Below are 43,676 nucleotides of genomic sequence, written 5' to 3'. Positions count from 1 at the left end.
ATATCGGTGTCATCTGTGCGGCCGGTGATCGACACTAGCGCCAGCGAGGCCAGCAGAATGAGCTTCAGCAGTCTCAACATATTCACGGTGGCCCCCCGGGGCGATACAAGTTGTTGTCTAGGGACAGGTCGCCGTCGAATTCATCCGCACCCTGGCGCCTTGATGCACCGTGACGGAGATGCCGGTTCGATTGTCGGTTGCAACCGCACTGATATCCCAATAGGTATCCTTCGGCGCAGAGTCGGCGAAATCGACGCTGTAACCGTCCGCCGCGGTCATCTGCAAGCAAGCCGGCTTGGCAGTCTGGACGGTGTAGTCCGCCATGCCGTCGTTATTGATATCGATGCTGAAAGTCTGCGCGGCAGGTGTGTAGAAATTGCTGACCGAGCCGATGATTCTCTCGATTGCCTGCTGCGCGGCGGCCGTAGCCTCGATTTTGGCTTGCTGGTTGCCCACAACCTTCAGGTTGGTCTTGCTCATGCGCACGGCCGAGACCACCATTAGTGTCAGGACAATCAACATGACCAGCCCCACCACCAGGCTCATACCAGCCTGGCGAAGCCTGCCCTGGAATGATCGAAGCCTCATCTTCACTCTCTCCGGCTGCTGGGGTTGATGACGCGCACGACGCCGGTGTAGACGTGCCGCTTGAAACTGTCCGAGAAGGGGCCTACTGAGCCGGCCACTCCCATGCTGTAGGTCTTCGCAGCCAACGTGCTGTCGACGAAGGCGGACACTTGCGTGTTGCGCGCCAGCAAGTTGACCTGCACGGCCATGACATTGGGCCAGTCGGYCAGCGCTGGCGTGGTTATAAAGGGAACGGCTGGCGCGCCCGCGCCAACGGCGTCGACGCCATAGTCCAGTTGCAGGTTCTCGATACCGTCGACCAGTGGCGTCGTGACCCAACTCGACGTGCCGCCCGCTACTGCGATTTCCAGGCGCTTTAGCGTCGGCACAGGCTTGCCGCCATCCGCGCCCGCGGTGCAGGTGGTGGCGCCAGCAGCCAAGATGTTGCACGGGCTGATGAAGTAGATATGCTCGATGTAACGGCGCAGCGCGGCTGGCGTGACGCCGTCGTTTTGCACCAGGGTGTACACGGAAGGGGTTGCCGGTGTGGGGTCCGGACCGACGGCCGTCACCGGCGTACCGGTGGGGGTAGTCTGCACATAGACCTGGCCCGCTACGGCAGTGGCAAGCGTTGGGAGGGTGTCGCTCGTTTCCAGGCGGCGCACCACCAGGATATCCGTCCCTGCCACGTGATTTGCATTCGGCAGGCAGGCCGACAGCGGAGCCGGTACGGTGGCTGGAGCGTCGTAACCCTGCATGGGCAAGGCGAAGGCATTGCCAATGCTGGTCGTGTCGATTGCGCACGGATCCGGCAAGGCAGACAGGGCCGCAAACGTGCCGCCAAACTGGCCATAGTAGCCGGCATGCTGGATATCGTCCTCCAGCAGCGTAAATGCATAGCGACCGTTTTCAATCTGCCGGGCGGACTTGTCGAGCTCGGTGCGGGTGCTGCTCTGCTGGCTGATCAGCGCCGCGACACCTGCCATCAGGAACAGGCCGATCACGATCGCGATCATCAGTTCGACCAGCGAAAAGCCCGCGTGGCGGGAGCGCAATCGTAGTGAGGCGGTTGACTTTGCCATGTGTCGAGCCTCAGTTCAGGTTGGCAATCTGCAGYGTTGCGCTGACCACCCGCCGCCGCGTTTCGTCAGCGTACAGCCCCTTGCCGCAGCCAAGGCCCGCGCCCGGCGCCACCGTCTTCCCCATGCCCAGCCAGGCCACGCTAACCAGATAGACGCCGCTGACGCTGTCATAGCTGACGCAGCCGCGCGCGCCGATCATGGCGCCGACGCTGCCACTGGCACTGGTTTCAGCCGCGCCGGCGAGCAGGTTGCTCCAGGTCGCAAGATCCCCGTTGGCCATGGTGTAGGCCTGGACGGTACCAAGGGAGCACGCCGGCGCGGCGGCCGCGCCAGTCCCAAGATAAGGCTGCCCGTTGACTGGATCGGTGGTGAAGGCATAACAGCCGGCGACCGACCGGTTGGCATTGATGCGGCCGATCATGTCCTGCAGCAGAATCAGGGCCTGGGTACGCTGGTACGACTCGGCCTCGGCGCGCTGGCTGGTCAACATCAGGCCCACGAGGCCCAGCAGTCCGACCAGCAGGATGATCAGCGTAACGAGAGCCTCGATCAGGCTGAATCCCGACTGGCGGTCTTCTGGCAGCGGCCTGCGCATCAGCAACTCCCTGCCTGGCTGCTTGGCAGCCCGCTCAAATCGATGTTGATGCAGCGCTGCGGTGCACTGGAGCTGGCTGCACTGATGCCAAAAGAACTGACCGAGGCAGCGAGGCGGCCATTGCCGTTGTAGACGAGCCCGGCCACAGGGCCCGTCATGGTCAGCCCCTGCAACGCCTCGTGCTGGCTGAGCGTGATGGTGCCACTTGTGACCGTCCAGCCGTTCTGCCAGCCGCCCGTCGCTGCAGCGACGGTAACACCGCTATTGCGTTTTATCGCCTCGCTGCGAGCGTAGATCAGTGCTGAGACGACATCATAGCCAGCCGCCCGGATCCGCTGCCCCAATATGAAATCTCGAAAATACGGGGTGGCGATCGCCGCCAGAATGGCGATGATCGTCACTGCGGTAATCAGTTCGATCAAGGTGAACCCCCGTTGCAGGTGCCTTCGCGCGTGCCGCGCTTTTGCCAAGCTGGGCAACATTTTTCCCTCCATGATCCACACTCACCAGCAACTGGCAACGGTGCCGCTGCCGCTGATCCCCTTGGCGCCAGTCTGGTCAATGGTGAGATTCATGCATCCGGTGTCGTTGGTAGCCTGCGCGCCGGTCGGCGTGGCGGTCACGAGATAGGTCGGCGGGGTAGCAGCATTGCTGGCTGCCACGGTGACGTTGTAGTTCTTCGCGACTTCCGTGGGAACGGTGGCATAGCCGAGCGCCGTCATGGTGGTAGCGTATTGACGTGCGTCGAGGTTGTACTGCTCTTGCTGGTTGGCCACCCCAAGAATGAAACTCTGGGCAGCGGAGCGGTTGCTCCGGATCACGTATCGGGTGTACGAGGGATAAGCGATGGCCGCAAGGATCGCGATGATGACCACCGTGATCATCACTTCAATCAGYGTGAATCCCAACTGTGCGCTGACCATGTGCAAAGCCGTTGCCGTCCTCGGTTCACCGGCGATAAACAAACGCGCACCAACCAACGCGCCTGCCGGCTCTCGGCAAGAAGACTGACCCATGATTKACCCCGAAGTACGTTTATTTTTTTGTATTCCAGTTCTTCCGGCTAATTTTAATGTGTGCTTCCGGACGGACTCTGCTTAATTTAGCAATTTGTGTGTGCCTCCGCCACTCATTCGTACGGGCCGACAGGATATTTGTCCAGCACGTCGCGAATTTCAGACAGCCACCGGCTGCGGTGGCTGGCCGGCGCCATTGGTCCCGCCCACGAACGCATATTTCACGTTGCGTGTCTCCCAATGAATGGCACGTCMATGCCTCCGCGCTGCACGAGCGCAAGAAGTGATCAAAGAGCACCAAGAGCGTTGATAACGAGGCAAATGGACGAGCAGCCTCGGCCTATAGGGCCTTACGATCCAGCCCGACGCACGTTAGGCTCCGTCGTGATCGCCGAGGGCGTCACGGCCACATGACTCGCCGTGACTTCCACGTGGCTGGCGATTGCCGCGACACCCAATTGTGGCGGAGCAGGCACGCCATGCTTCCCCACACCATGCCCTTGAGCGGAGGAGTCAGGTACAGCCCGACGATATCGCGCACCATCTCGGCAAACAACGGGTTGGTGGAATATGAAGGGCCCCGGCTCCAATCTGACAACCATTAACATATTTGACAATAAATTGATTTAAGTAATTTTTTAATATTTGATTGGATTGCACTGGCCTGAATTCTCGCGGTCACCGCTTCCGCCAGACTTTTCTCCACGGCACAGCCGGCGCTTCGTTACGCGTGCGGAGTTATCCTCACAACGATTCAGACGCTTCCCCAAATTACCGCACCCCGTTACGCACTAGATTGACAGCCCCCCCTCAAGACATCGCCGCACGGCACCGCAGTGCAAGGCCTCCTCGCAATGACCCTTGGCATMGTGGCGCTCGCGCTGATCACCCACAAGCGCAGCCATCCCGGCTGAATCGGTCCGCGCTGCCCGGTTCAGCCTGGCTCGACCGGCGCCGTCAGCAAGCGATACGCTTGCTCCTGCGTAATATCCAGCCGGTAGTGCCGGGCCAGCATGCGCGCGAAGTGATGCGCGGCGTCCGGCTCGCAGTGCCTCAACTGCTCGCGGTAGGCCTCCAGCTCGAAACGCAGCCGCCAGCGCGGGCTCGCCAGGTAGAGCACGCCCATCAGGCCGCACCAGCGCCAGAACTGGCGCACATGCACCTTCTCATGCTCGATCAGCGCGTGGCTCACGCCGGGCCGCACCAGGATCAGCGGTCCCGGCGCGAAGCCATCGAACCCGCGCGGAATCAGCCAGCGGGACTTGGTCTCGATCAGCAGGCAGAGGGGCGATTTGCAGAAGCGGATCATGGCAGGCGACAGCGGTGCGATGGCACAGGGCGCGCATGGGCGTGTCCAGGCGTGAGTTCCCAAGCCTATCAGGTCGCGCGGGCCCGCGTCCAAACCTGCCTGCCAAAATAAAAACGCCCCGCTTTTGGCGGGGCAAAGAGCAATGCCTGAATGGATCGCGCGTGGCTAATCGATACTGATCTTGCCCGCCTCGATCACGCCCTTCCAGCGCTGGAGCTCCTGCTTCTCGAACTGCTCGAACTGCTCCGGCGTATTGGCGACCACCTCGAAACCGTTCTCGGCCAGCTTCTGGCGCATCTGCGGCTCGTTGAGCGAACCGACCAGCGCGGCATGCAGCCTGGCCTTGACGTCCTTCGGCAGCCCGCGCGGCGCGGCCACGGCTTGCCACGAATACACGTCCACGTCCTTCACGCCGCCCTCTGCCATGGTGGGCACGTTCGGCAGCACCGCCGAGCGCTTGTCGCCGGTCACGGCCAGCGCCTTGAGCTTGCCGCTGCGGATATGTTGCAGCACCGCGTTGACGTTCTGGAACGAGACGTCCACCTGGCCTGCGAGCAGGTCGGAGATGGCCGGCGCCCCGCCCTTGTAGGGGACGTGAAGCCCGTCAGTGCCGGACTTCTGCCAGAACAGCGCGGCGGTCAAATGGTCCGACGAACCGGCGCCGGAGCTGGCGAAGGCCACCTTGCCCGGATTCTTCTTCATGTACGCGACCAGCTCCTGCAAGTTCTTCGCAGGGAAATCCGGCTTGGTGACCAGCACGTTGGGCGCACGCACGGCCACCGTCAGCAGGTCGAAGTCCTTGGCCGGGTCATAGCCCAGGTTTTTTTGCAGGAACGGGTTCACGGCATAGACGCCGATCGACGCCACCAGCAAGGTGTAGCCATCGGCAGGCGCGCGCTTGACCATGGTCGCGCCGATGGCCCCGGTAGCACCGGGGCGATTGTCGATCACGAACGGCTGGCCCAGCTTTTCATTGAGCGGCACCGCCAGCATGCGCGCGATGGTGTCGGTGGAGCCGCCCGCAGGGAACGGCACCACCACGGATACGGCCTTCTGGGGCCATGCCGGCGAGGCGGCCGCGGCGCTGGTCACGGCGCCTGCGGCGGCCAGTGCCGTCGTGGCGGCGAGCATGGCCGCGGCGAGCCGGCCGAACTTGCGCCGCGCGGGTGCGGCAAGCGTGCCCGCGGCAGCTGGCCGGCCATCAGGTTTGTTCATGGTTGTCTCCTGGTTCTTGGTGGTTTTCTTGTATTCGTGGGGGCCGCAGATGCGGCTCACCGGACCATGCAGGGCGCCTTGTTGTTGAAGGTCCAGCCCGGGATCAGGAACTGCATGGCGACGGCGTCGTCGCGCGCACCCAGCCCCATATTCTTGTAGCGCTCGTGCGCCAGCGCGAGCTGCTCCATATCGAGTTCCACGCCCAGGCCCGGCTCCGTCGGCACGGCCACCTTGCCGTTCTCGATCTTCAGCGGCGCCTTGGTCAGGCGCTCGCCGTCCTGCCAGATCCAGTGGGTGTCGATGGCGGTGACGCGGCCCGGCGCGGCGGCGGCCACGTGGGTGAACATCGCCAGCGAAATATCGAAGTGATTGTTCGAGTGCGAACCCCAGGTCAGGCCCCACTCGGCGCACATCTGCGCCACCCGCACCGAGCCCTGCATGGTCCAGAAATGCGGATCGGCCAGCGGGATGTCCACCGATTGCAGGCGCACCGCGTGGCCCATCTGGCGCCAGTCGGTCGCGACCATGTTGGTGGCGGTAGGCAGGCCGGTGGCAGTACGGAACTCGGCCATGACCTCGCGGCCCGAGTAGCCCTCTTCCGCGCCGCAAGGATCTTCGGCATAGGCCAGCACGCCATGCTTGTCGCGGCACAGGCGCACGGCTTCGGCCAGCGACCACGCGCCGTTGGGATCCAGCGTGATGCGCGCCTTGGGGAAGCGCTCGGCGAGCGCCAGGATGGCTTCCATCTCTTCGTCGCCGCGCAGCACGCCGCCCTTGAGCTTGAAATCGTTGAAGCCATAGCGCTCATAGGCAGCTTGCGCCAGGCGCACCACGCCCTCGGCATTCATGGCGGCTTCATTGCGCAAGCGGAACCAGTCGTTGTCCGCCTCGGGCTCGCTGCGATAGCCGAGCGTGGTGCGGTTACGGTCTCCGATATAGAACAGGTAGCCCAGCATCTCCACGGCATCGCGCTGCTGGCCTTCGCCCAACAGCGCGGCCACCGGCACGCCCAGATGCTTGCCCAGCAGGTCGAGCAGCGCCGCCTCGAGCGCGGTGACCGCATGGATGGCGATGCGCAGGTCGAAGGTCTGCAGGCCACGCCCACCCGCGTCGCGGCTGGCAAAGGCGGTGCGCACGCGATTGAGCAGCGCCTGGTGGTTGCCGATCGACTGGCCGGCCAGGAGTTCGCGCGCATCCTCCAGCGTCTGGCGGATCGCTTCGCCGCCGGGCACCTCGCCTACGCCCGTATTGCCCGCGCTGTCTTTCAGGATGACGATATTGCGCGTGAAGTACGGACCGTGCGCGCCGGACAGGTTCATCAGCATGCTGTCGTGGCCGGCCACCGGCACGACGGTCAGCTCGGTGATCACGGGCGTGCCTGCCATGGGCGCGGCGCAAAGGGATGATTGGGTCATGTTGAACTCCAGCAGGAAGAGCGGCTCGCCGCGTTGGCTGCCGGCCCTTGCGGGTTGTCTCGGGTTGGATGCGCCGGCTGCTGCCGGATCCTTGTGTGCGGTGCTTGCCAGGTCCCGACGTGGCTGCTACAGCCCATGCAGCGGGAGACACCTGTTATCGGTCGTCATATAACTTACGACGCAGTATAATGAGGCTATTGCGATCCGGTCAAGCCCCAGCCCATCACCATGTCAAACCCGATGTTTGCCTCCACTCCCCCGCTGCGGCGGCGCGGCCGTACGCTTGCCGAAGAGGCGGTGAGCAACCTGAGCGAGCGCATCCAGCAAGGCCAGCTCAAGCCGGGCGACAAGCTGCCGACCGAGTCCGAAATCATGGCCGCGCTCGGCGTCAGCCGCACCGTGGTACGCGAAGCGCTGTCGCGGCTACAGGCCAGCGGGCTGGTGGAAACCCGCCACGGCATCGGCACCTTCGTGCTGGCGCGCAGCGCTGAGAACGGCTCGCCCTTTCGCATCGATCCCGCCACCATGGGCACTGCCATGGACGTGCTGGCCATGCTGGAATTCCGCGTCAGCCTGGAGGCCGAGGCGGCCAGCCTGGCGGCATCGCGGCGCAGCGATGAGCAACTGACGGCGATGCGTGGCGCGCTCGACGAGCTCAAGCGCACGGCGGCGGGCGGCGAGGATTCCGTTGGTGCCGATTTCGAGTTCCACCTGCTGATCGCGCGCGCCACCGGCAACCGCTACTTCACGGACATCATGGGCCACCTCGGCACCATGGTGATCCCGCGCAGCCGGCTGCATGTCAGCGCGCAGGAGCGGGAGCAGTACCTCGAACGCGTCAATATCGAGCACGAGAACATCTTTGACGCCATCGAGCGGCGCGACCCCGAAGGCGCCAAGGCCGCCATGCGCATGCACCTGACCAACAGCCGAGAGCGCCTGCGCAAGGCGTCGGCGGCGGTGGAAGCCGGCTAGGGCCGGCCTGCCGGAGCATCCCGGCGGGATCCGGGATTTCCTGCTTGCCCGACAAGCGGCCTATGTTGTAGGATGTCTTACAATAAACAACGGTGTAGCTGTATCCCCATTGATGCGCCCCGCGTGTTAGCCCGGGGCCACATCCACGCCGCCTCAAGCGCAAGCTACGGCGCGCGCCCACTTGATCGCAGTTGAAAAGCAGGAAACGCTCATGACCATTACCGGCGAAATGCTGATCGGCGCCAGCGCAGTGCGCGGCACCACCAAGATCCTCCATGCCACCAATCCGGCCACGGGCGAAGTCCTGGCACCGGAATTCCACGGCGGCGGCGCCGCCGAGGCCGAGCGTGCCTGCGCGCTGGCCGAGGCCGCGTTCGACACTTACCGCAACACCTCGCCGGAAACCCGCGCCCAGTTCCTGGAGTCGATCGCCAGCGGCCTGGAAGCCCTGGGCGATACGCTGATCGAGCGCGCCCACGCCGAGAGCGCGTTGCCTGTTGCGCGTCTGCAGGGCGAGCGTGCCCGCACCGCCGGCCAGTTGCGCCTGTTCGCCAGCGTGCTGCGCGATGGCCGCTGGCAAGCCGCCACGCTCGACTCCGCCCTGCCCGGGCGCACGCCGCCGCGCCCCGACCTGCGCCTGCAGAAGATCGCGGTCGGCCCGGTGGCGGTGTTCGGCGCCAGCAATTTCCCGCTCGCGTTTTCGGTGGCGGGCGGCGATACCGCATCCGCGCTGGCGGCCGGCTGCCCGGTCGTCGTCAAGGCGCACTCTGCCCACCTCGGCACCTCCGAGCTGGTCGGGCGCGTGATCCAGAAGGCCGTGGCCGATGCCGGCCTGCCCGAAGGCGTGTTCTCGCTGCTGGTGGGCGCGGGCGTTGCCGTGGGCACGGCCCTGGTCGCGCATCCGTCGATCCAGGCAGTGGGCTTCACGGGCTCGCGCAGCGGCGGCCTGGCGCTGGTGCAGACGGCCAACAGCCGTCCCCAGCCGATCCCCGTCTATGCGGAAATGAGCAGCATCAACCCGGTGTTCCTGCTGCCGGCGGCCCTGGCCGCCCGCGGCGCGGAGATCGCCCGCAACCTGGTGGATTCGCTGGTGATGGGCGTAGGCCAGTTCTGCACSAACCCCGGCCTGCTGCTGGCSRTSGAARGCCCGGCGCTGGACGTGTTCCGCCGAGGCGCGATTGCGGCATTGGCGGAAAAGGCGGCGGCGACCATGCTGACGCCCGGAATCAGCCAGGCTTACGACAATGGCGTGGCCCAGCTCAGCGATATCGAAGGGCTGCGCCGCATCGGCAGCGGCCAGGCCGCCAGCGGCCCCAACCAGGCCCGCCCCGCGCTGTTCGAAACCACGGCCGCGCGTTTCCTTGCGGACCACCGCATGGAAGCCGAAGTGTTTGGCCCATCCTCGGTACTGGTCGTATGCCGCGACCACGAGGAGATGCTGGCGGTGGCGCGCCGCCTGGAAGGCCAGCTGACCGCCACCGTGCAAGCGGATGCGGGGGATCGTGCCGAGGCCGGCAGCCTGCTGACCGTGCTTGAGCGCAAGGCGGGGCGCGTACTGTTCAACGGCTATCCGACGGGCGTGGAAGTGTCGTATGCGATGGTCCACGGCGGGCCGTTCCCGGCTACGTCCGACACGCGCGCCACCTCGGTGGGTGCATCGGCCATCGAGCGCTTCCTGCGCCCGGTGTGCTACCAGAACGTCCCGGCGGAACTGCTGCCGCCCGCACTGCAGGATGGCAACCCGCTGAACGTGTGGCGCCTCACCGACGGGCAACTGGCCCGCGACTGACCCCGCGCGCGCGCATGAAAAAGGGCCGGAAATTCCGGCCCTTTTTTTATCTCAGGCTAGCTGGGCATTACGCCGCAATGCGCTCGATGGCAGCCGGCGCCTGCGGCGGCTGGATCACCGGTGCATTCCCGCGCGAGCGGCCCGAGCTGAGATAGTCGGCGATCGACTCCTGCGTGACTTCGCCCAGGTAGACGCCATCGGCATCGACCACCGGCAGCCAGCTGGTGTTGTGCTGGTACATGCGCGAGAGCACGATGCGCAGGTGCTCGTCGAACGCGGCGGTCGCCACGAACGGCCGCATCGCATCCGCGCACATGCCCTGCCCCGCGCGCGCATCGCGCCGCGTGACGTAGCCTAGCGCGCGCTGCGCATCGTCCACCACCGGCAGGTGGCGCACGTCGGCCTCGTCCATGATGGCGAACGCCTGCGCCAGCGGCATGCCGGGGCTGCAGGTCTGCGCCATGGTGGCGGCATCGCCGGCGCGCACCAGCAGCAGGCGCTTGAGCGTGTTGTCGTGGCCGATGAACGCTTGCACGAAATCGTCGGCCGGACGCGCCAGCAGTGCGTCGGGATGGTCGAACTGCACCAGCTTGCCGCCGCGGAACACGGCCACCCGGTCGCCCAGCTTGATGGCCTCGTCGATGTCGTGCGAGACCATGATCACGGTCTTGCCCAGCTGGCGCTGCATCAGGAAGAACTCGTTCTGGATGCTCTCGCGGTTGATCGGGTCCACCGCGCCGAACGGCTCGTCCATCAGCAGCACGGGTGCATCCGCCGCCAGCGCGCGGATCACGCCGATACGCTGCTGCTGCCCGCCCGAGAGCTCGCGCGGATAGCGCTTGAGCATCTTGTCGGGATCGAGCTGCACCATCGACATCAGCTCGCGCGCGCGCTCGCGGCTGCGCTTCTTGTCCCAGCCCAGCAGGCGCGGCACCACCATGATGTTCTCCTCGATGGTCATGTTGGGGAACAGGCCGATCTGCTGGATCACGTAGCCGATCTTGCGGCGCAGCGTGACTTCGTCCACGCGGGTGGTGTCCTCGCCGCCGATCAGCACCCGGCCGGAGCTGGGCTGGATCAGGCGGTTGATCATCTTGAGCGTGGTGGTCTTGCCGCAGCCCGAGGGGCCGAGGAAGACGCAGATCTCGCCCTTGGGCACGGTGAGCGAAACCGCATCGACAGCGCGCACTTCGGCGCCGTCTTTTTGCCTGAAGGTCTTGGTGAGTTGGTCGAGTTCAATCATGTTCAGCGAATTCCTTTCGGTGTCAGCGCCCGCTGCAACCACTGCAGGCAGGCATCGGCCACGATGGCGAGCACGCTGACCAGCACCGCGCCGATCGCCAGCTTGCTCATGTTGCTCTGGCTGATCGCTTGCAGGATCAGCACCCCGAGGCCACCCGCGCCGATGATGGCGGCAATGGTGGCCACGCCGATGTTCATCACCACGGCGGTACGCACGCCGCCGAGGATGACGGGCACGGCCAGCGGCAGGTCCACCAGCCGCATGCGCTGCCAGGTGGTCATGCCGATGCCGCGGCCGGCTTCCTGGATGCCGTCGTCGACATTGGCGAGCGCCACGCAGGTATTGCGCATGATCGGCAGCAGCGAATACAGGAACACCGCGGTCACCGCCGGCACGTAGCCCAGCGCGTGGCCGAAGCGCGCGAAGATCGGGATCATCAGCCCGAACAGCGCGATCGACGGCAAGGTCAGCACGATGGTGGCCAGCGTCAGCAGCGGCGTGGCGAGAAAGCGGAAGCGCGCGCACAGGATGCCCAGCGGCACGCCGACGACGATCGCCAGGCCCACCGCGGAACCCACCAGCGCCAGATGCTGGCCGGTGAGCTTGAGCAATGTCGGCCAGCTGTGTTGGAGGTAAGTCAGCAAGTCCATGCGGCCCTCCTCAGATCAGGCCGTGGCCGCGCAGGAATTCCTGCGCCACCTTGTCGACCGGCTGCTGGTCGATATCGACCTTGTAGTTCATCTCGGTCATGGCCGCGTTGTCGAGCTGGGCCGCCAGCGCGTTGAGCAGGCCGGCGAGCTCGGGATGGGCGTCGAGCGTTGCCTTGCGCACCACGGGCACCGCGTTGTAGGCGGGGAAGAAGTGCTGGTCGTCTTCCAGCAGCACCAGGTCGAAGCCCTTGACGCGGCCATCGGTGGTATAGACGAGGCCCAGTTCGACCTGGTCGTTCTTCAGCGCGGTGTAGACCAGGCCCGGATCGAGCTGGATCACGTCGCGGCGCGAGAACGGCAGCTTGTAGAGCCCCTTGAGCGGTTCCAGCCCGTCGGGACGCGCGGCGAACTCCATGTCGACCGCGAACGGATGGGCGGTGCCCTCGCCGGCGGCGCGCATCTTCTCGGCGAAGGCCGACAACGTGGCCACGCCAGCGGCTTCGGCACGCTTTCTCGGCATCGCCAGCGCATAGGTGTTGTTGATGCCGGAGGCATCGAGCCATATCAGGCCGCGCGCGGCGTCGAGCGTCTTGACGCGCTCGTAGCTCTCGGCGGCGCCGAGCTTTTCCTCGACCTTGTTGAACACGATCAGCGCCGTGCCGGTGTAGTCCCACACCACGTCGAGCTGGCCGCTTTCCATGGCCTGGCGCATCAGCGTGCTGCCCAGGCCGGCGGTGAGCTCGGTGGTGAGGCCTTTGGCCTGCAGGTACTGCGTGGTCATCGACGACAGGATCAGCTGTTCAGTGAAATTCTTGCCGCCTACGCGAACGGTGTCGGCGTGCGCCGGCAACGCCATGGCTGCCACTGCGGCAAGCACGGCGACACTCGCCAGCATGCGTGCCTGGCCCCGGGCCGCGCGGCCCGCGCGAGCCAGCGCGCTTGTGATGAAATGCATCGGGTTCTCCTTCATGTTCGGTGCGCCCTTGCGCGCCTTAGCGCGCCAGCCCGCGGCGGCGCAGGTAGCAATAACCGGCGGCGGCAAACAGGCCATCGAGGGCGAGTGCCAGCAGCGCGGTGGCCGCGGCGCCCAGCAACAGCAGGGGCTGGTTGTTCAGGTAGATGCCGGGGAAAATCAGTTCGCCCAGGCTGTTGGCGCCGATCAGGAAGGACAGCGGCACCGTGCCGACATTGATCACCAGGCTGATGCGCACGCCCGCCAGGATCACCGGCAGCGCGTTGGGCAGTTCGACCCGGAACAGGCGCTGCATGGCGGTCATGCCAAGGCCGCGCGCGGCCTCGGTCAGTGCCGGGGAAACGCCGAGCAAGCCCTCGCAGGTATTGCGCACGATCGGCAGCAGCGAAGCCAGCCACAGCGCCAGGATGGCGGGCCGCTMGCCAATGCCGAGCACGGCCAGGGCCAGTGCCAGCACCGCCAGCGATGGCACGGTATTGCCGATATTGAAGACCTGCATCAGGCGGTCGGCCCAGCGGCGCATGCACGGACGGCTCAGGCCGATGCCTGCCGGGATGCCGGTGACCAGCGCCAGCGCCATCGACCACGCCACCAGGCGCAGGTGGTCGGCAACGTCGTACCACAGGCGGTCCTGATATTGCAGGATGACATCGACGCCGATCCAGGTGACCAGAGCGGCCAGCGCAGCGAGCGTGAGACACCCCCAGGCCAGCGCCTGTACAGATTGCTTGGACATATTCCCTTCTGTCCGCATGCCAGATGTGGGCACGAGAAACCACATCCGGATTGACGGACGAACAAAGTGGGCTCAGGCGGGTGCAAATGGGGGCCCGCCGGCCCTGACTAGATTGCCTTGCCCGCCATGACCGGCAGATGAGCCGGTGGACGGGCGCCGGGCTTCACGCTGGAGAGCGGGAAACCCAATTGAAAGGACACCGTGCCGGTAAGGGCGAGAGTCCCGGGAGCGGCGCAACCCGCTGCAAGGTGCAGGAACGGGAGGCCAGTGGCAGCGCAAATTTGGTGGTTCCGACGCGCCGCCGGATCAATCGGCCGGTGCCACGCTTGGGGAAGCAAGGGGATGGGGCGGCACTCAAACACGCCTGCCCGGACCCTGCCAACCCGACTTGATTACGCAGCATCGGATGACAACGAGAGCGCTATTATACCCAATTACAGCGATCTTGTCACTATCACGCTTTCTCCACACTTTTGCGCCGCTTTCTGGCCGTATCTATCAGGCTTCGCCCGGCATTCCGGCGTCACTCTCGTTGTTCCAGAATTGAGGCATCGCGAGGCGTTGGCCGTGCCATGGGCAGAACAATCTTTTGCCCGGATGGCCTCTACCGGTTCTGGCCCAAACCCTTAAATTACGAGGGTAGCCTTTGGGGCCGCGCGCCATTGCCGCCATCCCCAGCCAACAGGAGATCGATCATGGAACAACGCACTGCCATCCCTACCGCCCCCACCATCCCGGCCACCGCCACGGAAACCGTGCAGCGCTCGCGCGCGGTCGACCGCGTGGTGCGCGGCATCGCCACCTCGGACGGCRCCGGCGTCAAGCTCACCCGCGTGCTCACGCAGAACCTGCAGCGTCGCCTGGACCCGTTCCTGATGCTGGACGCGTTTGGCACCGATAGCCGCGACGACTATATCGGCGGCTTCCCCGACCACCCGCACCGCGGCTTCGAGACCATCACCTATATGCTGGCCGGCCGCATGCGCCATCGCGACAGCGCCGGCAACGAAGGCCTGCTGGAGAACGGCGGCGCCCAGTGGATGGTGGCCGGCGCCGGCGTGGTGCACTCGGAGATGCCCGAGCAGGAAGACGGCCGCATGGAAGGCTTCCAGCTGTGGCTGAACCTGCCCGCCGCGGACAAGATGACGGCGCCCTGGTACCGCGACCTGCCGGCCGCCGACGTGCCCACGGTGGCGCTGCCGGGCGGCGCCACGGTGCGCGTGCTGGCAGGCGCTTCGCACGGGGTGGCTGGCGCGGTCACACGCCCGGTCACGGAGCCGCTCTACCTGGACGTCTCGCTGCCGGCGGGGCAGACCTTCTCGCAAGCGTTGCCGCAAGGGCATAACGCCTTCCTGTACACCTATCGCGGCGAGATCGCGGTCGGCGCGGGCAGCAACGCCGCCGTGCTGGAAGCGCAGCGCATGGGCGTGCTGGACAACGCCGCCGGCGCCGACGGGGTCAATGTCACGGCCACGGCCGATGCGCGCTTCCTGCTGATCGCGGGCAAGCCGCTGGGCGAGCCGATCGCGCAATATGGGCCGTTCGTGATGAACACCCAGGAGGAGATCTACCAGACCCTGGCCGATTTCCGCGAAGGCCGCTTCAACCAGATCGCGGTCAGCCACGGCGCCTGACACGCTATGAGCCATCGGGGGCGGCATCGCGCCGCTCCCGCTCCGGCATTGGCCGCGGCGCCCCGCCCCGGCCCCCCGCTCTCTCCCCGCCCTACTCTCCCGCATTTCGCAAACTTCACGCCAGTTTCGCGCCGATCGGCCAAGCTGGCCGCCCCCGGCAGCCCGGCCGCCCGCTCACCCGCCCCAAATGCCCGGCATGCGACTTGCAACCTGCTTGTATCCGTTGTGGGGCCGAGAAAACTGGCCTGATCAGGTCGTCCGAACCCCACACACTTATATAATCCACGGTTAATAAACGGCATCACCGCCCAGTGATGGTTGCTGCAATGCGTAACGGCGATCCTGCCCCACGCGCTGCAGCAGGTGCTGCCCGATACAAACATTAACGAACATTGACCCACGTTGCTGCCATAACAACTCGAGCCGCCTCAGTGACCTTAAGCACAACCCCAAGGCTGGCGCTTGCCCATATCATCAAGCGCTACCCCGGCGTGACCGCCAACGATGACGTGTCCCTCGTCGTCGCCCCCGGCGAAATCCACGCCGTGCTCGGCGAGAACGGCGCCGGCAAATCCACCCTGATGAAAATCATCTTTGGCGCGGTCAAGCCGGACGCCGGCGACATGCACTTCAACGGTGCACGCGCCGCSATCCACAATCCGCACGAYGCCCGSAACCTGGGCATYGCSATGGTGTTCCAGCACTTYTCGCTGTTCGATACGCTGACCGTGACCGAGAACATCGCSCTCGGCCTGCCCCGGGGCAGCAAGGCGGCCGCCGGCAGCCCGCAGGCCGGCACCAATATGAAGCAGCTGGCCGACCAGATCCGCGAAACCGCCCAGCGCTATGGCCTGCCGCTGGAGCCGAACCGCCATGTGCACACCTTGTCGGTAGGCGAGCGCCAGCGCGTGGAAATCGTGCGGGCGCTGCTGGCCAAGCCGCAGCTGCTGATCCTGGACGAGCCGACTTCCGTGCTGACACCGCAAGCGGTGCAAACCCTCTTCATCACGCTGCGCCAGCTCGCGGCGGAAGGCACCAGCATCCTCTACATCAGCCATAAGCTCGACGAGATCCGCGAGCTTTGCCATAGCGCCACCGTGATGCGCATGGGCCGTGTCACCGGCGTGTGCGATCCGCGCCAGGAAAGCGCGGCCTCGCTGTCGCGCCTGATGATCGGCGGCGAGCCGCCGCGCGAGGCGCGCGTGCAGACCGAGCCCGGCGCCTGCCGGCTGGCGGTGCGCGAACTCTCGCTGCCGCGCTCGCATGCGTTCGCGACGGAGCTTGCCGGCATCTCGCTGGACCTGCGCGCCGGCGAGATCGTTGGCATCGCCGGCGTGTCCGGCAACGGCCAGCAGGAATTGCTGGCGGCGCTGTCGGGCGAGGATGTGCGCGCCGCGCGCGATGCCATCGCGCTGGATAACAAGCCGGTGGGCAAGCTGGACGCGCGCCAGCGGCGCCGCGCCGGACTGGCCTTCGTGCCCGAGGAACGCCTCGGCCGTGGCGCCGTGCCGGGCATGAGCCTGGCCGCGAATATCCTGCTTTCGCACCAGTCCGCGCCCTATGTGCAGCGCGGCATGATTTCGCCCAAGGCCGCCGCCGGCCTGGCGCAGTCCGTGATCGGGCGCTTCCGCGTGAAGGCAAGCGGGCCGGACGCGCTGGCCAAGAGCCTGTCGGGCGGCAACCTGCAGAAATTCATCGTCGGCCGCGAGATCGAAAGCGGCCCGAAGGTATTGATCGTGGCCCAGCCGACCTGGGGCGTGGATGTGGGTGCCGCGGCGCAGATCCACAACGAGCTGCTGGCGCTCAAGGCCACTGGCTGCGCGTTGCTGGTGGTGTCGGAAGAACTGGACGAACTGTTCGCCATCTGCGATCGCCTGCACGTGATCGCCAAGGGCCGGTTGTCACCGTCGATTCCGACCCAGGACGCCACGCGAGAGCAGGTGGGCCTGTGGATGAGCGGTCTTTGGGAAGGCGGGCCAGGCGGCCGGCGCGAACAAGAGGAGACGGTGCTCCATGGCTGATTTCCTCCTTCGCTCGCCGCTGTCGCTGGCGCCGCGCGGGCTGCCCTCGCGCCGCATGGCCTATGCCTCGCCCTTCATCGCGCTGGCCTTGACGCTGGCCTTCGGCGCGCTGCTGTTCCTGCTGCTCGGCAAGGATCCGGTGGCCGCGCTCAAAGTGTTCCTGGTCGACCCGCTCAAGGACCGCCGCGCCATCGGCGAGGTGCTGCTCAAGACCGTGCCGCTGGTACTGTGCGCGCTCGGGCTTTCGGTKTGCTATCGCGCCAATATCTGGAACATCGGCGCGGATGGCCAGCTCATCGTCGGCGGCATCTTCGCCGGCGCCACCGTGTTGTACTTCGACGTGCCCGGCAATGGCGTGAACGGCGCCGTGGTGCTGGTGCTGGCCTCGCTGGCCGGCGTGGTCGGCGGCATGTTCTGGGCGTCTCTCACCGCCGTGCTCAAGGACAAGTTCAACGCCAACGAGATCCTGGTGTCGCTGATGCTGACCTATATCGCGCAGCAATTGATGCTGTACGTGGTCAACGGGCCGCTGAAGGATCCCAACGGCATGAACTTCCCGCAGTCCAAGGTGTTCTCAAGCGAGTTCCTGCTGCCCAACCTGATGTCGGGCTCGCGCCTGCACGCGGGCTTCGTGGTGATGCTGGTGCTGGTGGTGCTGATGACCGTCTTCATCTTCCGCAGCTTCGCGGGCTACCGCCTGCAGGTGGGCGGCACCGCCCCGGCCGCGGCGCGCTATGCCGGCTTCTCGGCGCGCCGTTCGCTGTGGAGCGCGCTGATGATCTCCGGCGGCACCGCCGGCCTGGCGGGCGCGTTCGAGGTGACCGGCCCGATCGGCCAGCTGCTGCCCTCGATCTCACCGGGCTACGGTTTCACCGCGATCATCGTGGCCTTCGTGGGCCGCCTGCATCCGGTGGGCACCGTGTTCGGCGGCATCGTCATGTCGCTGTTTTATATCGGCGGCGAAATGGCCCAGTCGCGCCTGGGCCTGCCTTCGGCGCTGGGCTCGGTGTTCCAGGGCATGCTGCTGTTCTTCCTGCTGGCCAGCGATACGCTGATCGACAACCGCCTGCGCTGGCGCGCCAAGGCCGCCTGAGCGGAACCCCAAGACATGGAACAACTCGCCCCTCTTATCGCCACCGCGATCAACGCCGGCACGCCGTTGCTGCTGGCGGCACTTGGCTTGCTCATCAACGAGCGCGCCGGCGTGCTCAACCTGGGCGCCGAAGGCATGATGCTGGTCGCCGCCGCGTTCGGCTTCATGGTCGGCTACCAGACCCAGTCGCCGCTGATCGGTTTTGCCGCCGGCGCGCTGGCCGGCATGCTGATGGCCACGCTGTTCTCGTGGCTGGCGCTGGTGCTGGCCACCAACCAGGTGGCCACCGGCCTGGCGCTGTCGATCTTCGGCACCGGGCTGTCGGCCTTCATGGGCCAGCGCTTCGTCGGCTTCGCCATGCCGTCGCAGGCCAAGTCGATTCCCTTCCTGGCCGATATTCCCTTCTTCGGGCCGGCCTTCTTCCAGCAGCACTGGATGGTGTATTTCAGCCTGTTCCTGTGCGGCGCCACCATGTGGTTCCTGTTCCGCACGCGCGCCGGCCTGACGCTGCGCGCGATCGGCGAATCGCCGGAATCCGCGCATGCGCTGGGATATCCGGTGCGCCTGATCCGTTTTGGCGCGCTGCTGTTCGGCGGCGCTTGCTGCGGGCTGGCCGGCGCCTACCTGTCGCTGGTGTACACGCCGATGTGGGTAGAGAACCTGGTGGCCGGCCGTGGCTGGATCGCGCTGGCGCTGACCACCTTCGCCACCTGGCGCCCGGGCCGCGTCTGGGCCGGAGCCTGGCTGTTCGGCGGCGTCACCATCCTGCAGTTCTACCTGCAGGGCATTGGCGTATCGGTGCCTTCGCAGATCCTGTCGATGCTGCCCTATGCGGCGACCATCGTCGTGCTGGCGCTGATCTCGCGCAACCCGGCGTGGATCCGCCTGAACATGCCGGCCTCGCTGGGCAAGCCGTTCCGCCCGGGCGCCGCCTGACCGATCCCGTTGCCGTGCCCGCCCGGCGCGGCGCGGCGCCGTGTTTTCCGTTCTTGTTTCGCTTTTATAAAGTCCGTCAGAGACTTCAGGCCTAAAGCCCTCGTTGTTCAGAGCCACAGTTGCAACCTTAATCAAAACATCGGTACTCGGTACCCCGGTCATTACAAGGAGAAATCATGATCGTCACGCGCAGGAAAACCCTTGCCGCACTGGCTGCCACCGCCGTGCTGGCTCTCGCGGGCTGCGGCAAGAAAGAAGCCGAAAAGCCTGCGGAAAGCGCGGCTCCGGCCTCCGCTCCCGCCGCCGAGCAAAAGGCCGAGCCGCTCAAGGTCGCCTTCGTCTACATCGGCCCGGTCGGCGATGCAGGCTGGACCTTCGCCCATGATGCCGGCCGCAAGGCCGTGGAAGAAAAATACGGCGACAAGGTGAAGACGTCCTTCGTCGAGAACGTGCCCGAATCCGCCGCCGATGCCGAACGCGTGTTCCGCGATCTCGCCGCGCAAGGCAACAAGGTCATCTTCGGCACCAGCTTCGGTTACATGGAATCGATGCTCAAGGTCGCCAAGGAATTCCCGGACGTGAAGTTCGAGCACGCCACCGGCTTCAAGACCGCCGACAACCTGGCCCAGTACGACGTGCGCACCTATGAAGGCGCTTACCTGGCTGGTGTGGTCGCCGGCAAGATGAGCAAGACCGGCAAGATGGGCGTGGTGGCATCGGTGCCCATCCCCGAGGTGATCCGCAACATCGACTCGTTCACCATCGGCGCGCGCAGCGTCAACCCCAAGGCCACCGTCAAGGTGGTGTGGGTGAACAAGTGGTTCGATCCGGGCAAGGAGCGCGAAGCCGCGACCACGCTGATCGGCCAGGGCGTGGACATGCTGATGCAGAACACCGACTCCGCCGCCGTGGTGCAGACCGCGCAGGAAAAGGGCGTGTACGCATTCGGCTGGGACAGCGACATGAGCAAGTTCGGCGAGAAGGCCCACCTGGCCGCCTCGGTGATCTCGTGGGGCGTGTACTACAACAAGGTGGTCGGCGACGTGCTGGCTAACCAGTGGAAGAACGGCACCACGTGGTGGGGCGTCAAGGAAGGCATGATCGACCTGAAGGGCTTCAATACCGTGGTGCCGGATGACGTGAAGGCGCTGGTGGAAGAGCGTAAGAAGGGCATCGCCGATGGCTCGGCTCCGATCTGGAAGGGTCCGCTCAAKGACAACACCGGCAAGGAACAGCTGGCCAAGGACCAGGCAGCCGACGACGGCTTCCTGCACGGCATCAAGTTCTACGTCGAAGGCGTGGAAGGCAAGATCCCGGGCTGATTGCCAGCATCGGTTTAGCGGTTGCCGGCAGCCTGCGCTCGCAGCGCTGCCGGCACGGTGGCGTGGTGCGTCTCGCGCCTCGCCACCTGCCCTGCACGTCCGTCACTAGATGTCCGTCACTGGATGTCATTCGCGTCACCCCCCCCCGCCTGAACGCCCCGTGGAACTTGAAGCGCCGAAGATTGGCCCAAGCTATCTGCGAGTGGCGCAATCGGCCACGTCGCTTGGCGTTTGTGGAAAGTGAAGGAGGCCTCTCATGTGGAAACGATTTTCGGCACTGTGGACCCTGGTGCGGCGCGACGGCCGCCTGCTGTGGTACGCGCTGCGCCATCCCGACGCCCCGCGCTGGTTGAAGCCGGCCGCGCTAGGCCTGGTGCTGTACGCCATTTCGCCCATTGACCTGATCCCTGACTTCATCCCTGGCCTGGGCCTGATGGACGACGTGGTGCTGATCCCGCTGGCGGTGCACTTCATCCTCAGGCGCCTGCCCGCGCACGTATTGCGGCAGGCCGAGGCGCGCGCCGGCGCCCAGACGGTGCGAGCCCGCTAGCAGGCCAGGCGGCTCGCACCAGCCTGCGGCGTCAAGGCAGCAGGACGGTCGTGCCAGTGGTCTTGCGGCCTTCCAGGTCGCGATGCGCTTGCGCTACATCCGCCAGCGCGTAACGTTGGCGGACTTCAATCTTCACCCGGCCGCTGGTCACCATCTCGAACAGCTCGGCCGCCATCGGCTCCAGCAGTTCGCGATGGACCACATAGGTCATCAGCGTGGGCCGCGTGATGCGCAGCGAGCCCTTGTTGCCCAGCACGGACAGATCGAACGGCGGCACGGGGCCGGATGCGTTGCCGAACACCACCATGGTGCCGCGCGGCTTCAGGCAATCCAGCGAGMCGTTGAAGGTGTCCTTGCCGACCGAGTCGTAGACCGCGGCGACGCCCTTGCCGCCGGTGATTTCCTTGACCTTGTCGACGAAGGACTCACGCGTGTAGACGATGGTGTGGTCGCACCCATGCGCGCGTGCCAGCGCGGCTTTTTCATCGCTGCCGGCGGTGCCGATCACGGTGGCGCCCAGCGCCTTGAGCCACTGGCTGGCGATCAGGCCAACGCCACCCGCGGCGGCGTGCAGCAGCACGGTGTCTCCTGCCTGCACGCGGTAGCTGTCGCGCAGCAGGTACTGCGTGGTCAGGCCCTGCAGCATCATCGCCGCGCCCTGCTCKAACGAGATGGCGTCCGGCAGGCGCACCACGATATCGGCCGGCATGACCCGCACCTGCGCATAGGCGCCCGTGGGACGGCCGGCATAAGCAACACGGTCGCCCACGCTCAGGTGCCCCACGCCGGCGCCAACCGCCTCCACCACGCCGGCGCCTTCCATGCCGAGGCTACCCGGCAGCGGCTGCTTGTACAGCCCGCTGCGGAAATACACGTCGATGTAGTTGAGGCCAACCGCCTCGTGGCGCACGCGCACCTCGCCGGGGCCGGGATCCCCCACCTCGACATCAACCCACTGCATCACCTCGGGGCCGCCGGTCTCGAAAATGCGGATAGCCTTGCTCATGTCTCACTCCTTTTCCAGTTGCTGGGTGTTGCCATGTGTTGGTAGCTGTTGCTATGTGTTGATGCCGAAAATACGTCAGGCCGACGCGGCTTACTCCGGGTACATCCGCCGCAGCTCCGCGATCAACAGATCCGCGGTGGCCACATTGGTGGCACAGGGCACGTTGTGCACGTCGCAGGCGCGCACCAACGCATTGATATCGGGTTCGTGCGGTTGCGGCGTCATGGGGTCGCGCAGGAAAATCACCACGCCCACGCGGCCTTCGGCCAGTTGCGCGCCGATCTGCAGGTCGCCGCCCCAGGGGCCGGAGAGCATGCGCGTCACCGTCAGGCCGATTTCGTCGCTCAGGCGGCCGCCCGTGGTCCCGGTGGCCAGCAGTTCGCAACGCGACAGGAAATCGCGATGGCGGCCAGCAAAAGCCACGATGTCGTCTTTCTTGTGGTCGTGCGCAATCAGCGCAATACGAGGGGGGGTCATCGGCATCATCCTGGCCAATCAGAGAAAGGCCGGGCCGGCATGGCCCGGCCGGAAAACGCCCGCGGCGCCGGCACGGCCGCCAGGCCGCGCACGCGCCGCGGGTTGGGTGCGGCAGCAGCTTAGAACGTGCCGGGGTAGGCGCCGCCGTCTAGGAGCACGTTCTGCCCGGTCATGTACGCGGCGTGGCKGCTGCACAAGAAGGCGCAGGTGGCGCCGAACTCGGCCGGCTCGCCAAAGCGGCGGCTCGGGTTCTGCGCGGCGCGGCGCTTGGAGACTTCCTCGATCGACAGGCCGGCCTGCCTGGCGCCACCTTCCATGGTCTTGTAGAGGCGATCCGTATTGAACGGGCCGGGCAGCAGGTTGTTCACCGTCACGCCGTGCTGCGCCACTTCGCGCGCCAGGCCGGCGACAAAGCCGGTCAGGCCCGAGCGCGCGCCGTTGGACAGGCCGAGCACATCGATCGGCGCCTTCACGGCGCCGCTGGTGATGTTGACGATGCGGCCCCATTTGCGCGCGATCATGCCGTCCACCGTGGCCTTGATCAGCTCGATCGGGGTCAGCATGTTGGCGTCGATCGCTGCCAGCCAGGCGTCGCGGTCCCAGTCGCGGAAATTGCCCGGCGGCGGACCGCCGGCATTGTTGACGAGGATGTCCAGGTCGCCCAGCTTGGCGACGGCGTCCAGCGCCAGCTTCCGCCCGGCCGGGGTCGTGATGTCGGTGGCGACCGCCATCACGCGCCGGCCGTGGCGCGCGCGCAGGTCCGCCGCAGCTTTTTCCAGCGCCTCGGCGCCGCGCGCCACGATCACCACATCCACGCCTTCGGCAGCCAGCGCGTCGGCGCAGGCAAAACCGAGACCCTTGCTGGCGCCACACACCAGCGCATGCTTGCCGCGCAATCCGAGATCCATCTCATCGACTCCTTGTGTCATCGAGGCGGCCACCCGCCTGCTTGTTGTCCAGCGTATCCATCGCCTTGCCGCCGCGACGAGCAGCCCGGGCCTTGCCCACCTTGCGCGCCGACAGCAAATATATCCCGCCCATCACCAGCGCGCTGCCGGCGAGCTGCACGCCAGTGATCGGCTCACCCAGCAGCCAGAAGCCCAGGAACAAAGTGGATACYGGCCCGAGCATACCCGCCTGCGATGCCATCGGCGCGCCGATGCGCGCCACCGCCACCATCGTCAGCGACACCGGCAGCACCGTGCAAAACACAGAATTGGCAAGCGAAAGCCACATCACGGGGGCCGGCTGCAGCAGCTCCGCCAGCGGCCGGCGCAGCACCAGATATTGCACCACGCAGCACGCGGTGGAAACGCACATCGCATAGGCCACCAGCCGCAACGAACCAATGCGCTGCACCAATTCGCCTGAAGCGATCAGGTAAATGCCGTAGGTTAGTGCGCTGCCGAGCACCAGCGCCGCACCGAGCCACACCTGGCCGCCGCTCACGTCGAGATCATGCGCGAAAACCAGCACGATGCCTATATAGGCCAGCGCCAGGGACAGCCACTGCCGCAGGCTGATGCGCCGCTTGAACAGCACGGCGCTGGCCAGCAGCACGAAGGACGGCGTCAGGAACAGGATCAGCCGCTCGAGCCCGGCCGTGATGTATTGCAGGCCGAGAAAGTCGAGGAAACTGGACAGGTAGTAGCCGATGATGCCGAGGAACACGATGCGGCCGCGATCGGCCCAGGACAGCGCCGGCAGGCGCCGCGACTGCCAYCAGCCGATCGCCATGAACAGCGGCACGGCAAACAGCATGCGCAGGGTGATGACCATGACCGCATCGACCTGGTAGCGGTACATCAGCTTGGCGACGATCGCCTTGCCGGAAAAGAGGACGGCGCCGACGGCAGCCACGGCCAAGCCGGCGCGCTGCGATGCCGGCTCGGCGGCAGGCACGGTGCGGGAAAGTTGGGATGCAGACAAGGGAGAAGCCGGATAGTGGGGCCGCGCGCCGCTGGGCGCGGGCTGGCCGCCAAGGACGCGAGCCATTGTATTCGAAAAGAAGCAACTGCATCCGAGGCACATTGTGCTGCGCACAGGTGTTGGGCGGCGTGCCCCAACCCGCGTGCCTCAACCCATGCCGTGCCGATGGCAGCGGCGCCTGCTTCCCGTGCCTCGGCTTTCGCTGGCTTTCGCGGGCTTTCTCTATGTGGGACGGCGCACCTTCACGCCGTAGCCGCCCGGCTAAGCTCTGCCAAGGAGAGTCCCGCGCTGCGTGCCGCCTTGTGTCCACCGCAGCCCTGGCGAGCCGGAACCGGGAGACTGGTCGTGGATGGCACGGACCAAAGCAAGCAATACGATGTACTAGACCTGATCCGGGCGCTGGCCGCGGGCCTGGTCTGCCTTGGCCATGTCCGGGCGCTGGTCATCGTCGACTATGCGGCGAGCGGGCCGCATGGCGGCGCGGCCGGCGTGGCGCTGCAGCTGTTCTATGCGCTGTGCAGCGTCGGCCACGAATGCGTGATCGTGTTCTTCCTGCTCTCGGGCTACCTGGTGGGCGGCACCGTGCGCCGCAAGATGACGCGTGGCGACTGGTCCTGGCGCAGCTACCTGGCTGACCGCATGACGCGGCTATGGATCGTACTGCTGCCCGCGCTGCTGCTCGGGCTGTTCTGGGACAGTGCCGGGATCCACCTGGCGTGGGGGCCGTTCTACCAGGGCACCGAGGGCAACGCGGCCCAGCAGATCRATATCTCGCATAACCTCGGCGTCGCGGGATTGGTTTGCAACGCGGCGTTCCTGCAAACCCTTGCCTGCCAGACCTATGGCTCCAACGGGCCGTTGTGGAGCCTGGCCAACGAATTCTGGTACTACCTCTGGTTCCCTGCGCTATACGGCGCCTGGCACCTGCGCCGCACGCCGCAGGCATTGCTGTGCCTATTGGCGGCGCTGGTCACGATGGGCCTGTTCCACGGCCTGGTCGAAGGCTTCTTGTTCTGGCTGCTGGGTGTGCTGGCGCAAGCCCTGGAAGCAAGGCTGGCGCAGATCGCAGCGATCGCGCGGCGCAAGTGGCTGGTGCTGCCGGCGCTGCTGGTGTTCCTGGCCGCCATTGCACTGACCAAGCACAAGCCGTACGCCGATGCCGCTGTCGCGCTGGGCTTCTTCGTGCTGTTGCTGGCCGTGCTGTCGACCCGCATCCGCATCGGCCACGCAGGCTTGTCGCGCCTGGCTACGCTGGCGTCCGGGTTTTCGTACTCGCTCTACCTGACGCATTTCCCGCTGACCCTGTTCATCGCCGCGGCCCTGGTCAAGGTCCGCCTGCCTGTCGGCGCTGGCAGCCTGGGCCTGGCCGCGCTGATCCTGCTGGGCTGCTATGCCTATGCCTTTGCCGTCTACTGGGTGTTCGAGCGCAATACCCAGCGCGTGCGCGGCCTGCTCGGGCGCCCGGCGCTGCCAGCGGCGCAGCGCGGGCAGAATATCTAGCCGCCATGCCGTTGCCCGGCTAGCCAGCCTGCCTGACTGGCAACCCTGGCAGCCAGCCTGAAACTGCCGTAAGCTCGCCGGTCGGCGCGTCAAACGCGCGCCGCATAAGAAAAACCAGGAGCATTCATGACGGCAGCACCCCTCGCTATTCTTTCCTCGCGCATTCCCGTTCCAGTCAAAAAGCAGACCGCCGCCCGCCCGCTGCTGGTAGCCGCCGCGGTTGCCATGCTCGCAAGCGGCTGGCTGCCCTCGGCCGCCAACGCGGCCGATTACCCCGTCAAGCCAATCCGCTTCATCGTGCCTTACGCCGCTGGCGGCACCACCGACCTCGTGGCGCGCACGGTCGGCCAGAAGGTGGCGGAGAAACTCGGCCAGCCCGTGGTCGTGGAGAACCGCCCCGGCGCTGGCGGCAATATCGGCATGGAGGCGGTCGCCAAGGCCGCGCCGGACGGCTACACCATCGGCTTCGGCGCCATCTCGACCAATGCGTTGAACCCGCATATCTACAAGCACGTGCCGTTCGACCCGCGCAAGGATTTCACCGCGGTCAGCCTGCTTGGCACCTCGACCATCGTGCTGGAAGTCAGCAACAGCCTGCCGGTGAAGAATGTGGCCGAGCTGGTCAGCTATGCGAAGGCCCACCCCGGCCTGACCTACGCCACCGCGGGCAMCGGCACGTCCATGCACCTGGCGGGCGCGATGTTCGCGCAGATGACGCAAACGGGCCTGACCCATGTGCCATACAAGGGCAGCAGCCCAGCCATCAACGACATGCTGGGCGGCCACGTGCAGGTGATGTTCGACAACCTGCCCGCCTCGCTGCCGCACATCCAGGGCGGCAAGCTGCGCGCGCTGGCGGTGGCCGGCAAGAGCCGCTCGCCGGCGCTGCCGAACGTGCCGACGCTGGCCGAGGCCGGCCTGGCGGGCTATGCCATCGAGCCCTGGTTCGGCGTGTACGGTCCGGCAGGGCTACCCGCGCCGGTGGTGCAGGCACTCAATGCCGCCTTTCTCGCGGCGCTGGGCAATGCCGACGTGAAGGACAAACTCGGGCAGGCGGGCTTCAATCCCAAGGGCTCGAGCGCGGCTGACCTGCAGTCGCTGACGCTGTCCGAGTACGAGAAATTCGGCAAGGTCGCCAAGAGCGCCAGCATCACGGTGGATTGAGCGCAGGCGGGGCTGCGCGCTTGCGGCGGGAGGATCGCCGGGGGCGCGCAGCCCCGCATCCATTACAATCCGGCTGCAACGGGCCCTCGCGCCCACTCCTGCCGACTACCCGCCATGAAGCAAGATCCGCGTTTCCCCAAGCTGTACATCCTCGATCACCCGCTGATCCAGCACAAGCTCTCCCATATGCGCGACAGGGACACCTCCACGCGCACGTTCCGCGAGCTGCTGCGGGAGATCACGCTGCTGATGGGCTATGAAATCACGCGCGACCTGCCGCTGACCACGCGCCGCATCGAGACGCCCTTGGTGGAGCTGGACGCACCGGTGATCGCCGGCAAGAAACTCACCATCGTGCCGGTGCTGCGCGCCGGCGTGGGCATGAGCGACGGTCTGGTCGAGCTGATTCCCTCGGCCCGCATTGGCCATATCGGCGTCTACCGCGACGACCAGCACCGTCCGGTGGAATACCTGGTGCGCCTGCCCGACGTGGAAGACCGCAGCTTTATCCTGTGCGACCCGATGGTCGCCACCGGCTACTCCGCCGCGCATGCGGTGGATGTGCTCAAGCGCCGCGGCGTCAAGGACGATGCGATCACGTTCGTGGCGCTGGTAGCCGCGCCGGAAGGCGTGGAGGTGTTCCAGAAGGCACATCCGGGCGTCAAGCTGTTCGTGGCTTCGCTGGACAGCCACCTGGACGAGCACGCGTACATCATCCCGGGCCTGGGCGATGCGGGCGACCGACTGTTCGGCACCAAGAACTGAGTTTTGCTGGCAAGCCGGACATTGTCTGCGCCCGGCTTGACCGGCCTCAATCCCGCCGGCCGCGGCGCTCCCTAGACTATCGGCAGCGGCACACCGTCCGGTGTGCCTCGCCTGACTTGGGAGACCCACATGGCAGCCTTGAAGATCCTGTTTTCGACCCCCACCGGGCTGATGAGCCTGGCCGTCATCGCCTTCATCATCGGCATGGGCTGGTTCTTCACCCGGCTGTTCCTGCGCAAGATGCGGGAAGACGAGGCAGCGGCGCAACGCCGCTAAGGCGCGAGTCCCTCTCACTAGTGCTATCCCTGAAGGACCGGCTGACGGACCGGCTGGCCGATACCATGCTGTGGCAATGCGCCACGCCCGCCTGTCTCGCCGGGCGTGGCCCGCCGGAGCGGCCTAGGGATAGCGCCCCTACTGGGTGGCGCCCCTATTTCTTCTTGCCCGAGCCCAGCAAGCTGCCCAGCACGCCGCGAATCAGCTCGCGCCCGACCTGCGAGCCTACCGTGCGCGCGGCCGACTTGGCCATCGACTCCAGGATGGAATCGCCGCGCCCGGTCTTGCCGGTGCCCTTGGTCAGCCCGCCGAAGATCTCGCCCGCCTGTTCCAGCCAGCCACCGCCCTGCGCGGGCGGGGCTTCGGGCTGGCCGGCCGTCGGCACGGGCGCGGGTGCGCCGCCGCCAGCGGCGGGAGCAGACCCAGGCGCGGCGGCGCGGCCCTTGAGCTTCTCGTAGGCCGACTCGCGATCGATGGTCTGCTCATAGGTGCCGGCCACCAGCGAGTTCGCCAGCAATTGCTTGCGCTCGTCGTCGGTGATCGGGCCGATCCGGCTGCCGGGCGCCAGCACCCAGGCGCGCTCCGTGATGCCGGGAATGCCCTTGGCGTCCAACAACGACACCAGCGCCTCGCCCACGCCGAGCTCCCCGATGGCCTTCTCCAGGTCCAGCCCCGGCTTGGCCCGCATGGTGGTGGCCGCCACCTTGACGGCCTTCTGGTCACGCGGCGTGAAGGCGCGCAGCGCGTGCTGCACGCGGTTGCCGAGCTGGCCCAGCACGGTATCGGGGATGTCGACAGGATTCTGCGTGACGAAATACACGCCAACGCCCTTGGAGCGGATCAGCCGCACCACCTGTTCGATCTTGTCGAGCAGGGCCTTGGGCGCGTCGTTGAACAGCAGGTGCGCCTCGTCGAAAAAGAACACCAGCTTGGGCTTGTCGAGATCACCCGCCTCGGGCAGTTTCTCGAACAGCTCCGACAACAGCCAGAGCAGGAAAGTGGCGTAGAGCTTGGGCGAATTCAGCAGCTTGTCGGCGGCCAGGATGTTCACCACGCCCTGCCCGTTCTCGGTCTGGATGAAGTCATCCAGATTGAGCATGGGCTCGCCGAAGAACACGTCGGCGCCTTGAGACTCCAGCGCCATCAGCCCGCGCTGGATGGCCCCGATCGAGGCCGCGGAGATATTGCCGTATTCGGTGGTGAACTGCCCGGCGTTGTCGCCCACGTACTGCAGCATGGCGCGCAGGTCCTTGGCGTCGAGCAGCAGCAGCCCGTTGGCGTCGGCGATGCGAAAGACCAGGTTGAGCACGCCCTGCTGGGTGTCGTTGAGTTCCAGCATGCGCGACAGCAGCAGCGGCCCCATGTGGGAGACCGTGGCGCGCACGGGATGGCCCTTTTGCCCGAACACATCCCACAAGGTGGTGGGGCAGGCGCCCCACACCGGCTCGGGCAGGCCGAGCTCGGCCAGGCGTGCCTTGAGCTTGTCGGAGAGCTTGCCCGGCCGGGAAATGCCGGTCAGGTCACCTTTGACGTCGGCCATGAAAACTGGCACACCCAGCCGCGAGAAGCCCTGGGCCAGGCTTTGCAGGGTCACGGTCTTGCCGGTGCCGGTGGCGCCGGTGATCAGGCCGTGCCGGTTGCCCATTTCAGGCAGCAGGGCAAGTTCCAGCTCGGCGTTCTTGGCGATGATGATGGGTTCGGCCATGGTCTCTCTGGTTGGCAAGCCGCGCGGCGCTTTCGCCGCGACCGTCCCCGCCCTTCCCGGCGGCTCCCGTGATCGGGAGGCCAGCGGCGGCGGGGCCGCGTGATAAAATGCTGGGCTGATTATGCCAGCCCCCAAGGCCGGCTCACAGACACATAAACCACCCGGCGCGCCGCCAGCGAGCACCCGTTGCCCGCCCGGCACAGCCGGCGCGCAAAGCCAAGGCGCGCGCGTCAAACATTTTCCGCTTCGGAGAGAATCATGGCCGGTCACTCAAAATGGGCCAATATCAAACACAAGAAGGCCGCGGCTGACTCCAAGCGCGGCAAGGTCTGGACCCGCCTGATCAAGGAAATCACCGTCGCCGCGAAGCTCGGCGGCGCTGACCCCGATTCCAACCCGCGCCTGCGCCTGTCCATGGACAAGGCAATGGATGCGAACATGCCTAAGGACAACATCCAGCGCGCCATCCAGCGCGGCGTGGGTGGCCTGGAAGGCGTCAACTACGAAGAAATCCGCTACGAGGGCTACGGCCTGGCCGGCGCGGCGATCATCGTCGACTGCCTGACCGACAACCGTACCCGTACCGTCGCCGAAGTGCGCCATGCCTTCTCCAAGAACGGCGGCAACATGGGCGCGGAAGGCTCCGTGGCGTTCATGTTCACCCACTGCGGCCAGTTCCTGTTTGCCCCCGGCACGCCCGAGGACAAGCTGATGGAAGCCGCGCTGGAAGCCGGCGCCGACGACGTGGTCACCAACGACGACGGCTCGATCGAAGTGCTGTGCCCGCCCAATGATTTCGGCACGGTCAAGGCCGCGCTGGAAGCCGCGGGCTTCAAGGCCGAGATGGCCGATGTCACGATGAAGCCGCAAAACGAAGTCAGCTTTACCGGCGACGACGCCATCAAGATGCAAAAGCTGCTCGACGCCCTGGAAAACCTGGACGACGTGCAGGAAGTCTTCACCAACGCGGTGATCGAGGAGTAAGGCGGGGATCGGGTAAGGCCTCGCCTCACGGCGGCAGCGCGGTTCGATGAGCCATGGCTGCCGCTTTTCGCATTTCGCATGCGTCATTTTTTCTGGCAGTAGATCATGAAAGTATTGGTTGTCGGCTCGGGTGGTCGTGAACACGCGATGGCCTGGAAATTGGCCCAGTCGCCCAAGGTGCAGGTGGTGTACGTGGCGCCGGGCAATGGCGGCACCGCGCTCGACAAGCGGCTGCAGAACGTTCCCCTGACCGATCCGGAAGTGCTCGCGGCCTTCGCCGAGCGCGAAGGCGTGAGCTTCACGGTGGTCGGCCCCGAGGCGCCGCTGGCGGCCGGCATCGTCGATATCTTCCGTGCCAAGGGCCTGCGCATCTTCGGCCCGACGCAGGCGGCGGCCCAACTGGAATCCTCCAAGGATTTCGCCAAGGCCTTCATGCAGCGCCACGGCATCCCGACCGCCGCCTACCAGACCTTCAACGACGCCGCCGCGGCGCACGCGTATATCGACGTGCAAGGCGCGCCGATCGTGATCAAGGCCGACGGCCTGGCCGCCGGCAAGGGCGTGGTGGTTGCTGCCACCCTGGAAGAAGCGCACGCCGCGGTCGACATGATGCTGGCCGACAACCGCCTTGGYGATGCCGGCGCACGCGTGGTGATCGAGGAATTCCTCGAGGGCGAGGAGGCCAGCTTCATCGTGCTGGTGGACGGCAAGAACGTCCTGGCACTCGCCACCAGCCAGGACCACAAGCGCCTGCTCGATCACGACGCCGGCCCCAATACCGGCGGCATGGGCGCGTACTCGCCGGCCCCGGTGGTCACGCCCGCGCTGCATGCCCGCGCGCTGCGCGAGATCATCATGCCGACCGTGCGTGGCATGGAAAAAGACGGCATCACCTACACTGGCTTCCTCTACGCCGGCCTGATGATCGACGCCGACGGCAACCTGAAGACGCTGGAATTCAATTGCCGCATGGGCGATCCGGAAACCCAGCCGATCCTGGCGCGCCTGAAGACCGACCTGGTCGATGTGATGGAGCACGCCGTCAACGGCAAGCTCGACGAGATCGAACTGGACTGGGACCGCCGCACCGCGCTGGGCGTGGTGATGGCCGCCTTTGGCTATCCCKATGCGCCGCGCAAGGGCGATGCCATTACCGGCATCCCGGCCGAGACCGACGACAGCGTGACCTTCCACGCCGGCACCACGCTCACGGACGGCACGCTGCTGACCACGGGCGGACGCGTATTGTGCGTGGTCGGGCTGGCCGATACCGTCAAGGCGGCACAGCGCGCGGCTTATGGCGCGGCCGAGAAGATCCACTTCGACGGCATGCAGTACCGTACCGACATCGGCTACCGAGCCATCAAACGGTAAAGGACGAATCCATCTACCGCGCGACCCATGGCGAGCCCTGCGGTGCTTGCCATGGGCCGCTCGCTCCGGTTTCTTCGCCTTTTACGGTGGTTCGTGCTGAATTTGCCGAATCCGGCCAGGCGTTGCCTCAGCCAGTACAATCATGACATCGCTATGACGGCCGGGCAGGTTGACTGACCTGCCCGGCCGTCACCGCTCCGGCTCACCCGCCCGCATACCATGATCGATTCCCAGGCAGTCCGTGCCTATCTGCTCGGTCTGCAAGACCGTATCACCGACGCTATCGCCGCCATCGACGGCAAGGCGTTTTCGACCGATGCCTGGGAGAAGCCGCCCACCGAGCGCCTGCGCGGCAGCGGCCGCACCCTTATCCTGGAAGGCGGCGCCGTGATGGAGCGGGCCGGCGTGGGCTTCTCGCATGTGCGGGGCGATGCGCTGCCGCCATCGGCTACCGCCAACCGGCCGGAGCTCGCCGGGCGGGGCTTCGAGGCAATGGGCGTGTCGCTGGTGTTCCACCCGCGCAATCCCTTTGTCCCTACCGTGCATATGAACGTGCGCTGCCTGATGGCGGTGAAGGAAGGCGCCGAGCCGGTGTGGTGGTTCGGCGGCGGCATGGACCTGACGCCGTACTACGGCGACGCTGGCGACTGCGCACACTTCCACGCCACCTGCCGCGATGCCCTCGCCCCCTATGGCGATGACCTCTACCCGCGTTTCAAGCAATGGTGCGACGAGTATTTCTTCCTCAAGCACCGCGGCGAAGCGCGCGGCATTGGCGGCATCTTCTTCGATGACTTCTCCGCGCTCGGCTTCGAGCGCAGCTTTGCCATGATGCAATCGGTCGGCGACGCCTTCCTGGACGCCTACCTGCCGATCCTGCAAGCGCGCAAGGACACGGCTTACGGCGAGCGCGAGCGGGAGTTCCAGGCCTACCGGCGCGGCCGCTATGTCGAGTTCAACCTGGTGTTCGACCGCGGCACGCACTTCGGGCTGCAATCGGGCGGCCRCAGCGAGTCGATCCTGATGTCGATGCCGCCGCTGGCCAGCTGGCGCTACGACTGGCAGCCGGAACCGGGCAGCGCGGAGGCCGCGCTGTACACGGACTTCCTGCCCGTGCGCGAGTGGGCCTGACGGCAACCCCATGGCACACGACATCGCACGATCGCTCACCGCCAACGCGGCAGACGCAGCAGGCCCGACCAAGAGCAACCGCCCCTACCGCCTCGGCATTCTCGGCGGCACTTTCGATCCGCCCCACATCGGCCACGTGGCGCTCGCCCGCCTCTGCATCGAACATCTCGAACTCGACGAGCTGGTCTGGATCCCGACCGGCCAATCGTGGCAAAAAGGCGACGACGTCACCCCCGCCGCCGACCGCCTCGCCATGACCGAACTGGCCGCGCAGGCGTTGTCCGACACGCGCGCGCTGGTCCATGCGAGCCGCATGGAAGTCGACCGCGCCGGCCCCAGCTACACCGTCGATACCGTGCATGAACTGCGCGAGCACTATGGCCCCGATGCCTCGCTGGCGTGGCTCATGGGCGCCGACCAGTTGCTGCGCCTGCACACCTGGCATGGCTGGCAAGCACTGTTTGCGCACGTCCATCTTTGCGTGGCGACGCGGCCCGGTTTCGACCTCGCGGAACTGGACGGTCCGGTGCGCCAGGAGCTCGCGCAACGGCGTGCGTCCACCGACCTGATACAATCCATGCCCTCCGGCCGCATGTGGATCGACCAGACGCTCGCCGTCGACCTCTCCTCCACCGCCCTACGCCAACGCCTGGCTGCCGGACAACCGGCAGATGACCAGCTGCCGTCCGGCGTGGCACACTACATTGCGAGCCGCGGCCTGTATCGGCCGACGCAGTCGGATCTGCCCATCCCGGCCCGCCCCCAAACCGATCTCAGCTGAACTGAAAAAAGCACCATGGATATTCGCAAACTGCAACGCGCCATCGTCGACGGCCTCGAAGATGTCAAAGCGCAGGACATCAAGGTGTACGACACCACCCACCTGACCGAACTGTTCGACCGGGTGGTGATCGCCAGCGGGAGCTCGAACCGCCAGACCAAGGCGCTGGCCGCCTCGGTCCGCGATACCGTCAAGGAAGCCGGCGGCCATATCGTTGCGGTGGAAGGGCTGGAAACAGGCGAATGGGTGCTGGTCGACTGCGGCGACGCCGTCGTCCACATCATGCAGCCGCAGCTGCGCATGTACTACAACCTGGAAGAACTCTGGGGTGACAAGCCGGTACGCCTGAAGCTGTCCACGGCCAAGAAGGGCCTGGCCAAGGCCAGCGAGCCGATCGACGGCGAAGACGAAGACGACGCTCCGGTCGTGCGCACCGCGCGCCGCGCCACCGGCCTGCGCCCGGCATTGGCCCGTCTGCCTGAAGGCATGAAAGAGCCTTCGCCGCCGCTTGGCCACGAAGATACGGACCCGGACGCCATCGCCACCAACCGCGCCCCGACCGTGCAAAAACGCCTGACCAGCGCGCTGGGCTCGGCGCCGGCACGCAAGGCACCGGCCAAGACAGCCGCGCCGCGCAAGACCGCAGCTGGCACCGGCGTGGCACGCAAGACCGCCACCAAGACGGCTGCGACCAAGACTGCCGCCAAGGCACCGGTCGCGCGCAAGCGCACCACCCGCTCGGCCTGAGCCGGACGGCCCGCTTCCCGCCATGCAGTTGCTGATCGTGGCCGTTGGCCACAAGATGCCCGGCTGGATCGAAACCGGATTCGCGGAGTACGCGAAGCGCATGCCGCCCGAGCTGCGCATCGAGCTGCGCGAGATCAAGCCCGAGACGCGCTCGTCGAGCAATAACGCCACCACCGTGATGCAACGCGAGGCGGCCCGCATCGAGGCGGCGCTGCCCAAGCAATGCCGCATCGTGGCGCTGGACGAGCGCGGCCGCGACCTCACCACGGTGCAGCTTGCCGCCCAGCTGGGCGACTGGCAGCGCGAAGGCGGCGATGTCGCCTTCCTGATCGGCGGCGCCGACGGCCTCGATCCCGCCCTGAAGGCCCGCGCGCAAACCCTGCTGCGCCTGTCCAGCCTGACCATGCCGCACGGCATGGTGCGCGTGCTGCTGGCTGAGCAGCTCTACCGCGCCTGGTCGGTCACGCAGAACCACCCCTACCACCGCGCCTGAAACCAGGCGCGCCCGTGTCGCGCACCAGGCAAGGCCGAGGGTACAATGCGACCGAAGCGGCGCATGCGCCGCAGCCGCATTTGGCATGCCCTCCCCCCCACTGCCCTGCCGTGACCCATACCTTCCTCTATCTCGCCTCCCAGAGCCCGCGCCGGCGCGAGCTGCTGACCCAGCTTGGCGTCGCCTACGAACTGCTGCTGGCCGACGACGATGAAGACGCCGAGGCGCTGGAAGTCGTGTTGCCGGGTGAAAGCCCGGACGACTACGTGCAGCGCGTATGCGCGCTCAAGGCCGAAGCCGCGCTGCGCCGGCGCGAGCGGCGCGCCCTGCCCGACGCCCMCATCCTGACCTCGGACACCACCGTCTGCCTGGGCGGCGAGATCCTCGGCAAGCCCACCGACGATGCCGATGCCGCCCGCATGCTGGCCGCCCTGTCCGGGCGCACCCACCGCGTGCTGACCTCGGTAACCGTGGTTTCCGCGCTCGGCCAGCGCCACGCGCTGTCGGTTTCCGAAGTGAGCTTTCGCGCCATGGCGGCCGACGAGATTGCCGCCTACGTTGCCAGCGGTGAACCCGCCGGCAAGGCCGGCGCCTATGGCATCCAGGGCCGCGCCGCCGAGTTCGTCGAGCGAATCGACGGCAGCTATTCGGGTATCATGGGTTTGCCCCTGTTCGAGACGGCTTTGCTGCTCAGACAGGCCCATCTGCGGTTCTGAGAACCCCGCCGCCGCCCATCCGTTCGCGCTTCAAGCTGCTGCCACCCTGGCCACGGCAGCGCCCGCGGGAAGCATGGCAGCACAATGCGGACAACCACCTGGCCGGTCAGCCGGCGACGAGTTTCATCMACTATGACTGAAGACATCCTCGTCAACATCACACCGCAGGAAACACGCGTGGCCATCGTGCAGCAGGCCGCCGTGCAGGAACTCCACGTCGAGCGCACGCTGTCGCGCGGGCTCGTCGGCAATATCTACCTCGGCAAGGTCGTGCGCGTGCTGCCCGGCATGCAGTCCGCCTTCATCGATATCGGGCTGGAGCGCGCCGCCTTCCTCCACGTCGCCGACATCTGGCACCCGCGCGATCCGGACAAGAACGCCAACGCCGCGCCGCTTGCCATCGAAAAGACACTCTACGAAGGCCAGGCCCTGATGGTCCAGGTCATCAAGGACCCGATCGGCACCAAGGGCGCGCGCCTGTCAACGCAGGTCAGCATTGCGGGGCGCACCCTGGTCTACCTGCCGCAGGACCCGCACATCGGCATCTCCCAGCGCATCGAGGGCGAGGTCGACCGCGAAGCCCTGCGCGCCCGCGTGCAAGGGCTGGTGCCGGCGGACGAGCGCGGCGGCTTCATCGTGCGCACCATCGCCGAAGAATCCAGCAACGAAGAACTCGGCAACGACATCGCCTACCTGCGCAAGATCTGGGCTTCGATCCGCCAGAATGCCACCACGCTGCCCGCACCCAACCTGCTTTACCAGGACCTCAACCTGGCCCAGCGCGTGCTGCGCGACTTCGTCAACGATGCCACCAACGTGATCCAGGTGGACTCGCGCGAGAACTTCCAGAAGCTGGTCGAGTTCGCCCAGGAGTACACCCCCGCGGTGCTGCCACGCCTGTCGCACTACACTGGCGAGCGCCCCGTCTTCGACCTCTTCAATATCGACGCCGAGATCGAGAAGGCGCTGTCGCGCCGGGTCGACCTGAAGTCCGGCGGCTACCTGATGATCGACCAGACGGAGGCCATGACCACCATTGACGTCAATACCGGTGGCTACGTCGGCGCGCGCAACTTCGACGACACGATCTTCAAGACCAACCTGGAAGCGGCGCATACGATCGCGCGCCAGCTGCGGCTGCGCAACCTGGGCGGCATCATCATCATCGATTTCATCGATATGGAAAACACCGAGCACCGCGACCAGGTGCTCTCGGAACTCAAGCGCGCGCTGTCGCGCGACCGCACCCGCATCACCGTCAACAGCTTCTCGCAGCTCGGGCTGGTGGAGATGACCCGCAAGCGCACGCGCGAGTCTCTCGCGCACGTGCTATGCGAGCAGTGCCCGGTATGCACGGGCAAGGGCCAGGTCAAGACGCCGCGCACGGTCTGCTACGACATCCTGCGCGAGATCATGCGCGAATCGCGCCAGTTCAACCCGCGCGAGTTCCGTATCCTTGGCTCGCAGCACGTGATCGATTTGTTCCTGGAAGAAGAAAGCCAGCATCTGGCCATGCTCGGCGACTTTATCGGCAAGCCAATCTCGCTGCAGGTGGAATCGACATTCCACCAGGAACAGTACGACATCATTTTGATGTGATCAGGAACGGCATCGGGCATCCCCCGCGGCTGCCTGATGCCGCGCAGCACCCTCATTCAGGAATCCCCGGATCAAGCGCACCAGGTTGGCCTCCAGTTCAGGATCGGCCAGCAGGGTTTCGTCCGCCGCCAGCGCGCTGCGCATCACGCCCATGACGGCCTGCGTCAGGACGAAGGCGGCCATCGGCCGCATGACAAGCGCGCGGTTCTCGACGTCGACGACGCGGCCCGAGCTGAGCCACTGCGCGACCTGCGCCGCGGAGCCTTCCAGCGCGTGCCTGCTGCCCGAGGCCAGCGCTACCTCCAGCAAGAGCTTGCGTACGCGGTGACGGCCGCCAAATGCACTTAGCAATGCACGCACCAGTAGCCTGGCGCGCGCCGTGGGGTCGGCCGTGCCGGGCGTGCTGAGCAAGAGGCCCAGGCGCCCCATCACGCTCTCGATCTCCCGGCGCCCCAGTGCTTCCATCACTTCCTGCTTGTTCGAGAAGTACTGGTAGAGCGTACCGATGCTGATGCCGGCCACCTCGGCGATCCGGTTGGTGCTCAAACCCTCCAGCCCCTCCTTGTCCAGGAGGCGGATGGTCGACTCAAATATGAGTTCCAGCTTCTCCAGGGACCGCGCTTGCATCGGCCGGCGCCGCTTAGGGCCGTTGTCTTCACGGGTTTGCAGGGTCATGGCGGGGACTCCGGAACGCGAGTAAGCAAACCTGATACTAGCTMATATAATCATCCGCATACTATCCCCTCATGCTCCGGGAGCGGTCATGACCCGTCTTGAAATCCTTCAGCTTTATGCCTTGCCGGTGGTGGTCGGCGCATCCCTGATGGAAGCGCTGGTGCTGCACTGGCGCAAGCCCGGCACGTTCGACTGGCATGAGGCGTGGCTGTCACTGGTAGACCTGGCCGGGCGCAAGATCCTGGTCTTCCTGCCCTTGTCGCTGGCGGCGCCCGTATTCGCGCTAGCCTGGGAACACCGCTTGCAAACCATCGTGCTCAATAGCTGGCTGCTGGGCTTGGCGTTGTTCTTCGGCCAGGAGTTCTGCTACTACTGGTACCACCGCGCGGCGCACCGCGTGCGCTTCTTCTGGGCCACGCACGCCGTCCATCACTCGCCCAACCAGCTCACCTTGTCGACGGCTTACCGCCTTGGCTGGACCGGCAAGCTGACAGGCACCACGCTGTTTTTCACGCCTCTGGTGTGGCTGGGCTTTCCGCCCGAGGTGGTGATCGCGACCTTGTCGCTGAACCTGCTCTATCAATTCTGGATTCACGCGACCTGGATCCCGCGGCTCGGCTGGCTGGAATATGTCCTGAACACGCCGTCCGCGCATCGGGTTCATCACGCTGCCAATATCGAATACCTGGATGCCAACTTCGGCGGTGTGCTGATCGTCTTCGACAGGCTCTTCGGCACCTACATGGCCGAGCGCGACGACGTGCCGTGCCGCTATGGGCTGGTCACCCCGATGCGCTCGCGCAATCCGCTGCGTGTCGAGTTCCAGCAGTGGCTCGACCTTGGGCGGGACCTGGCGCAAGCACGCAGCTTGAGTGCGATGCTCGGCTTTCTCCTCCTGCCGCCCGGCTGGCGCCCCGACGGACAGGGCCACACCACTGAAGCGCTTCGCCGTCAGCTCGCGCTTGCCGGCCCCCTTGCATCAGAGGGCAGCGGCGCCGCGCCGAAGTAGCGAGAGCGGTGTGCGTGTTGTGGCCGTTAGCTGCCGCGTTGGCGGCATGCACGGTGACATTGCCTCCGCCCTCCCCGCCGGCTGCGCGCGCACCCGAGACACAAAAGGCCCCCGGCCCCGTGGCGCGGGAACGCGCCACGCCCATTCCCCCGCACGACATCGATATCGCCGCCGATTGCCAGCGCACGGAGGAAGACGGCTTTCGCGAGGATGCCCATATGCGGGTGGCCAGCAACGATGTGCGCAGCCTGAGCTGGAAGCTGTGGGTGGGCCGGCACGGCTCCTGCCATTTCGATCTCACCGAGTTCCGCCAGGTGCGCAAGACCCCGCATATCGAACTGCAAGCGATTGATGGCAGCGGCTGCACGCTGATGGTCTGGCAGGACCCGCGGCGCGTCACGCTGGCGCATGCGCATTGCGAGCAGCATTGCACCCCGGGCATCTACGAGCAGGCGTGGCCGGTGCTGTTCGATCCGCGCAGCGGCGCATGCGCGCAAATCCGCTAGCGCTGCCTGGCGCTTGACGGCAAGCGCGGCTCAGCGCTCGCGCAGGCGCGACAGCGCGCGCGTCAGCGGCTTGGCCAGCACGGTGGTGGCCAGCGCCATCAGCAGCAGGCCGGAGAAGGCCGTCATGCCGATCAGCCCGGCTTCGAACAAGATCCCCAGCACGACCACTTCCATCAGCCCCTTGGTCTGGACCAGCGCGCCCAGCATCCAGGCCTCGCGCCGCGGCAGGCCGGCCAGGCGCGCCGGCAATGCGGTCCCGACCACCTTGCCGACCACCGCGACCATGGTGCTCAGGGCGAACACCAGAAGCGTCGCCTGGCCGCCGATGGCGATGTCGGTACGCAGCCCGGTCATCAGGAAGAAGAACGGCATCAGGACCACCACGGTGGCGGGCTCGAGCTGGCGCCGGAGCTCGCCGGCCGCATCGCGCGGGAGCACGATGCCCGCGAGGAAGCCGCCGAGGATGTAATGCAGGCCGACCGATTCGGAAATCAGCGCCGAGCCGAAGATCAGCACCGCGACCAGCGCCAGGCGCGCATCAACGGCGGCCATCCGTGGCAGCATGCGCGCCAGCAGCGGGCGTACCAGCCACAGCATCGCACCGACGTAGGCAAGACCCAGGCAAGCCAGCCGCAGGAAGTCATAGGTTGAGGAACGGCCCGCGCTGGCAAGGATGGCCGACAGCACCAGCCAGATAGCCGCATCGCTGAAGGCGGCGCAGCCGACCGCCAGCTGGCCGGGCACGGAGTCGGACAGCTTCATTTCCCGCAGGATCGCCCCCAGCACCGGCAGCGCCGTCACCGCCATGGAAACCCCCACGGCGAAAGCGAATTGCCAGGCAGATGCCGCATGCCCTACGGCTTCTGGCGTGGCGTAGGCCAGCCAGGCGCCGGCTGCCGTGCCGAGCGCGAACGGCACCAGCACGCTGCCAAGCGCGGCCGCCATCGCAATGCGCCGTATCCCTGGCTGCTGCGCGCCGCCGATGTGCAAGCCGGAGAGGAAGGCAAACAGCACCACCGCCAGCCATTGCAGCCCGGAGAGCGCGGATAGCTGCGCCGGCCCGAACAGGGCCTGCCAGCCTTGCGGCCACAGCGTGCCAAGCAGGGACGGCCCGAGCAGGATGCCGCCCACGATCTGCATGGCCACCAGCGGCACGATGCTGCCGATGCGCAGCCCGCGCCACAGGATGAACGGTGTACCGACCACCAGGCAGGCCTGGGCAAAGAAGAGCGAGACGGGATTCAAGGCGACGGGCGGATCGAGAGAAGTGGAACAAGGGGGCGGGCGCGCATCCAGAGGCGCTACTTAGCCTTCGGCACGCGCCCCATCAGGTAGAACTCTTCGTTCGGCCGCATGCTGATGGTGTTCGCCATGCGGTTGGACAGGCCGAAGAAGGCGGTGATGGCCGCAATGTCCCAGGCATCCTCGTGGCTGAACCCATGCTTGGCCAACGCCGCGAAATCGGCATCGCCAACCTCGGCCGAGGCCTCGCAGACCTTGAGGGCGAAGTCGAGCATGGCGCGCTGGCGCGGCGTGATGTCGGCCTTGCGGTAGTTGACGGCCACCTGGTCGGCCAGCGTCGGCTTTTTCTCGTAGATGCGCAGGATGGCGCCGTGCGCCACCACGCAGTACAGRCACTGGTTGGCGCCCGAAGTGGCCACCACGATCATCTCGCGCTCGCCCTTGGAGAGGCCGCCCTCCTCCTTGAGCATCAGCGCATCGTGGTAGGCGAAGAAGGCGCGGAACTCATCCGGCCGGTGGGCCAGCGTCAGGAACACGTTCGGCACGAAACCGGCCTTGTCCTGGACTTCCAGGATGCGAGCCCGGATGTCCTCGGGCAGGTCAGCGATGGCGGGAACCGGGTAACGGCTGAGTGGCGGCGATGCGGTCATGGTGGTCTCCTTCGGGGGTGCTCCCCTCTTTGCACTGCGCATGAACCGCCCGCGCTAGCTGCCGCGGGCAGCGGAAATCTGGCCGGCTGCGCCGTCTTACTGCGTGGCGAACTGGATCCTGTGCAGCCCGGCGTAGAGTCCCTCGGCCGAGAGCAGTTCGTCGTGGGTGCCATGCTCCGCCACGCGCCCGTGGTCGAGCACCACGATGCGATCGGCGTTCTCGATGGTGGACAGGCGGTGCGCGATGACCAGCGTGGTTCGGCCAACCATCAGCGCCTCCAGCGCGGCCTGCACCTGGCGCTCCGATTCGGAGTCGAGCGCCGAGGTGGCTTCGTCGAGAATCAGGATCGGCGCGTCCTTGTACAGCGCGCGCGCGATCGCCATGCGCTGGCGCTGGCCGCCGGACAGCTTCATGCCGTTGTCGCCGATATTGGTCTCCAGCCCTTGCGGCAGGCCCTTGATCACATCGGTCAGGTAAGCGGCGGCCAGCGCGCGCTCGACACGCGCCATGTCGATCTGCGCCGCCGGATGCACGCCATAGGCCACGTTGGCGGCAACCGTGTCGTTGAACAGCACCACGTCCTGGCTGACAAAGGCAATCTGGCGGCGCAGGTCATGCAGCGAGAACGCGTCGATGGTCTTGCCGTCCAGCAAGATGCGGCCGTCGGTCGGGTCGAAGAAGCGTGGCACCAGGTTGACCAGCGTGGTCTTGCCGCTGCCCGACGGCCCCACCAGCGCGACGACTTCACCGGCGCTGACGTGGAAGTTGATGTTGTCCAATGCCGGGCGGGCGGCCTCGCCGTAGCGGAAGCCCACCTTCTCGAACACCAGTTCGCCGCGCGCGCGCTCGAGCGGCAGGCCGCCGTCTTGCGGCTCGATCGGCTCATCGATCAGGCCGAAGATCATCTCGGCCGCAGTCAGGCCGCGCTGCAGCGGCTGGTTCAGGTCGGTCAGGTGCTTGAGCGGCGAGACCAGCAGCAGCATCGCCATCACAAAGCCGGTGAAGCTGCCCACCGTGGTGTGGTTGGTCTGCGACTGGATCATCGCTATGGTGAGGATGACAGACAGCGCCAGCGCCGCCAGGAATGCCGTGACGGGCTGGTTCAGCCCGCCTGCCACTGCCATGCGCATGGAATAGCCACGCAAGCGCTCGGCCATGGCCGCGAAACGCGACGTCTCGTAAGCCTCGCCGCCATGCAGCTTGACCACCTTGTAGCCACCGGCTGCTTCCTCGACCACGTAGGCCGCGGTGTTGGTCAGCGCCTGGTGATCGCGATTGAGGCGGCGCAGGCGGCGATTGACCTTGGCCATGACAAAACCGATCACCGGCAGGATCACAGCCACCACCAGCGTCAGGCTCCAGTTGGTATAGAACAGGTAGACCAGCAGCGCCAACACGGTGAGCGAATCGCGCACCAGGGTGATCAGCACGCCGGTCAGGATCTGCATGACCTGGTTGACTTCGAAGATCACCGCATTGATCAGGGACGCCGCGGTATTACGATGGTAGAACAGCGCGGGCGCATGCAGCATGCGCTCGAACATCTGCATGCGCATTTTCAGCAGCACCCGGTTGGAGATCAGGGCGAGCAGGTAGCCGGAGGCGAACTGCGCCACCCCGCGTATCAGTGCCACGCCAACCAGCAGGGCCGGCACGTGCCAGAGCTTGCCGGCATATGCGCCGCCGAAACCGTTGTCGAGCAGGTCATTGACGACCTTGGGCATGATCCCTTCGGCGCCAGCCACAGCCGCCATCGCGATAATGGCAACGATGAAGACACGCATTTCCGGACGCAGGTAGGACCATACTCGCTTCAGGGTGTCGG

Annotated in this window: 43 protein-coding genes; 22 read left to right on the top strand and 21 right to left on the bottom strand. The window is 66.3% G+C overall.

The genetic code is table 11. The features are described from left to right. Positions 1-117 precede the first annotated feature (117 nt). From AC1DS3_RS06895 to gudD, 8 genes are all read right to left on the bottom strand, one after another. Positions 118-588: a pilus assembly PilX family protein gene (locus tag AC1DS3_RS06895; RefSeq protein ID WP_441639401.1), complete on the bottom strand. Its 471-nt coding sequence runs from the start codon at positions 586-588 to the stop codon at positions 118-120. Between the two features lie 2 nt (positions 589-590). Next, on the bottom strand, positions 591-1,649 hold the full coding sequence (locus AC1DS3_RS06890; RefSeq protein WP_477126886.1) for a PilW family protein: 1,059 nt from the start codon (positions 1,647-1,649) through the stop codon (positions 591-593). Between the two features lie 10 nt (positions 1,650-1,659). Next, the gene (gene pilV / locus AC1DS3_RS06885; protein WP_441639403.1) at positions 1,660-2,244 is read right to left on the bottom strand and encodes a type IV pilus modification protein PilV; all 585 of its coding nucleotides are present in this window, start codon (positions 2,242-2,244) and stop codon (positions 1,660-1,662) included. Then, positions 2,244-2,726: a GspH/FimT family pseudopilin gene (locus AC1DS3_RS06880; protein WP_477126885.1), complete on the bottom strand. Its 483-nt coding sequence runs from the start codon at positions 2,724-2,726 to the stop codon at positions 2,244-2,246. Before AC1DS3_RS06880 ends, pilV begins: the two co-directional genes overlap by 1 nt. Positions 2,727-2,747: 21 nt before the next feature. Further along, positions 2,748-3,260, bottom strand: coding sequence for a type IV pilin protein (locus tag AC1DS3_RS06875; RefSeq protein ID WP_441639405.1), 513 nt, complete (start codon positions 3,258-3,260; stop codon positions 2,748-2,750). A gap of 934 nt (positions 3,261-4,194) precedes the next feature. Beyond that, positions 4,195-4,569, bottom strand: a complete 375-nt coding sequence (locus AC1DS3_RS06870) for a hypothetical protein (protein WP_441639406.1) — start codon at positions 4,567-4,569, stop codon at positions 4,195-4,197. Positions 4,570-4,734: 165 nt separating this feature from the next. Continuing rightward, on the bottom strand, positions 4,735-5,700 hold the full coding sequence (locus AC1DS3_RS06865) for a Bug family tripartite tricarboxylate transporter substrate binding protein (RefSeq protein WP_441639449.1): 966 nt from the start codon (positions 5,698-5,700) through the stop codon (positions 4,735-4,737). 140 nt (positions 5,701-5,840) lie between these two features. Further along, entirely contained in the window at positions 5,841-7,199 is a 1,359-nt protein-coding gene (gene gudD, locus AC1DS3_RS06860) for a glucarate dehydratase (RefSeq protein WP_441639407.1), read from the bottom strand. Positions 7,200-7,427: 228 nt separating this feature from the next. Between gudD and AC1DS3_RS06855 the strand changes: the two genes are divergently transcribed. After that, positions 7,428-8,174 (top strand): FadR/GntR family transcriptional regulator, encoded by a 747-nt coding sequence (locus tag AC1DS3_RS06855; RefSeq protein WP_254615405.1) that lies wholly within the window; start codon positions 7,428-7,430, stop codon positions 8,172-8,174. Positions 8,175-8,385: 211 nt separating this feature from the next. Next, positions 8,386-9,963: an aldehyde dehydrogenase (NADP(+)) gene (locus AC1DS3_RS06850; protein ID WP_477126884.1), complete on the top strand. Its 1,578-nt coding sequence runs from the start codon at positions 8,386-8,388 to the stop codon at positions 9,961-9,963. 67 nt (positions 9,964-10,030) lie between these two features. On the opposite strand, the gene AC1DS3_RS06845 is transcribed toward AC1DS3_RS06850, so the two are convergent. From AC1DS3_RS06845 to AC1DS3_RS06830, 4 genes are read right to left on the bottom strand one after another with little or no spacing between them, the layout of a single operon-like run. Further along, positions 10,031-11,206: an osmoprotectant ABC transporter ATP-binding protein OsmV gene (locus AC1DS3_RS06845; protein WP_441639409.1), complete on the bottom strand. Its 1,176-nt coding sequence runs from the start codon at positions 11,204-11,206 to the stop codon at positions 10,031-10,033. 2 nt (positions 11,207-11,208) lie between these two features. After that, positions 11,209-11,856 (bottom strand): ABC transporter permease, encoded by a 648-nt coding sequence (locus tag AC1DS3_RS06840; RefSeq protein ID WP_006162433.1) that lies wholly within the window; start codon positions 11,854-11,856, stop codon positions 11,209-11,211. Positions 11,857-11,866: 10 nt separating this feature from the next. Continuing rightward, positions 11,867-12,811 carry a glycine betaine ABC transporter substrate-binding protein gene (locus AC1DS3_RS06835; RefSeq protein ID WP_441639411.1) on the bottom strand — a complete coding sequence of 315 codons (945 nt, stop codon included), beginning with the start codon at positions 12,809-12,811 and terminating at the stop codon, positions 11,867-11,869. A gap of 37 nt (positions 12,812-12,848) precedes the next feature. Then, complete coding sequence (locus tag AC1DS3_RS06830; protein ID WP_477126883.1) at positions 12,849-13,565, bottom strand: ABC transporter permease; 717 nt, start codon at positions 13,563-13,565, stop codon at positions 12,849-12,851. A 695-nt stretch (positions 13,566-14,260) separates the two neighbouring features. On the opposite strand from AC1DS3_RS06830, the gene AC1DS3_RS06825 reads away from it, so the two are divergent. The 6 genes from AC1DS3_RS06825 (at position 14,261) to AC1DS3_RS06800 (ending at position 21,121) form a co-directional block, all read left to right on the top strand. Continuing rightward, positions 14,261-15,199 carry a pirin family protein gene (locus AC1DS3_RS06825; RefSeq protein WP_477126882.1) on the top strand — a complete coding sequence of 313 codons (939 nt, stop codon included), beginning with the start codon at positions 14,261-14,263 and terminating at the stop codon, positions 15,197-15,199. A gap of 431 nt (positions 15,200-15,630) precedes the next feature. Next, positions 15,631-17,220 carry an ABC transporter ATP-binding protein gene (locus AC1DS3_RS06820; protein WP_441639413.1) on the top strand — a complete coding sequence of 530 codons (1,590 nt, stop codon included), beginning with the start codon at positions 15,631-15,633 and terminating at the stop codon, positions 17,218-17,220. Further along, on the top strand, positions 17,213-18,313 hold the full coding sequence (locus tag AC1DS3_RS06815) for an ABC transporter permease (protein ID WP_477109266.1): 1,101 nt from the start codon (positions 17,213-17,215) through the stop codon (positions 18,311-18,313). Before AC1DS3_RS06820 ends, AC1DS3_RS06815 begins: the two co-directional genes overlap by 8 nt. Before the next feature lie 15 nt (positions 18,314-18,328). Next, complete coding sequence (locus AC1DS3_RS06810) at positions 18,329-19,249, top strand: ABC transporter permease (protein ID WP_441639415.1); 921 nt, start codon at positions 18,329-18,331, stop codon at positions 19,247-19,249. 176 nt (positions 19,250-19,425) lie between these two features. Beyond that, positions 19,426-20,571, top strand: coding sequence for a BMP family ABC transporter substrate-binding protein (locus AC1DS3_RS06805; RefSeq protein WP_477126881.1), 1,146 nt, complete (start codon positions 19,426-19,428; stop codon positions 20,569-20,571). Positions 20,572-20,827: 256 nt separating this feature from the next. Further along, positions 20,828-21,121: a YkvA family protein gene (locus tag AC1DS3_RS06800; protein WP_043344566.1), complete on the top strand. Its 294-nt coding sequence runs from the start codon at positions 20,828-20,830 to the stop codon at positions 21,119-21,121. 31 nt (positions 21,122-21,152) lie between these two features. On the opposite strand, the gene AC1DS3_RS06795 is transcribed toward AC1DS3_RS06800, so the two are convergent. From AC1DS3_RS06795 to AC1DS3_RS06780, 4 genes are all read right to left on the bottom strand, one after another. Beyond that, on the bottom strand, positions 21,153-22,127 hold the full coding sequence (locus AC1DS3_RS06795) for a quinone oxidoreductase family protein (RefSeq protein WP_477126880.1): 975 nt from the start codon (positions 22,125-22,127) through the stop codon (positions 21,153-21,155). A 90-nt stretch (positions 22,128-22,217) separates the two neighbouring features. Continuing rightward, on the bottom strand, positions 22,218-22,604 hold the full coding sequence (locus AC1DS3_RS06790) for a methylglyoxal synthase (protein WP_043344563.1): 387 nt from the start codon (positions 22,602-22,604) through the stop codon (positions 22,218-22,220). 119 nt (positions 22,605-22,723) lie between these two features. Then, positions 22,724-23,512 (bottom strand): SDR family oxidoreductase, encoded by a 789-nt coding sequence (locus AC1DS3_RS06785; protein WP_477126879.1) that lies wholly within the window; start codon positions 23,510-23,512, stop codon positions 22,724-22,726. A 1-nt stretch (position 23,513) separates the two neighbouring features. Then, positions 23,514-24,506 (bottom strand): DMT family transporter, encoded by a 993-nt coding sequence (locus tag AC1DS3_RS06780; protein ID WP_477126888.1) that lies wholly within the window; start codon positions 24,504-24,506, stop codon positions 23,514-23,516. A gap of 372 nt (positions 24,507-24,878) precedes the next feature. On the opposite strand from AC1DS3_RS06780, the gene AC1DS3_RS06775 reads away from it, so the two are divergent. The 4 genes from AC1DS3_RS06775 to AC1DS3_RS06760 all read left to right on the top strand — a co-directional run bounded on the left by AC1DS3_RS06775 (position 24,879) and on the right by AC1DS3_RS06760 (position 28,238). Continuing rightward, positions 24,879-26,033, top strand: a complete 1,155-nt coding sequence (locus AC1DS3_RS06775) for an acyltransferase family protein (RefSeq protein WP_477126878.1) — start codon at positions 24,879-24,881, stop codon at positions 26,031-26,033. Between the two features lie 225 nt (positions 26,034-26,258). After that, a complete protein-coding gene (locus tag AC1DS3_RS06770) occupies positions 26,259-27,197 on the top strand; it encodes a Bug family tripartite tricarboxylate transporter substrate binding protein (RefSeq protein ID WP_477126887.1) in 939 nt (312 codons plus the stop codon). A gap of 114 nt (positions 27,198-27,311) precedes the next feature. Next, positions 27,312-27,962 (top strand): uracil phosphoribosyltransferase, encoded by a 651-nt coding sequence (gene upp / locus AC1DS3_RS06765; RefSeq protein WP_441639420.1) that lies wholly within the window; start codon positions 27,312-27,314, stop codon positions 27,960-27,962. A 129-nt stretch (positions 27,963-28,091) separates the two neighbouring features. Beyond that, on the top strand, positions 28,092-28,238 hold the full coding sequence (locus AC1DS3_RS06760) for a DUF3149 domain-containing protein (protein ID WP_006158366.1): 147 nt from the start codon (positions 28,092-28,094) through the stop codon (positions 28,236-28,238). A gap of 154 nt (positions 28,239-28,392) precedes the next feature. Here the strand turns inward: AC1DS3_RS06760 and AC1DS3_RS06755 are convergent, their stop codons facing one another. Continuing rightward, positions 28,393-29,943 carry a helicase HerA-like C-terminal domain-containing protein gene (locus tag AC1DS3_RS06755; protein WP_441639421.1) on the bottom strand — a complete coding sequence of 517 codons (1,551 nt, stop codon included), beginning with the start codon at positions 29,941-29,943 and terminating at the stop codon, positions 28,393-28,395. A gap of 258 nt (positions 29,944-30,201) precedes the next feature. On the opposite strand from AC1DS3_RS06755, the gene AC1DS3_RS06750 reads away from it, so the two are divergent. The 8 genes from AC1DS3_RS06750 to rng all read left to right on the top strand — a co-directional run bounded on the left by AC1DS3_RS06750 (position 30,202) and on the right by rng (position 37,768). After that, complete coding sequence (locus AC1DS3_RS06750) at positions 30,202-30,927, top strand: YebC/PmpR family DNA-binding transcriptional regulator (protein ID WP_441639422.1); 726 nt, start codon at positions 30,202-30,204, stop codon at positions 30,925-30,927. 105 nt (positions 30,928-31,032) lie between these two features. After that, entirely contained in the window at positions 31,033-32,301 is a 1,269-nt protein-coding gene (gene purD, locus AC1DS3_RS06745; protein ID WP_477126877.1) for a phosphoribosylamine--glycine ligase, read from the top strand. Between the two features lie 219 nt (positions 32,302-32,520). Further along, a complete protein-coding gene (gene hemF / locus AC1DS3_RS06740) occupies positions 32,521-33,432 on the top strand; it encodes an oxygen-dependent coproporphyrinogen oxidase (RefSeq protein ID WP_477126876.1) in 912 nt (303 codons plus the stop codon). 10 nt (positions 33,433-33,442) lie between these two features. Beyond that, a complete protein-coding gene (locus tag AC1DS3_RS06735; RefSeq protein WP_441639425.1) occupies positions 33,443-34,213 on the top strand; it encodes a nicotinate-nucleotide adenylyltransferase in 771 nt (256 codons plus the stop codon). Positions 34,214-34,228: 15 nt separating this feature from the next. Then, complete coding sequence (gene rsfS / locus AC1DS3_RS06730) at positions 34,229-34,960, top strand: ribosome silencing factor (RefSeq protein ID WP_441639426.1); 732 nt, start codon at positions 34,229-34,231, stop codon at positions 34,958-34,960. A 22-nt stretch (positions 34,961-34,982) separates the two neighbouring features. Then, the gene (gene rlmH / locus AC1DS3_RS06725) at positions 34,983-35,453 is read left to right on the top strand and encodes a 23S rRNA (pseudouridine(1915)-N(3))-methyltransferase RlmH (RefSeq protein ID WP_043344552.1); all 471 of its coding nucleotides are present in this window, start codon (positions 34,983-34,985) and stop codon (positions 35,451-35,453) included. Positions 35,454-35,563: 110 nt separating this feature from the next. Next, positions 35,564-36,169 carry a Maf family protein gene (locus AC1DS3_RS06720; RefSeq protein ID WP_477126875.1) on the top strand — a complete coding sequence of 202 codons (606 nt, stop codon included), beginning with the start codon at positions 35,564-35,566 and terminating at the stop codon, positions 36,167-36,169. Between the two features lie 132 nt (positions 36,170-36,301). Then, on the top strand, positions 36,302-37,768 hold the full coding sequence (rng, locus tag AC1DS3_RS06715) for a ribonuclease G (RefSeq protein WP_043344550.1): 1,467 nt from the start codon (positions 36,302-36,304) through the stop codon (positions 37,766-37,768). On the opposite strand, the gene AC1DS3_RS06710 is transcribed toward rng, so the two are convergent. After that, positions 37,769-38,443 (bottom strand): TetR/AcrR family transcriptional regulator, encoded by a 675-nt coding sequence (locus AC1DS3_RS06710; protein WP_441639429.1) that lies wholly within the window; start codon positions 38,441-38,443, stop codon positions 37,769-37,771. It lies immediately after the preceding gene. A gap of 88 nt (positions 38,444-38,531) precedes the next feature. On the opposite strand from AC1DS3_RS06710, the gene AC1DS3_RS06705 reads away from it, so the two are divergent. Both AC1DS3_RS06705 and AC1DS3_RS06700 read left to right on the top strand, forming a co-directional pair. Then, the gene (locus AC1DS3_RS06705; RefSeq protein ID WP_441639430.1) at positions 38,532-39,452 is read left to right on the top strand and encodes a sterol desaturase family protein; all 921 of its coding nucleotides are present in this window, start codon (positions 38,532-38,534) and stop codon (positions 39,450-39,452) included. A gap of 8 nt (positions 39,453-39,460) precedes the next feature. Next, a complete protein-coding gene (locus AC1DS3_RS06700) occupies positions 39,461-39,958 on the top strand; it encodes a hypothetical protein (protein WP_477126874.1) in 498 nt (165 codons plus the stop codon). A gap of 30 nt (positions 39,959-39,988) precedes the next feature. Here the strand turns inward: AC1DS3_RS06700 and AC1DS3_RS06695 are convergent, their stop codons facing one another. From AC1DS3_RS06695 to msbA, 3 genes are all read right to left on the bottom strand, one after another. Further along, positions 39,989-41,203: a cation:proton antiporter gene (locus tag AC1DS3_RS06695; protein WP_441639432.1), complete on the bottom strand. Its 1,215-nt coding sequence runs from the start codon at positions 41,201-41,203 to the stop codon at positions 39,989-39,991. Between the two features lie 56 nt (positions 41,204-41,259). Then, positions 41,260-41,850, bottom strand: a complete 591-nt coding sequence (locus tag AC1DS3_RS06690; protein ID WP_441639433.1) for a peroxidase-related enzyme — start codon at positions 41,848-41,850, stop codon at positions 41,260-41,262. Between the two features lie 96 nt (positions 41,851-41,946). Continuing rightward, positions 41,947-43,676, bottom strand: a 1,730-nt coding sequence (gene msbA / locus AC1DS3_RS06685; protein WP_477126873.1) for a lipid A export permease/ATP-binding protein MsbA, incomplete at its 5' end; no start/stop codon positions are given.

This window comes from Cupriavidus sp. 01L46 (assembly GCF_056399905.1).
The sequence above is the reverse complement of the archived record's forward strand: the minus strand, read 5'-3'. Positions and strand labels throughout refer to the sequence as shown.

What these genes read in the sequence shown, in the direction of transcription:
- AC1DS3_RS06895 (WP_441639401.1), bottom strand. Translation starts at nt 588, where the DNA reads ATGAGGCTTCGATCATTCCAGGGCAGGCTTCGCCAGGCTGGTATGAGC.
- AC1DS3_RS06880 (WP_477126885.1), bottom strand. Translation starts at nt 2,726, where the DNA reads ATGTTGCCCAGCTTGGCAAAAGCGCGGCACGCGCGAAGGCACCTGCAA.
- AC1DS3_RS06870 (WP_441639406.1), bottom strand. Translation starts at nt 4,569, where the DNA reads ATGATCCGCTTCTGCAAATCGCCCCTCTGCCTGCTGATCGAGACCAAG.
- AC1DS3_RS06865 (WP_441639449.1), bottom strand. Translation starts at nt 5,700, where the DNA reads ATGCTCGCCGCCACGACGGCACTGGCCGCCGCAGGCGCCGTGACCAGC.
- gudD (WP_441639407.1), bottom strand. Translation starts at nt 7,199, where the DNA reads ATGACCCAATCATCCCTTTGCGCCGCGCCCATGGCAGGCACGCCCGTG.
- AC1DS3_RS06855 (WP_254615405.1), top strand. Translation starts at nt 7,428, where the DNA reads ATGTCAAACCCGATGTTTGCCTCCACTCCCCCGCTGCGGCGGCGCGGC.
- AC1DS3_RS06845 (WP_441639409.1), bottom strand. Translation starts at nt 11,206, where the DNA reads ATGATTGAACTCGACCAACTCACCAAGACCTTCAGGCAAAAAGACGGC.
- AC1DS3_RS06840 (WP_006162433.1), bottom strand. Translation starts at nt 11,856, where the DNA reads ATGGACTTGCTGACTTACCTCCAACACAGCTGGCCGACATTGCTCAAG.
- AC1DS3_RS06835 (WP_441639411.1), bottom strand. Translation starts at nt 12,811, where the DNA reads ATGCATTTCATCACAAGCGCGCTGGCTCGCGCGGGCCGCGCGGCCCGG.
- AC1DS3_RS06810 (WP_441639415.1), top strand. Translation starts at nt 18,329, where the DNA reads ATGGAACAACTCGCCCCTCTTATCGCCACCGCGATCAACGCCGGCACG.
- AC1DS3_RS06800 (WP_043344566.1), top strand. Translation starts at nt 20,828, where the DNA reads ATGTGGAAACGATTTTCGGCACTGTGGACCCTGGTGCGGCGCGACGGC.
- AC1DS3_RS06790 (WP_043344563.1), bottom strand. Translation starts at nt 22,604, where the DNA reads ATGACCCCCCCTCGTATTGCGCTGATTGCGCACGACCACAAGAAAGAC.
- upp (WP_441639420.1), top strand. Translation starts at nt 27,312, where the DNA reads ATGAAGCAAGATCCGCGTTTCCCCAAGCTGTACATCCTCGATCACCCG.
- AC1DS3_RS06760 (WP_006158366.1), top strand. Translation starts at nt 28,092, where the DNA reads ATGGCAGCCTTGAAGATCCTGTTTTCGACCCCCACCGGGCTGATGAGC.
- AC1DS3_RS06755 (WP_441639421.1), bottom strand. Translation starts at nt 29,943, where the DNA reads ATGGCCGAACCCATCATCATCGCCAAGAACGCCGAGCTGGAACTTGCC.
- AC1DS3_RS06750 (WP_441639422.1), top strand. Translation starts at nt 30,202, where the DNA reads ATGGCCGGTCACTCAAAATGGGCCAATATCAAACACAAGAAGGCCGCG.
- AC1DS3_RS06735 (WP_441639425.1), top strand. Translation starts at nt 33,443, where the DNA reads ATGGCACACGACATCGCACGATCGCTCACCGCCAACGCGGCAGACGCA.
- rsfS (WP_441639426.1), top strand. Translation starts at nt 34,229, where the DNA reads ATGGATATTCGCAAACTGCAACGCGCCATCGTCGACGGCCTCGAAGAT.
- rlmH (WP_043344552.1), top strand. Translation starts at nt 34,983, where the DNA reads ATGCAGTTGCTGATCGTGGCCGTTGGCCACAAGATGCCCGGCTGGATC.
- rng (WP_043344550.1), top strand. Translation starts at nt 36,302, where the DNA reads ATGACTGAAGACATCCTCGTCAACATCACACCGCAGGAAACACGCGTG.
- AC1DS3_RS06710 (WP_441639429.1), bottom strand. Translation starts at nt 38,443, where the DNA reads ATGACCCTGCAAACCCGTGAAGACAACGGCCCTAAGCGGCGCCGGCCG.
- AC1DS3_RS06705 (WP_441639430.1), top strand. Translation starts at nt 38,532, where the DNA reads ATGACCCGTCTTGAAATCCTTCAGCTTTATGCCTTGCCGGTGGTGGTC.